Origin of the sequence: Streptomyces melanogenes, from assembly GCF_014649795.1 — a bacterium.
In the GTDB taxonomy this organism is placed as follows: domain Bacteria; phylum Actinomycetota; class Actinomycetes; order Streptomycetales; family Streptomycetaceae; genus Streptomyces; species Streptomyces noboritoensis.
In genome coordinates, this window is record NZ_BMTS01000014.1 from 111,648 (window position 1) to 168,468 (window position 56,821).

Genomic DNA, 56,821 nt, shown 5'->3' on the forward strand with positions numbered 1-56,821 from the left:
CGCGGCCGAGGCCTTCGAGGGTGTCCTGGGCGGCGACCTGCATGGCGAGGTTGGAGCCGGTCGTCGCGTACGCGCCCTTGGCGGTCTGGGCCGCCATCCGCGGCAGGAGGCTCGTCATGGCGTGCAGCCACGGGACGAGCAGCGCGGTCGTGAACTCCTCGACGTCCGCGCCCGCCGACCGCACCAGCGCGGCCGACTGGAGGAACCCGGCGAACATCCCGTACATGCCGGTCAGCATGGCCAGGTCGTGCAGCGGGGCACGGCCCGCGTCGTCGCCGAGGTAGACGGCGCGGCCGAAGACCTGCAGCACCTCGCGGTGCGCCTCGAAGGCGGGCGTGGAGCCGCTGTACAGCACCAGCGCCTCCGGGCGGCCGATCATCGCCGGGACGGCCATGATGCCGCCGTCGAGGTACTCGGCTCCCAACACCCGTACCTTGTCCGCCAGTTCGCGGGCCTCGTCGGGCGACCCGTTGGTGAGGTTGACGACGACGCGCCCGCGCAGGTCGTCCCCGGCGGCGTCCACGAGGGCGTGCACATCGGCGTACCCGAGGACGCAGAGGACCACCACGTCGGCGGCCCGGGCGGCCTCGGCGACGCTCCCGGTCCGCAGCGCGCCGCGCTCGACGAGCGGGTCGGCCTTGGCGGGGGTGCGGTTCCAGACGGTGGTGGTGTGCCCGGCGGCGAGGAGCGCGTCGGCGAGGGCGGTGCCCATGGCGCCCAGGCCGACGACGGAAACGGAACTCATGGGGGAGGTCTCCTTGGAGGGGTGGTGGGGGTGGCGGTGAGGTCGCCGGTTCCGAGTCTCATGTGCGGCACCGGGGCCAACAAGTACCGACTTTTAAGTACGTACTTACCGAAAAGTGCGTACGGGGACGGGGCGGAGGGGGTGGCCGGGCCGCCGGTAACCTCGTGCACATGTCACCCCGCACGCCCCTGCCGCCGCCCCCGCCCCCGGTCGAGATCCGTGCCTGGCCCGACCGGAACGCCCTGCTCGTGGACCGCGCGGGTGTGCTGGACGACCTGGTGGCACGGCAGTTGGGGCCGGGGCGGATCGCGGCGCACTGGGGCTGGGCGGTGCTGCTCGCCACCGGCTGGGCGTTCGTGGGGACGGCGGTGATCGCGTTCACCGAGTCGCTGGACGTGCTGTCGCTGCTGTTCGGGGTGATCTGCCTGGTGATCGGTCTTGGAGCGGTGGTGCCGACGGCGGTGGCGATGGTGGCGGGCCTGCGCAAGGATGCGAGAATCCGCCAACTCCTCACCCAATGGTCGGAGTTGGACCGCCACCCGGCGACGGGCGCCCGGCTGCGGGCCCCCGGCCTGAGCCTGGCCTGGCTGCTGCCGGGCGGGCTGATGTGCGCGCTGGGCCTGTTCGTGTGCGTGACGGTCCCGGCGGCGGCACGGCCGGGACACGACACGTACGGCATGGTGGTCCTGACGATGGGCCTGGGCCTGGTGTGCTGGCTGACGGGCCTGATCGCCGTCACCAGGGCGCTGGCCCACCGCCGCTGGGCCCTACGCCTCGTGCCACCCCCGCACCTATCCTGAACGCACGTGCGTACGCCGCACGGACTCAGGGGGAAAGGCGACAAAAATGGAATGGTACTGGTGGGTCCTCATAGTCTTCTGGATGGGAGGCTTCGGCTGGGCGGCCGACACGGGCCGCACGGCCCTGCGCACCCGCCACGAGCGCAAGCTCGAACGCCTGGAGGCGGCCAAGCGCGAACGCCTCGCCCTTGAGGCGGCCAACCGCCCCCCGGAGCCGGTCTGCGGCTGCACCCACCACCTCGCCAAGCACGACAAGCAGGGCAAGTGCCACGAGCGAGTGGAGATCCCGGTCGCCTGGGACGAGTCCAAGCACCCGGTCCGCTACGAGTCGGGCCAGTGCAACTGCCAGCAGTACGTGGGGCCGCAGCCGCTGTCGCAGGTGTTCGCCGAGGAGCTCACGGACTTGGCGTAGCCAGCAGGTCCGCGACCGCCGTCAGCCACGCCGCCGGGCCGTAGGGGGCCGGTGGGTCGACTTCCATGCCCAGGGCTGCCAGGGCCTCGGCGCAGGCGGTGTCGTCCAGGTGGAGGGCGAGGAGTTCGTGGAGCTCGCCCGCGAGGCGCGCGGTGAGGGCCGGGTCCGTGGTGGCCAGGTAGTCCTGGAGCGCAGCCTCGTGGTCCGCGAACTCGTCCGGCATGTCCTGCGAGAACCAGCCGCCGAGGAGCTGGCCGAGCTCGGGGAAGCGGGCGTGCCACTCCCAATGGGTGCGGGGTGCGGATGCGGGCGGGACCTCGCCCGACTCGACGCTGTGCCGGATGTGGTCGGCGAGGACGAGCAGCCACTCCTGGACCCCGGAGTCGGCGAGGCCCACATCGGGCACCGGGTAGAACTCGCCCAGGCGAAGGCGCAGTCGGCCCGGCGGGTTCTTGGCGTACTCACGCAGTTGGGCCTCGGCGGTGGCCAGGGCCCAGGGGCGGGTGTGCCAGGTGTGGCGCAGATAGGCGTCCAGTGCTTCGCTGCGCGCCTCGGCGGTGTCGTCGGCGCGCAGCCCGAGGTAGGCGCGGACGACCTGGTCCAGCTCGCCGTACTTGCGGTCGTGTTCGAGCGGCTTGAGGGACATCGGGCGCGCCTTCAGAGGTAGACGGGGAAGGTGGCGTGGACGGCGAAGCCGTGCGGGGTCGCGTCGGTGCGCCTGAGGACGACGCGGGCGGCCCGCACGTCGACGGGGTCGCGCCCCGCCAGCAGCATCGCCTGCAGCAGCACGCGCCCGACCGGCTCGGCCCGCGACGGCCACGCGGCCTCGATGGTGAGCCGCTGCCGGGCCGACTGCGCCAGCCAGCGGTGGATGACCTGCTCGTTGCGGGTCACCACGTGCTGGGTCGCCCAGTGGGCCGTTTCGCGGTCGGGGTAGGTGGCGGAACGGTTCCGGGTCGGCCTGCTGTTCTCCGTACGGCTCACGAGTGCTCCCGATGCATGTGGTCGTCCACGGTCGCGAGCAGCTCGCGCAGGGCGTCCGGCGAGATCCAGGGGATGGCGGGCAGCAGGTTCTCCCGCTGCGCCGCCGCGTCCGGGAAGAGGACGAGGGCGCGGTGCGCCTCGGCGGCCCAGGGCGCCAGGGAATCGGAGCAGAAGGGGTGCTCCGCCGCGATGTACGCCCGTACCGCGTCCGCGACCGTGGCGGATTCCAGGTCGTCGGTCAGCTGCGCGGTGAATCCGGTGAGATACGGGAACGCCAGACCGGCTTCCCAGGAGTTCATGGGGAGTTCGCCGTACTCGGGCGGAAGGTCCCGGTCCAGAATGCGTACGATCCCGGCGAGCGTATGCAGGTATTCCGCCGGGTCGGTGCCCTCTGAGGCAGCCGAAAGCTTTTCCGTGAATTCCTGGGGGACGTCGCCGAGCGCCTTCCTCTCCAGGAGGTCCCCGAGGAAATCGAGGAGGGCCGCCCCGGTTCGGACCGGGCAGTTCCGGTTCGCCGTCTGCGAGGCGGCGACCAGCCGGGCGTATCGCCGGATCTCGTCGTCCAGGGACAGCGCCCCCTGCGACGCCTGCACCCTGATGGCCAGGTCGAGGAGGTGCGCCACCGGGCCGCCGGTGAACAGGGCCGCCGTGTACGACTGCACGTGACTGCTGCCTTCGCTGCTAGGGGATCGGCATGGAGGTGACGACGACGAACGGAGGGTCCATCCCCTCCTTGTACTTCAGCGCCACCTGCACCGACCTGGTATTGGCGGCCGTGGCGCCCATGCCGTGTGCATCATAGTCGGCGCGCGTAATCGTGCGTCCGGTGTCCTCGGTGAACGTGAACTTGATGGCCGGCTGGATCGACGAATTGTTGGGGTCCCAATTCGGGTTGTTGCGTTTCCTCCGCTCCACCCCTTGCAGCCATTCGTCGATCCGGATCGCGTTGGCGTGGTCGTTCAGCGCGGCCTGGGTGAACCGCTGGGCCGACGCCAGGTCCTTGAACGAGGACGCGGCGGGTGCGTTGCCCTGGTCGCGCAGCCGCTGGGCGAGCTGGTCGTCCGTCATCCCGACGTGCCGGTCGATCGGATGGCTGCCGTGGATGCCCTCCTGGCTCGCCAGATCGATCGGGTAGTAGATGTTCTTCGGATCCTCACCCGGAACGGTGAAGTGGTGCTCTTCCTTGAACGACTTGAGCGCGCGGGCGCCGAAGGCCTCGGCCCGCGCCTCCTCGGCGTGGAAGGTGGGAGCGCTCAGATGCGCCTCGTCCAGCGCCGCCATCAACGTGTTGAGCTGCGGCGTCAGCGCGTTGACCTTGCTGTTGTAGGTGTCGACGATGGAGTTGAGCTTGGCGGTGTCCATCTCCAGGACGATGCCCTCGCCGAGCTGGGCCGCTCCCTTGGCGACCCCCTTCACGACTCCCTTGAACAGGCCCACGACGTCCTTGACGTCGACCCCGTCCTTGAAGTTGACGTCGATCTTGGGGACCGCGTCCCGCACCGCCTGCATATAGACCTCGTGCACCTCGTGATTGACGTACACGGCGGCCTCCGCGAAGTGGTACAGCAGATCGCTGACCTTCTGCGCGGTGTCGAAGAGCACCGTCATCACGGGGTGCGAGGCGGTCTGCGACGCCGCCGAGTCGTGCTTCCACTCGTATCCGGCCGTGGACTGCCCCCACGCCTTGGTGCCCCACAGAGAGCTGCAGAACTGGCGCATGGCGTCGTGCCACTCGCTGTTGGTCTGCTGGGTGATGGACCCGACCAGACCGGTGAGCGCGCTCTCCGTCATGGACAGGCTCATCGTCATCGACATCCAGGACTTGGACAGCGAGTTCAGATAGTGCTGCTGCGGGAAGGGGTAGACATCGGCGACCTTGCCCATGCGGAACGCGTGCTTGACGACCGGGCGCAGCACATCGCGGATCGGCCCCGGAACCCACTCCAGGAGCGAGCGGATGAAGTCGTCGCCCCCGTCGTCGTCGCCCCACTTCAGATTGGGGACGTGGCCGTAGTCGGGAGCCTTGTCGATGACGTGCGGCAGCGGCTGGGTCACGGCCGGGGGGCCGCCCGGATGGGCTGCGGCGTCCGCCTTCGCGTAGTTGTTGGCGGTCGTGGTGAGGCCGACGGCGACGCCGCCCACGCTCTCCACGGCCTTGGCCCATACCTCCAGGAACCGGTTGCCCACCTTGACGTACGCCGTCGCGAATGCCTGGGGCGCGGTCCCGTAGCCGCCGGCGTCGGGGTACTTCTGCAGCGCGGGCAGCAGGTCTTTGGCGGCCCGGTCGAACATGGTCTGCTGGCTCGCGACACCGCCCGAGACCCGGTGCAGGTCCATGGGCTTGACGTCGATGGTGCCGTTCGCGGAGGGGGCGGACGGGGCGGGGGTCGACATCAGGCGCCGCCCCAGCCCCGCAGCACCGCCCGGTGTGCCGCCGCGTAGTTCGCGTGGCCGGTGGTGACGACCTCGTGGAGCCAGGCCTGGCGGGCTTGGAGGTCCTGCATGTCGCGGTCCCAGCGGTCGAGTTCGTCCACGAACGCCTCGCGGGCCTGCCCGTCCCAGGTGAGCACGACCTTCTCGGTACGGTGGTAGAGCGCGCCCAGCTTCTCGTTGAGCTGCTTGAGGATGTCCTCCAGCTCGCCGGCGAGCTCGCGCAGCGTGCCGAAGCTGACGGCTATGTGGTCGTCATCGGGCATCGTGTCGTCCATTCCCCCGGATTCCCTCGAACCGCCGGTGGACCGGCGTGCTCGGTGCCTTGCTTTCGAAGACCGCTCAGAGATCGCTGATGCTGCTGCGCGGGCCCGGATCCGGCGCCTGGAGCGCGTCGGCCTCGCGGGCCACGTCCACATGGTTCTGGATCTCCCGCATACGGGAGAGGACTTCGAGGTCCTGCTCGCTGAAGCCGTCCCGGCTCAGCCGGACCGCCTCCTCGATGACCTGGATGACCTCACGGATCCGCACGGCGTCCTTGGCCGCGCCCCGGTGCAGATCCCGGTACGCCGAGCCGGCCGGGCCGCGCCAGCCCGCCTCGATCCGGTCGACGATCCCGTCCATGCGGCGGACCTGGCTGTCGAGATGGCGCCGCATCTCGTCGAGGTCGCCCGCCAGCTTCGTCAGCCCGTCGTCCTCGGGCACGCCGAGGTCGGGCCGCTGCCCCTCTGGTCCCATGTCCACCACCCCCGTCTCCTTGCACCTTAACAACGACCTCTGACAGCTCCGCAGTTGCAAAGTGGAGGTGATGTGATGAGGGTTACGCCGATGGCGGTACGCAGGTCACCCCTGCTGAACCGGTCGGCCGATCAGCATCGTCGGCGCCCCCGCCACCCGCGTCAGGAACACCGTCGCCGAGGCGCGGCCCTGGAGTTTCATCTTGCGGCGGAGTTCTTCCGGTTCGACCGCCGAGCCGCGCTTCTTGACCGTGAGGATGCCTACGCCGCGCTCCCGCAGCAGGGCCTTCAGCTTCTTCATGTTGAAGGGGAGTTCGTCGGTGATCTCGTACGCGGTGGTGAACGGGGAGGTGTACGGCTCGTCGCTCGTCACGTACGCGATGGTCTCGTCGACGAGGCGGCCGTCGCAGGCCGCGACGATCTCGGCGACCAGGTGGGCGCGGATGACGGCGCCGTCCGGCTCGTGGAGGTAGCGGCCGACCCGGCCCACCGGCGGTGCCGGGAGGGGGGAGGGGGTCCACAGGGTGGCCTCGGCGGGGAGCAGCGTGGCGCGGACCGAGCCGGGGGTGCGGGTGCCCCCGAACCACAGCACGGCCTCCTTCACGTCGCCGCCGTCCGAGATCCACTCCGCCTCGGCCTCGGGCGGGACCGACTCGTGGGGGATGCCGGGGGCGATCTTCAGGGCCGCGAAGGAGGCCTTCCGGGCCGCGCCGATCGCCCAGGAGAGCGGGGGTGAGTACGCCTCGGGGTCGAAGATCCGGCCTCGGCCGCCCCTCCTCGCCGGGTCCACGAACACCGCGTCCCACCCCGACGTGTCCACGTCCGTCACGTCCGCGCACCGCACCTCGATCAGCTCCGCGAGGCCCAGCGCCGCCGCGTTGGCGCGGGCGACCTCCGCCGTCAGCTCGTCGCGGTCCACCGCGAGGACGGAGATGCCCGCCCGGGCCAGCGCCAGCGCGTCGCCGCCGATGCCGCAGCACAGGTCCGCCACGCTCCGTACGCCCTGGGCGGCGAAGACCCGGGCGCGGTAGGCGGCCACCGAGGCGCGCGTGGACTGCTCGACGCCGTTGGGCGTGAAGAACATCCGGTACGCGTCGTCCGCGCCGAACTTCGCGACCGCGCGCTGGCGCAGCCGCGCCTGGGCCAGGGCCGCCGAGACCAGCTCGGGGGCGTACGTGCGGCGCAGCCGGGTCGCCACCGCCAGCTCCTGGGCCGGGTCGTAGTCGCGCAGCGAGTCCAGCAGGCCCGTGCCCTCGGGGGTGAGCAGGGCGCGGAAGGTGTCGAGGTCGTTCACCCGCCCCATTGTGGGCCAGGCGGGGGACGGTGCGCGGCCGGTGGCGGTGTCGCCTCCGGTATACCGCCTCGCACTGACAGGATGCGGCGGCATGCAGCTTGTCAGACAAAAGGAAGATTTCCGGCGCGGTGGCATGCCGAAGGCGCCGCTCGTTCTGGTGGCCGGGCTCGTCGTCGCCGCGCTCGCCTCCGGGTGCGCCGCCGAGGACGCCCCCACCGGCCGGCACGGCGGCAAGGCGGCCGCCGGGGCGCAGGCCTACGGCAACGACGCCGCCCGCGCCCTCGCCGGCTACTCCGCCCAGCTCAAGGAGGCGCAGGCCGCGCGGGTCACCGCCGCGAAGAAGTGGAAGCTGGCCAAGGTGCCGCTGGCCGCGCCCGCGCCGCCCGCCGCCAAACCGAAGATCACCAACCGGCCCGGGTTCGAGACGGACGGGGGCGACTCGCTGCCGCCCGTCTTCACGACCGTGCCGACCAAGGACCGGATCGTCTTCCTCACCATCGACGACGGGGCCGAGAAGGATCCCGCGCTGCTGCAGATGATGCGGGAACTGCGCATCCCATACAGCGCGTTCCTCAGTGACTACCTCGTCCGCACCGACTACCCGTACTTCAAGCGGATGCAGGGGCTGGGCGTCACGCTCAACAACCACACGCTCAACCACCGCTATATGCCCGGGCTCTCGTACGAGGAGCAGCGGCACGAGATCTGCGACCAGCAGGACAAGATCGAGAAGTGGGCGGGCAAGCGGCCCCGGCTGTTCCGGCCGCCGTACGGCAACTACAACGAGGACACCCTGCGCGCGGCCCAGTCGTGCGGGGTCAAGGCGGTGCCGCTGTGGGCGGCGGAGGCGTTCCCCGACCACATGGAGTGGCGCGAGTGGGACCGCGATCTGCACCCCGGGGACATCGTGCTCACGCACTTCCGGGGGCGGGGGGACTGGAAGGGGACGATGCCGGACATGATCCGGCAGGTGATGAAGGTGATCACGGACAAGGGGTATGCGGTGGCGCGGCTGGAGGATTACGTCTGAACCGTGCTCGCGCGGTCCCGCGCCCCTTGAATGCGCGCAGCGGCATTCAAGGGGCGCGGGGAACTGCGCGACCAGCCACCGATCACCCGCAGACGAAGCGCACCCCCGCAAGGATCACCCCGCACGTCTCCGACCCGCACTGTCGCTCACCCGGATCAGCAGCGCCACCATCACCCAGTTCGCCACCAGCGACGAACCCCCCTTCGCCAGGAACGGGAGCGCCTTGCCCGTGAGGGGGATCAGGCCCGTCACACCGCCGACCACCACGAACACCTGGAGGGCCAGCGCCGCCGCCAGGCCCGTCGCCAGCAGCTTTCCGAACGCGTCGTGGGCCGCCAGGGCCGTCCGCAGACCCCGCTGGACCAGCAGGCCGTACAGCAGGAGCACCGCCATCACCCCGGCCATGCCCAGCTCCTCCCCGACCGTCGTCAGGATGAAGTCGCTGCGGCCCGCGAAGCCGACCAGCTCGGGGTGGCCCTCGCCCAGGCCCGTGCCGGTCATCCCGCCGCTGCCGAAGCTGAACAGGCCCTGCGCCAGCTGGTCGGAGACCAGGCCCGGCGGGCGCCTGTCCGGCGGCAGGAAGATGTCGAAGGGGTGCCGCCAGGCCTCGATCCGGCCCTTGACGTGCGGCTCGGTCGAGCCGACCACGTACGCCCCGACCGCCGCCATCAGCACCCCGCACAAGATCCAGCTGGTGCGCTCGGTCGCCACGTACAGCATGACCACGAAGAGGCCGAAGAAGATCAGCGACGTACCCAGGTCGCGTTCGAAGACCAGCACCAGCAGGCTCAGCACCCAGATCGCCACCAGCGGCGCCATCTGGCGGCCGGGCGGCAGCCGGACGCCCAGGACCTTGCGGCCGGTGAGCGCCAGCGAGTCGCGGTGGACCACCAGATAGCCCGCGAAGAACACCGTGATCATGATCTTCACGAACTCGCCGGGCTGGAGCGAGAACGGACCCAGGAAGATCCAGCGCTTGGCGCCGTACGTGTCCGCGCCGAAGAACGACGGGGCCATCAGCAGGACCAGCGCCACCACCATCGAGACGTAGATGTAGCGCTGGAGGCGGCGGTGGTCGCGCAGCAGCGCCACCGTCAGCAGACAGCCCGCCAACCCGATCACCGTCCACACCAGCTGCCCCGGCGCGGTCGGCGCCGACTTGAACGCCTTCGCGTACGCCGGGTCGAGCCGGTACAGCAGCACCAGGCCGAGCCCGGACAGCAGCACCGCCAGCGGGAGGATCAGCGGGTCCGCGTACGCCGCGAACCTGCGTACGGTCAGATGCCCGGCCAGCGAGATCAGCGTCATGCTCACCGCGAACTCGGCGGTGGCGCGCGGGATCCCGCCGGTCAGCGCCGCCGAGACGCACGCGTGGCCGCCGACCGTGACGACCACGACCAGCGCGAGCAGCAGCGCCTCGGTGCGGCGGCGCGCGGACGCCAGCGCCCGCCCCGGCCCCTCCACGAGGGGCTCGCTGCGGTCGTCCGTCCGGGACCCCGCTCCCGTATCCGTACGCATCGTCCTCATCGGCTCGACCCTAAGGACCCTTTCGCCCGGATGGCGAGGGTTCTCCCGAAGGAGTCGTGTCGCAAAGTCCACAGGGGTCCGGACGAACCGGACAGGTGAATTCTTCGTCGGCGCCGCCCGCGAGGGCCGCCCCGGACCCGTCGGAATTCGGCCGCCACGGCCCGCGGCTTGGCACTCCGCTTGACCGAGTGCTAATCGCCGTCCTAGTCTCGGCTCTGGCACTCCCCACCGGAGAGTGCCAACACAGCGACGGGCAGGTCCGGCACCCGCGACGACGGATCCACCTGGTCGCCACCTCAGACAGTTAACCCCGTGAGATCTCCGAAGGGGGAGGTCGGATCGTGACGACCGCCAGCTCCAAGGTTGCCATCAAGCCGCTCGAGGACCGCATTGTGGTCCAGCCGCTCGACGCCGAGCAGACCACGGCCTCCGGCCTGGTCATTCCGGACACCGCCAAGGAGAAGCCCCAGGAGGGCGTCGTCCTGGCCGTGGGCCCGGGCCGGGTCGAGGACGGCAAGCGCGTCGAGCTCGACGTCGCCGTCGGTGACGTCGTGCTCTACAGCAAGTACGGCGGCACCGAGGTGAAGTACAACGGCGAGGAGTACCTCGTCCTCTCGGCTCGCGACGTGCTCGCGATCATCGAGAAGTAATTCATCTCGAAGCGAATGCTTCTGAACTGCGCCCCTGGCCACCCCGCTGACAGCCGGGCGGCGAGGGGCGCAGTTTTCGTAATCCCGAGTTTTCCGAGAGGGCTGAACCGCTCCCATGGCGAAGATCCTGAAGTTCGACGAGGACGCCCGTCGCGCCCTTGAGCGCGGCGTCAACAAGCTTGCCGACACGGTGAAGGTGACGATCGGCCCCAAGGGCCGCAACGTCGTCATCGACAAGAAGTTCGGCGCCCCCACCATCACCAACGACGGTGTCACGATCGCCCGCGAGGTCGAGCTCGACGACCCGTACGAGAACCTGGGCGCCCAGCTCGTGAAGGAGGTGGCGACCAAGACCAACGACATCGCGGGTGACGGCACCACCACCGCCACCGTGCTGGCCCAGGCGCTGGTCCGCGAGGGCCTGCGCAACGTCGCCGCCGGCGCCTCCCCGGCCGCCCTGAAGAAGGGCATCGACGCGGCCGTCAAGGCCGTGTCCGAGGAGCTCCTCGCGACCGCCCGTCCGATCGAGGACAAGTCCGACATCGCCGCCGTGGCCGCGCTCTCCGCGCAGGACAGCCAGGTCGGCGAGCTCATCGCCGAGGCGATGGACAAGGTCGGCAAGGACGGTGTCATCACCGTCGAGGAGTCCAACACCTTCGGCCTGGAGCTGGAGTTCACCGAGGGCATGGCCTTCGACAAGGGCTACCTCTCCCCGTACATGGTCTCCGACCAGGAGCGTATGGAGGCCGTCCTCGACGACCCGTACATCCTGATCAACCAGGGCAAGATCTCCTCGATCCAGGACCTGCTGCCGCTCCTGGAGAAGGTCATCCAGGCCGGCTCCTCCAAGCCGCTCCTGATCATCGCCGAGGACGTCGAGGGCGAGGCCCTCTCCACCCTGGTCGTCAACAAGATCCGCGGCACGTTCAACGCCGTGGCCGTCAAGGCCCCGGGCTTCGGCGACCGCCGCAAGGCGATGCTCCAGGACATGGCCACCCTCACCGGTGCCACCGTCATCGCCGAGGAGGTCGGCCTCAAGCTCGACCAGGCCGGTCTGGACGTGCTGGGCTCGGCCCGCCGCGTCACGATCACCAAGGACGACACGACCATCGTCGACGGTGGCGGCAACCACGAGGACGTCGTCGGCCGCGTCGCGCAGATCAAGGCCGAGATCGAGTCCACGGACTCCGACTGGGACCGCGAGAAGCTCCAGGAGCGCCTCGCGAAGCTGGCCGGCGGCGTGTGCGTGATCAAGGTCGGCGCCGCCACCGAGGTGGAGCTGAAGGAGAAGAAGCACCGTCTGGAGGACGCCATCTCCGCGACCCGCGCCGCGGTCGAGGAGGGCATCGTCTCCGGTGGTGGCTCCGCGCTCGTCCACGCCGTCAAGGTCCTGGAGGGCAACCTCGGCCTGGCCGGCGACGAGGCCACGGGTGTCGCGGTCGTCCGCCGCGCCGCCGTCGAGCCGCTGCGCTGGATCGCCGAGAACGCCGGCCTCGAGGGCTACGTCATCACCTCGAAGGTGGCGGAGCTGGAGAAGGGCAACGGCTTCAACGCCGCCACCGGTGAGTACGGCGACCTGGTCAAGGCCGGCGTCATCGACCCGGTCAAGGTGACGCGCTCCGCCCTGGAGAACGCCGCCTCCATCGCCTCCCTGCTGCTCACGACCGAGACCCTGGTCGTCGAGAAGCCGGCCGAGGACGAGGGCGACGCCGGTCACGGCCACGGTCACGGCCACAGCCACTGACCTGGTGTGACGCACTGACGTCCCACGACGTGTGAAGGCCCCCGCTTCCGGATCTTTCCGGGGGCGGGGGCCTTCCCCGTTGTGGGCAGGGGCCTCAGGCGTACGTACGTGTCTCAGGCGGCTGTACGTACGTGTCTCAGACGGCGCCGAGCTGCTTCATCAGACCCAGCGCGTCCTCGTGCCACCAGCCCTCCTGGATCTTGCCGTCCTTGCAGCGGAAGACCGTGGTGCCGGTCATCGTGCACACCTTGCCGGTGGGCGCGATGCCCATGAAGTCGCCCTTGTGGGTGCCCGTCCAGGTCCACAGCGTCACCACGTCGTCGCCCTCGCAGATCTGCCGGTCGAGCGAGAAGGTGAACTCGAACGCGTTCCGCCACCCCGTGACGTCGCTGCGGATGCCCTCGGACCCGACGACGGTCTCCTCGTCCTTGATGATGTCGTGGTCGGCGTAGTCGGCCGCGAACACCTCGTCGATGGCGTCGAGGTTGCCCCCGACGGCGATCTCGTGGAAGAACCGGCGGACGGTTGCGGCGTTCAACTGCTCGTCGCGGACCACGTCGAGGTCGGTGAAGGTGGGCATGCCGTCGCAGAGAGCCACCATCTCCTCGAAGATGCGGTTCGTCTCCGGGAGCTTGGAGTTCGCCATGGCCTCGTCGTACGAGGGGAATTCGACGACCTCGACGAAGTGCGACCCGTCGGCGCGGTCCTTGCCGATGAGGCCGCGGGTGGCGGTCCGCTTGCCCTTGGTCTGCTCGACCCAGCGGTCCATGAGCCGGTCCAGGTCGTCGTACCGCTCGGTCTTGAAGTCGATAATCTGTGCGAATTTCATGACGTCTCCCTGCGTGGCGATGGGCGGTGGTCGGGCTGCGGTTGGGCTGCCATCCACATGGGAATACGTCCAGTTTAGTGTGATTTGACCAGGCCAGGCCGGTCGGGCACGGTCGGCCGAGTGGCGCCGCTCAGGCCGAGGTCAGGCCGAGTGGCGCAGGGCCGCCGCGTGGACCGGGTCCGCGAAGGGCGCCCCGGCCGCGAACCGCTCCACCTCGTCCAGCGCCAGGTCCGCCATCCGGTGCAGCTCGTTGCCGAGCGACCCGGCGATGTGCGGGGTGAGCAGCACGTTGGGCAGGCCGTACAACGGGCTTTCGCGGGGCGGGAGTTCGGGCTCGGTGACGTCCAGTACGGCATGGAGGCGGCCGGTCAGGAGCTCGCCGAGCAGGGCGGCCTCGTCCACCAGGGAGCCGCGCGCGGTGTTGATCAGGGTGGCCCCGTCCGGCATCGCGGCGAGCTGACGGGCGCCGATCATGCGCTCGGTGGCCGGGAGCTGCGGCGCGTGGACGGAGACGACGCTGCTGCGGGCGCACAGCTCGTCCAGGGCGACGAGCTCGACGCCCAGCCGGGCCGCCTCGGCCGCGTCCACGTACGGGTCGTGCAGCAGCACCCGGAAGTCGAACGGGCGCAGCAGATCGATCACCCGGCGGCCGATCCGGGAGGCGCCGACCAGGCCGACCGTCCGCCGGTAGTTGCCGGTGCCGTCGCCCTCGCGCAGCCAGTCGTGCGGGGCGCGCAGCTCCGCGTACCGCCGGGCCGAGGCCAGGACGCGCTTGCCCGCGAAGAGGATCGCGGCCAGCGTGTACTCGGCGACCGGCAGCGCGTTGGCCGCCGCCGCCGAGGTCACCGCGATGCCCCGCTCCCAGCATGCCTCGGTGATGTGGTGCTTCACCGAACCGGCGGCGTGCACCACGGCCCGCAGCCGGGGCGCCGAGGCCAGCACCTCGGCGGTGAGCGGCGGCGCGCCCCAGCAGGTCAGCAGTACGTCGGCCTCGGCCAGCGCCGCCGCCACGGCCGGCGCGGGCGCGACGAGCTCGTGGGCGACGAGGTCGGGGTCGGTGCGGGCGAGCGCGGCGAGGCGGGTGCGGTGCCGCTCCGCGAGCAGGCGTTCGGCGATCCCGGGGCCCATGGCGAGGAGGGCGGCGGGGCGGTTGTCAGTGGCGTGGTGCATGGTGGAACTCGGGCTCCTCACGGGGGCGTTGTCCATGGGTAACCGGTCGTCCATGGGTAACCGGCTGTGCGTCCGTCCGGTCACTTGACGCCGCCTGCCGTGAGGCCCGCCTTCCAGTGCCGCTGGAGGGCGACGAAGGCGACGACGAGGGGGAGGACGGCGAGGAGGGAGCCGGTGACGACGAGGGGGTAGAAGGAGGGCTCGGCGTGGGTGTTGGAGTTCCACGCGTACAGACCGAGGCTCAGCGGGAAGAGCTTCTGGTCCGAGAGCATCACCAGGGGGAGGAAGAAGTTGTTCCAGATCGCGGTGAACTGGAAGAGGAACACGGTGACGAACCCGGGCATGACCATGCGCAGCCCGATCGACCAGAAGGCGCGCAGCTCGCCCGCCCCGTCGATCCGCGCGGCCTCCAGCGCCTCGTCGGGGATATGGCTCGCGCTGAACACCCGGGAGAGGTAGACCCCGAAGGGGTTCACCAGGACCGGGACGAGCACCGACCAGTAGGTGTTGACCAGGCCGGTCTTGCTGGCGAGCAGATACATCGGCAGCGCCAGCGCGGTGGACGGCACGAGCACGCCGAGCAGGACCACCCCGAACAGCTTCTCCTTGCCCCGGAAGTCGTACTTGTCGAAGGCGTACCCGGCGGCGGTGCTGATCAGCGCGCAGACGACCGCGCCCCCGCCCGCGTACAGCAGGGAGTTGAGGTACCAGCGCAGATAGACGCCGTCGTTGTAGGACGCCAGCTCGGAGAGGTTGTGGCCGAGGTCGAAGCCCTCGAAGGAGAAGGCGTCGCCGGAGAGCAGCCCGCCGGTGTCCTTGGTGGCGGCGGTGACCAGCCAGACGAGGGGGAAGAGGGTGTAGGCGACGGAGAGCAGCAGCACGCCGTTGACCGCCGTCCTGGAGAGCCAGCGTCCGGGCGCTGGCGCCGCTTTCGTACGGACGGTTGTCGCGGTACGGGGAGCGGGCCCGGCGAGTGCGGGCGTCTCGGCGGAGGTGGTGGCCGGGGCGGTCATGCCCGCGCCCCCTTCCGGGTGGTGAGGCGGGTGACGGCGAAGGAGAGCAGCGCCGCGGCGAGGGCGAGCAGGACGGCCGCGGCGGCGGCCAGGCCGTAGTCGTTGCGGGCGAACGCCGCGGTGTAGGCGTACATGGTGGGCGTCCAGGTGGAGGTGACCGCCGAGCCGGAGCCCTGGTTGAGGATCAGCGGCTCGGTGAACAGCTGGAGCGAGCCGATGACGGTGAACAGCGCGACCATCCCCAACGAGGCCCGGACCAGCGGGATCTTGATGCTGAACGCGGTGCGCCAGGCGCCCGCGCCGTCCACCGTGGCCGCCTCCAGGACGGAGCGGTCGATGGCCTGGAGGGCCGCGTAGAAGATCACCATGTTGTAGCCGAGCCATTCCCACAGCGCGATGTTGACCACGGAGGGGAGGGAGCCGCCGGAGGAGAAGAAGCTGAAGCCGATGCCGCCGGAGTCCATGGCCCGCACGACCGGGCTGAGGCCGGGCGTGTAGAGGTACACCCAGATCAGCGCGGCGATGATGCCCGGCACGGCGTGCGGCAGGAAGAGCGCCAGCTGGAAGAAGCGGCGGGCCCTTGCGAGCCCTGAGTCGAGCAGCAGGGCGAGGGCGAGCGCCCCGCCGACCATCAGGGGGATGTAGACGGCGCAGTAGCCGAGCAGGATCCAGAAGCCGTCGCGGAAGGCCCGGTCGCCCAGGGCGGCGGTGTAGTTGTCGAGCCCGCTGAAGACGGACTCGGCGCCGCCGAAACCCAGCCCCGACTGCTTCTCGGTGAACAGGCTCAGCCAGAGGGCGTATCCGATCGGCACCACCGTCACCGCGGTGAACAGGACGAAGAAGGGGGCGAGCAGGACGCCGGCGGCGGCGCCCGTGCGGCGGCTGGTCCGGGCCTTCGCTGCCACGGTCAGCCCTCGACCTTCAGCCCGCGCTTCTTCAGCTCGGCGACGGTCGCGTCATGGGCCGCCTCCACCGCGCCCTTGACGGTGACCGAGCCGCCGGGGACCTTGCCGAACTGGTCCTTGAGTGTGGTGTTGGTGGTGCCGGTGGTCGGGCCCCAGCTCCAGCGGGGGTTGATCGAGGCGCCCGCCGCGTCGAACAGGCCGTAGATGTCCTGGCCGCCGTAGAACCCGGCGTCGAAGGCCTTCTTGGCGGCCGGGCGCAGCGAGACGTCGGCCGGGAAGGCGCTGGACGTGCCCGGGGCGATCCGCGCCCTGACACCGTCCTCGGTGGTCGACATCCAGGTGGCGAACTCGACGGCCGCCGCGGCCTTGTCGCTGCCCTTGGTCACCGCCCAGGTGGAGCCGCCGAGCATGCCGCTGGCGGGCTTGCCGTCCCAGGTGGGCACCGGTGCGATGCCCCACTTGCCGCTCTGGTCGGGCAGGGTCGACTTGAGGACGCCCGCGCCCCAGGAGGCGCCGAGGTAGCCGACGGTCGAGCCGTCCTTGAGCGCGGCCGTCCACTCCGGGCTGAAGGAGACGGCCGTCTGGACGAGCTTGTCGTCGATCAGCCCCTGCCAGTAGTCGGCGACCTTGTCGGTGGCGGCGTCCGAGGTGTTGAGCTTCCAGGTGTCGCCCTCGGCCTTGAACCACTGGGCGCCGGCCTGCCAGGCCATCGCCTCGAACGTGGTGGGGTCGTCCGGCATGAAGGTCGCGATCCGCGCCTTCGGGTCGGCCTCCTTCGCCTTCTGGGCGGCGGTACGGAACTCCGCCCAGGTCTTCGGCACCTCGATCCGGTTCTTCTCGAAGAAGTCCTTGCGGTAGAAGTACGTCTGGGGCGCGGCGTCGAACGGTACGGCCCAGCTCTTGCCGCCCAGCGTGGTGAGGTCGACCGCCTGCGGCAGGAACTTCCTCCGCACGTCGTCGGTCAGGTACGGGCCGATGTCCTGGAGCGCGCCCTGGCTGACGAACTCGGGGAGCATCGGGTACTCGACGGCGACCAGGTCCGGGGCGTTGCCCGCCTTCACGGCGTTGGAGATCTTGGCGTAGCCGCCGGCGTTGCCGGACGGTATCTCCTCGAACTTGACCCGGATGTTCTTGTGCGAGGCGTTGAAGGCGTCCACGACGTCCTTCGACCCCTTCTGCCACGCCCAGAAGGTCAGGCTGACGGGCTTGTCGGCGGTGCCCTTGCCCGCGTCGGAGGAGTCGCCGTCACCGCCCCCGCAGGCCGTGAGCAGGGCGAGGGCGGTGACGGCGGAGAGTGCGGAGGCGGCGGCGTTCGATCTGGTCCAACTGCGGCTCACGGAAGGGCTCCTGAACGTGAGGGGACGAGGCGATGGCCGCGATCCTTGAGCCGGTCCTGACCGAAGTCAAGAGCGAAATTTCGATTGATCGAAAAATGATCGAACCGAGGGTTGAAGGAGCTGGAGGTCTAGACCACTTGCCGTTCGGGGCTCGCCGTGCCGACGGCCGCGCCCGCCCCCGGCCCCCCGCACGAGGACCGCACGCGCAGCCGGGGCAGCAGGTCCACATGGCGGCGCGGCTGCCCGTCCGGCCCCGCCGGGGCCCCGCGCAGCCGCTCGATCAGCAGCTGCGCCGCAAACCGCCCCACCTCGTGCTTGGGCGGCGCCACCGCCGTCAGCGGGATGTCCGCGAGCGCCGCCACCTCGTCGTCGTACGCCACGAGCGCCAGGTCCTGCGGCACCCGGACGCCCAGTTCGCCCAGCCGCTGGGCGATCCGGATCGCGTCCACGTCGTTGTGGACCAGGGCCGCCGTCGCCTCCCCGGCCCGCACGGCCGCGAGCAGTGCCCCCACCGCCGCCTCGAACCCCGCCGGATCCGCCTCCGCCGGGACCGAGTCGATCACCGGGCACGGCGCCGCGAGCCCCAGCGCGTCCAGCGCGTGCCGGTATCCGGCGCGCACCGCCATCGCCGTCGGGCTGTCGGCCCGGGCCACCAGGAGCGGCGCCCGGTGCCCGAGCCCGGTCAGATGCCGTACGGCCAGGAGCACCCCGTGTCCGTGGTCCGAGCAGACCCGGTCCAGGTCGTCCAGGGGTCCGCCGGGCACCCCGCGCCGCTCCAGGAGCACGGTGGGGACGGGCAGTTCGGTGATCCACCGCCCGTGCTCGGCCGGGTCGTGCGGCTCCTTCCAGCCCGGCGCGACCAGCAGCCCCTCCGCCCCGGCGGCCAGCAGCCCGGCGGCCCGGGCCGCGTCCTCCTGCGGCCGGTAGTCCGAGATCCGCAGGATCAGCCGCGCCCCTGCGGCGGCTGCCGCCTCGTGCGCACCCCGGATGACCTCGGCGAAGTAGTACGTGGCGTTGGGTGCGATCATGCCGAGCACCAGCTCGCGGCCGCCGTGACCGCCCGGCGCGGGTGTCCCGGGCGCGCCCTCCTGGTGCGGCCAGGAGACCTTGCCGTGCACCCGGTCGAGCAGGCCCCGCACGGCCAGCGCCTCCACGTCCCGGCGCACGGTCACGGGGGAGACGCCCAACTGGCCCGCCAGGTCGGAGACCCGGGCCGAGCCGCGTCGGCGCACCAGCTCCAGCAGTCGGTCGTGACGTTCAGCAGCACTCTCTCGCACGGCGGCAGTCCCCCTCGCAGTGTGGTCGCGGTCCGGCTCGCGGTGTGGCGACCGGTCTCCCGGGGCCACGACCCTAATGCACCGTGATCGAACGGCGAGGGTTTCGATCAATCGGTCCGACTCCATTGACGTTCGATCAGCCAGAGCCCTACATTCCGGACTCCGGAACCCCGGCCGGCAGTCACATGACACGCGAGGGGGGGAGCACGCCATGCCGACACCGCCTGTGAACCGTGGGCCCGGCGACCGTGGGCTGCGAAACCATGAGCTCAGCGACCGTGGGCTCGGTGACCAGGAGCCCCACAACCATGAGCTCAGCCCGTACACCGGCTGGACCCGCGCCCACTGGGAGCGCACGGCCGACCAACTCCTGCTCGCCGTACGCCCCTTCGCCTCACCGCGCCACGGCCTGATCAACCTGCCGGGCGAGCGCCCGAGCTGGTCCGGGCCCCGCTCCGACGGCCTCGAAGGGTACGCCCGCACCTGGCTGCTGGCCGCGCTGCGGATCGCGGGCGCGCACGGCGACGATCCGCACGGCCACCTCGACCGCTATGCCGACGGCCTGGCATCCGGCACCGAACACCCGCTGTCCACAAGGGAGTTGGGCAGCGGCGCCCCCGACGCGTGGCCCCGGATGGCCGAGGTGCGCCAGGCCGTCGTCGAGTCCGCCTCCGTCGCCCTCGGGCTGCGCCTCACCCGCCCCTGGCTGTGGGACGGGCTCGACGACCGCGTGCGCCAGCGGATCGTCGACTGGCTGCTGCCCGCCCTCGGCCCTTCGCCCGTCGACAACAACTGGTGGTTCTTCGGCCTCACCGTCGCCGGATTCCTCCAGGACGCCGAGATCGAGACCGACCGCGCCGCGGCCACCGTCCAACGCGCGCTGGAACACGTCGATCAGTGGTACCTCGGCGACGGCTGGTACAGCGACGGCCCCAACCGCTCCTTCGACCACTACAACGGGTGGGCGCTCCATTTCTATCCCGTCCTGCACGCTCATTTGGGTGACGACCGGGAACTCCTCGACCGCTACGGCCCCCGGCTGCACGCCCATCTCGACGGGTACACCCGGATGTTCGGAGCCGACGGCGCGCCGATGTCGTACGGGCGCTCCCTCACCTACCGCTTCGCCGCCGCCGCGGCCCCCTGGCTGGGCGCGCTCACCGGCCACACCCCGCTCACCCCCGGCGCCACCCGCCGCCTGGCCTCCGGCGCGCTGCGGTACTTCACGGACCGCGGGCCCGGCCGGGGCGCGGTCGACGAGCGGGGCCTGCTCACCCTGGGCTGGCACGGCCCGTACCCGCCGATCGTGCAGAGCTATTCGGGCCCGGCGTCCCCGTACTGGGCGGCGAAAGGATTCCTCGGTCTGCTCATGCCGCCGGAGCACCCGGTGTGGACGGCCGTGGAGGAGCCGCTGCCGGTGGAGCAAGGGGACGCGGCGGTGGTCCTGCGCCCGCCCAACACCCTGATCCAGTCCACCGCTTCGGACGGCCTCGTACGCCTCCACAATCACGGCGCCAACAGCCACAGCGATGCCGAGGACGACCCCTGCTACGCCCGGTTCGCGTACTCGACGCGCACCGGCCCGGTCTCGGCCGGTGTGCGCGACAACCACTTCGGGCTCGTCCTGGACGACGGCACGGTCACGGCCCGGGGGCCCGCCGAGCCCGTCGGCCACGGTCCCGGCTGGGCCGCCTCCGCCACCCGGCCGCTGCCCGGCGTACGGATCGTCTCGGGCACCCTCGTCCACGGCCGCGCCGAGGTCCGCGCCCACCTGGTCGACGGGGCCCCGCCCGGCACCCGGGTGCGCCAGACGGGGTGGGCCGTCACCCACACGGACGAGACCGGCCAACTGCACGCCGTCGAGGGGTACGAGCCCCACGCGCGCGTGGCGGCAGCCGAATCCACGCTGTTCGGCCCGTGCTCACAGGTGGCCGTGCTCGACGGGGCCACCGGGGACGGCCCGTCCGTCTTCGTCGCGCTCGCCTCGCTCACGGGAGAGGAGCACCCGGCCCCGCTGTCCGACCTGGTCGCGGACGTCCGGGTCGAGGGTCACACGGTCCGGGTGACCTGGAGCGACGGCACGACGTCCGAGCTCCCGCTCGGCGCGGACGACCCGACCAAAGGGGCCAACCGCCTTACTTGGGCCCGTACTTGCGGCCCGTCCGGGACGTGACGCCGCCCAGCAGACCGCGCGGGGCCAGCTTCACCACGCCCATCAGCGCCTTGTAGCGCGGGTCCGGGATCGAGAGCGTCTTCCCGCGCGCGAGGTCGGCGAGCGCCGCCGTCACCAGCTTGTCGGCGTCCAGCCACAGCCAGCCGGGGATGTTGTCGGTGCCCATCCCGGCCCGCTGGTGGAACTCCGTCCGTACGAATCCCGGGCACAGCGCCATCAGCCGCACCCCGGAACCGGCCAGGTCGCGCGCCGCGCCCTGGGTGAACTGCGCGATCCACGCCTTGGACGCGCCGTAGGTCCCGCGCGGCACGAAGGCGGCGACCGAGGCGACGTTGACGACCCCGCCGCGCCCGCGCTCGCGCATGCCCTCGGTCGCGGCCGACGTCAGCCGCAGCACCGCCTCGATGTGCACCTTCAGCATCTTGAGCTCGTCGGCCATGGACACGTCGAGATAGCGGCCCTTGTTGGCGAACCCCGCGTTGTTGACCAGCAGGTCGACCGGCTTGCGGGGCTCCGCGAGCCGGCTCTCGACCGCCGCGATGCCGTCCTCCGTGGACAGGTCGGCGACCAGCACGTCGACCTCCACGCCGTGCCGGTCGTGCAGCTCGGTGGCCTGCTCGCGCAGCCGCTTGCCGTCACGGGCCACCAGCACCAGGTCGTGCCCGTCCCTGGCCAGCCGTCGCGCGAACGCGGCCCCGATTCCCGCCGTAGCTCCCGTAATCAGTGCAGTCGTCATACGCGCACGTTAATGCCCACAGGTGACAGCGGTGTGACGCCCTGTCCGCTCAGGAGGCCGTCCCGGCGGCCTGCCGCTCCAGGTACTTGCGCACGGTGTCGTGGTCCGACGGACGCATCGCCTCGCCCGCCGCCAGGGTGCGCGGCAGCAGCTCCCGTTCGGTGGTGAAGGCGCGGAACCAGAACGCCACCGACACCTCGTGCGCGGGCCGGTGGACGACCTCGATCGCGTCGCCCGCGCGGATCTCGCCCTCCTCGATCACCCGGAGGTAGGCACCGGGCGCCTTGGCCTGGGTGAACCGCTTGACCCAGCCCTGCTCGCCCACGGCGCCCGCGAACGTACGGCAGGGAATGCGCGCGCAGGACACCTCCAGGAGCACGTCGGCCCCTATCCGCCAGCGCTCGCCGATCCGGGCGTCGCTGACGTCGATGCCGTACGTGGTCAGGTTCTCGCCGAAGGTCCCGCCGGGCAGCTCGCGGCCCAGCTCCTTCTCCCAGGTGTCGAGGTCCTCGCGCGCGTAGGCGTAGACCGCCTGGTGGTCGCCGCCGTGGTGGCGTTTGTCGCACACGTCGTCGCCCGCGACCCCGCTGGCGCCCACGCCCTTGGGGCCGGGCCGGAAGACCCGTACGGAGCCCTCCACCGGGCGCTTGCCGATGCCGGTGAGGCCGCCCTCGGCGTCGGTGTAGTCGACGACCGTGGCCCGCCCCGCGTTCACTGACAGAAGCTTCATGAGGCGCACGCTAACCCGAACTGTCTCAAAGCAGCTACTCGATATCCCGCGCGATCTCCAAGTACCCCTTATGCTCGCAAGGTGATCGAGGCCCGTCATCTCCGCGTCCTGCGCGCCGTCGCCGCCACCGGCTCCTTCTCGGCGGCCGCGCGCGAGCTCGGCTGCACCCAGCCCGCCGTCAGCCAGCAGATGAAGGCCCTCGAAACGTCCGCGGGCACCCCGCTGCTCATCCGCACCGGCCGCGAGACCCGGCTCACCCAGGCCGGCGAGGTCCTGGTGCGGCACGCCTCCGGCATCCTCGCGGGCCTCACCGCCGCCGAGGAGGAGGTCGCGGCCATCGCGGGCCTGCGCGCGGGCCGGGTCCGGCTCGTCTCCTTTCCCAGCGGCTCCTCCACCCTGGTGCCCAGCGCGCTGGCCGCGCTGCGCGCCGCCCACCCCGGCACCCGCGTCTCCCTGGTCGAGGCCGAGCCGCCGCGCTCGGTGGAGATGCTGCGCGAGGGCGACTGCGACATCGCGCTCGCCTTCCGGTACGGGGCGGCCACCGCGGAGGAGTGGGACGACCTGGTTGTCCGGCCGCTGCTGATCGACCGGCTGGTCGGGCTCGTCCCCGAAGGGCACCGGCTGGCCGAGAGCGGCACGGTCGACATCCGCGACCTCGCCGACGAGCCGTGGATCGCGGGCTGCCCGCGCTGCCGGCGCCAACTGGTCGACGTCTGCGAGGAGTCCGGCTTCACCCCGCGCATCGACTTCGCCACCGACGACTATCCGGCGGTGATCGGCCTGGTCGGGGCGGGGCTCGGGGTCGCGGTGCTGCCGGAGCTGGCGATCGCCTCGGTGCGCCCTAAGGGTGCCCGTACGGTCACGGTGGAGCCCGCCGTGGAGCGCGAGATCGTCGCGCTCACCCTGCCCGACCTGGCCCGGGTCCCGGCCGTCGCGGCCACCCTGGACCAGCTCGCCGGAGCGGCCGCCCGCAACTGAACGACGGGCGGCCGGGCGCGCGCCACCCGCTCCGAGGCTGCGCCATCCGGCGCAGGAACGTTTCTGCGAATCCGGGGTGCCTACGGCGCTAGCCGTGGCCCCGCTCGCCCGCCGCTCCCGCGCCCGCCGCCGTCACCAGCCGGTTGCGCGCCCGGCCCATCAGCTCTTCGCGCTCGTCCTCGGTGAGCCCGCCCCACACCCCGTAGGGCTCGCGCACCGCAAGGGCGTGCGCGGCGCACTGGGCGCGTACCGGGCAGCGCATGCACACCTCTTTCGCCGAGTTCTCGCGCGCACTCCTGGCCGCGCCGCGTTCGCCCTCCGGGTGGAAGAAGAGGGAGCTGTCGACCCCGCGGCATGCGGCGAGGAGCTGCCAGTCCCACAGATCGGCGTTCGGTCCGGGAAGGCGGGAGAAATCTGCCATTGCTCATGTCCCCTTGAAGCCGTGCCTGAGGTGGATGGGCCGGGTACCCCGGATCATCGGGGTGTACCGACGAACGTACATCTACGGTGTAAGTAGATGTAAATATGACTCATTGCGAATCTAGCCACAGACACCAGAAAAAGGGAAGAAAAGCCGCTAAATGGGGCATAGCTCCAAGCGAACGACGGGTGAGCCGCGATGCGCGCCCGGCGCACACGCTTCCTCACGTAGAGTGCCGAAGGTGCCCGTCCGACCCGTAACTCTTTCGAGTGACCGTCGTTGAGAGTGCGGAGCGGTTGAAAGAACAAGCGCTCGGGCAGGTGTCCGAGAGCGTCAATCGCACAGGTGACGATACGTAACCAGCCTGGAGGCTCAAGGTGACGCGCATCAGCTGCGGAGGGCGGCCATGACATCCGTCCTCGTCTGCGACGACTCCCCGCTTGCCCGAGAGGCGCTCCGACGTGCGGTGGCGACCGTGCCGGGCGTCGAGCGTGTGACGACGGCGGCCAACGGCGAGGAAGTCCTCCGCCGCTGGGGTGCCGACCGCTCGGACCTGATTCTGATGGACGTACGCATGCCCGGTCTGGGCGGCGTGGAGACCGTCCGGCGGCTGCTGTCCGCCGACCCGGGCGCCCGCATCATCATGCTGACGGTCGCCGAGGACCTCGACGGGGTGGCGCTCGCCGTCGCCGCCGGCGCTCGCGGCTATCTGCACAAGGACGCCTCGCGCGCGGAGCTGCGCGCGACCGTCACGCAGGCGCTCGCCGACCCGACCTGGCGGCTCGCGCCGCGCAGACTGCGTTCGGCCGAGATGGGCGCGGCGCCCACGCTCACCGCGCGCGAGATCCAGGTGCTCGAAGGCATGAGCCACGGCCGGTCCAACGCCGAGATCGGGCGCGAGCTCTTCCTCTCGGAGGACACGGTGAAGACGCACGCCAGGCGGCTGTTCAAGAAACTCGGCGCCTCGGACCGGGCACACGCGGTGGCACTCGGCTTCCGCTGGGGCCTGGTGCGCTGACCGGCCCGCGGAGCGGTCCGCCGGATCCCCGTCCGTCGTCGGCGGACGGGTCCGAACCCCCGCTCCGTGGAGCGGCGTGTGACGCTTCGCGCGCGATGCCGCATCCTTGAAGGTGTGGAGTTCCTCGGGGACGAGTCGGTCGAGCGGGAGGGGAGGGCGCAGGAGATGACTTCCGGCGCACCTACTCATAACGCTTCGGTGCACAACTATGGACGCGGTGCCACGGATTCTGCGACGCCGGGGCACCATGGATCGATGCGCGACGACGAGCCAACGGTGATCGGTGCACTCGTTCACCGTGCCGTCGACGGCGACGAACAGGCCACGCACGACCTCCTGGCCCATGTTCACCCGCTCGCGCTGCGCTACTGCCGCACCCGGCTGAACCGTCTGCCGGGTGATGCTCGCCACTTCGTGGAGGACCTCGCGCAGGAGGTCTGCGTCGCCGTGCTCATGGCGCTGCCGCGCTACCGGGACACCGGCAGGCCCTTCGAGGCGTTCGTGTTCGCCATCGCCTCGCACAAGGTCGCCGACCTCCAGCGGGCCGCGATGCGCCACCCGGGCTCCACGGCGGTGCCCTCGGACGAGATGCCCGAACGGCCCGACGACTCGCTGGGCCCCGAGGAGCGCGCACTGCTCAGCAGCGACGCCGAGTGGGCCAAGAAGCTGCTCGCCAACCTGCCGGAGAACCAGCGCGAACTGCTGGTGCTGCGGGTCGCCGTCGGCCTCACCGCCGAGGAGACCGGCCAGATGCTCGGGATGTCGCCGGGCGCGGTCCGGGTGGCCCAGCACCGGGCGCTCAGCCGACTGCGGGCGCTCGCCGAGCAGTAGGCCGACCCCGCCTCACGTACGTCCGCCCCACCTCACGTACGCCTGCCCATGTCACGTACGTGTGAACGTACAAAGAATTCGGTTGATCTTGTTCATGGAATGAGACACCGCGCCAGCCCGTTAGCATGGACATCCGCACCGATCAAGGCCATGGGGAAGGTGTCATGACTGCAAACGTCGACGGAGTGCCCGACAAGTTCGCGATGCTCGGGCTGACATACGACGACGTGCTGCTGCTGCCGGGCGCGTCCGACATGGCGCCCGACCAGATCGACACTTCCTCGTACCTCTCGAAGAACGTGAAGGTGAACGTCCCGCTGCTGTCCGCGGCGATGGACAAGGTCACCGAGGCGCGCATGGCCATCGCGATGGCCCGCCAGGGCGGCGCGGGCGTGCTGCACCGCAACCTGTCGATCGAGGACCAGGCCAACCAGGTCGACCTGGTCAAGCGCTCCGAGTCCGGCATGGTGACCGACCCGATCACGGTCCACCCGGACGCGACGCTGCGCGAGGCCGACGAGCTGTGCGCCAAGTTCCGCATCAGCGGCGTCCCGGTCACCGACCCGGCGGGCAAGCTGCTCGGCATCGTCACCAACCGCGACATGGCCTTCGAGTCCGACCGCTCGCGCCAGGTGCGCGAGGTCATGACCCCGATGCCGCTGGTCACCGGCAAGGTCGGCATCTCCGGTGTGGACGCGATGGAGCTGCTGCGCCGCCACAAGATCGAGAAGCTGCCGCTCGTCGACGAGGCCGGCATCCTCAAGGGCCTCATCACGGTCAAGGACTTCGTCAAGGCCGAGAAGTACCCGAACGCGGCCAAGGACAAGGACGGCCGCCTGGTCGTCGGCGCCGCCGTCGGTGTCGCGGGCGACGCCTACGAGCGCGCCCAGGCGCTGATCGAGGTGGGCGTCGACTTCATCGTCGTCGACACCGCCCACGGCCACTCCCGGCTGGTCGGCGACATGGTCGCCAAGATCAAGTCGAACTCGGCGGGCGTCGACGTCATCGGCGGCAACATCGCCACCCGCGACGGCGCCCAGGCGCTGATCGACGCGGGCGTCGACGGCATCAAGGTCGGCGTCGGCCCCGGCTCCATCTGTACGACCCGTGTCGTCGCCGGCATCGGCGTCCCGCAGGTCACCGCCATCTACGAGGCCTCGCTCGCCGCCAAGGCCGCGGGCGTCCCGGTCATCGGCGACGGCGGCCTGCAGTACTCGGGCGACATCGCCAAGGCCCTGGTCGCGGGCGCCGACACGGTGATGCTCGGCTCGCTCCTGGCGGGCTGCGAGGAGTCCCCTGGCGAGCTGCTGTTCATCAACGGCAAGCAGTTCAAGTCCTACCGGGGCATGGGCTCGCTCGGCGCGATGCAGTCCCGCGGCGACCGCAAGTCCTTCTCCAAGGACCGCTACTTCCAGGAGGGCGTCGCCTCCGACGAGAAGCTGGTCCCCGAGGGCATCGAGGGCCAGGTGCCCTACCGCGGCCCGCTCTCCGCGGTCGTCCACCAGCTGGTCGGCGGCCTGCGCCAGTCGATGTTCTACGTCGGCGGCCGCACGGTCCCGGAGCTTCAGACGAACGGCCGGTTCGTCCGGATCACCTCGGCGGGCCTCAAGGAGAGCCACCCGCACGACATCCAGATGACGGTCGAGGCGCCGAACTACACCAAGCGCTGACCACGCCCAGGCGCGCGTGGACCGAGCGAGGGGCGGCCCCCGGTTTTCCGGGGGCCGCCCCTCGCCCGTATGTCGGGGACACACATGTCGGGGATACTGGGACCGCAGACGTAGAGGGAAAGGCCCACACAACGTGACTGAGATCGAGATCGGGCGCGGCAAGCGCGGCCGTAGGGCGTACGCGTTCGACGACATCGCCATCGTCCCGAGCCGGCGCACCCGGGACCCGAAGGAGGTCTCGATCGCCTGGCAGATCGACGCCTACCGGTTCGAGCTGCCGTTCCTGGCCGCCCCGATGGACTCGGTCGTGTCGCCGCAGACCGCGATCCGCATCGGTGAGCTCGGCGGTCTGGGCGTGCTGAACCTCGAAGGACTGTGGACGCGGTACGAGGACCCGCAGCCGCTGCTCGACGAGATCGACCAGCTGGACGAGGCCGCCGCGACCCGCCGCCTCCAGGAGATCTACGCGGCCCCGATCAAGGAAGAGCTGATCGGGCAGCGCATCAAGGAGGTGCGCGACTCCGGTGTGGTCACCGCCGCCGCGCTCTCGCCGCAGCGCACGGCCCAGTTCTCCAAGGCCGTGGTGGACGCGGGTGTCGACATCTTCGTCATCCGCGGCACGACCGTCTCGGCGGAGCACGTCTCCGGCGCGGCCGAGCCGCTCAACCTGAAGCAGTTCATCTACGAGCTGGACGTCCCGGTGATCGTCGGCGGCTGCGCCACGTACACCGCGGCGCTGCACCTGATGCGCACCGGCGCGGCCGGCGTCCTGGTGGGCTTCGGCGGCGGCGCCGCGCACACCACGCGCAACGTGCTCGGCATCCAGGTCCCGATGGCCACCGCCGTCGCCGACGTGGCCGCGGCCCGCCGCGACTACATGGACGAGTCCGGCGGCCGGTACGTGCACGTGATCGCGGACGGCGGCGTCGGCTGGTCCGGCGACCTGCCCAAGGCGATCGCCTGCGGCGCCGACGCCGTGATGATGGGCTCCCCGCTGGCCCGTGCCACGGACGCGCCCGGCAAGGGCCACCACTGGGGCATGGAGGCCGTCCACGAGGACGTGCCGCGCGGCAAGCTGGTGGACCTGGGCATCGTGGGCACCACCGAGGAGATCCTCACCGGCCCGTCGCACATCCCGGACGGCTCGATGAACTTCTTCGGCGCCCTGCGCCGCTCGATGGCCACCACCGGCTACAGCGAGCTCAAGGAGTTCCAGCGCGTCGAGGTGACGGTGGCGGACGCGCAGCACAAGCGCTGACGTCCACTACGTACTACGTACGTGAAGGGGCCCGGACCGTTTCGACGGTCCGGGCCCCTTCACGTGTGGGCCGCGGCGGTTACGCGGCGGCCTTCTTGGAGCCGGAGAACGCGGCGATCGCGGCGATGGCGAAGAACAGGAACGTCATCGGGTCGGCGTCGGACTTCCAGGCCTCGTTCACCACGTCGAGGTGCTGGAACAGCAGCTCCGAGAGGCTGACCGGGAAGTGCTTGGAGATGAGGATGGCCTCGCCGACCAGCTGGCCCGCGTAGACGGAGCCGAGGGCGAGGACCGCGCCGAGCACCGGCAGGGCGGGGTTGCGCCCGCCGACCTTGCCCGAGGCCCAGCCGATCAGGAAGCCGACACCGACGGCCGCGTAGCCGATCTCGTGCTTGGTGGCGCCGACGATCGCGCCGTAGACGCCCGCGCAGACGACGGCGGCGGCGATGGCGGTCAGCAGCCCGCCGGCGAAGTTGTCGCGCACCGGGGCCGGCGGCGGGACCGGGGCGTAGCCCGGGAACTGGGGCTGCTGCTGCGGTGGCGGAAAGGACTGGCTCATCTTCGGATCCCCCCGAGGTAAGTGGACGCACGAGCCCGTGAATGCGCACGGCTGTGCGATCGGGCGACCCGAAGAGTAGCAACCGGTGGGCGTGCCGGTGACCGGATTTCACAGCCGGTGGGCGGCGCCCCCGGGCGTCACCCCCCGGGTGTCGAGCAGCAGCTGGGCCTTGACCGAGAGCCCCTGGAGGTCGTACGTGCGGTGGTGCTGGAGCAACACCGTGAGGTCGGCGTGGGCGGCCGCCTCGTAGAGCGAGTCCGCGCGCGGTACGGGCTGGTCGCGCACGCGCCAGTCCGGGACGTGCGGGTCGTGGTAGCTCACCGCCGCGCCGAGGTCGATGAGCCGCCCCGCGATCTCGGCGGCCGGGGAGCCCTCCAGATCGGCGAGGTCGGGCTTGTAGGTGACGCCGAGCAGCAGCACGCGCGCGCCCCGGGCGGACTTGCCGTGCTCGTTCAGGAGCGTGGTGGAGCGCTGGATGACGTACTGCGGCATGTGCGCGTTGATCTCCCGGGCCAGCCCCACCATCCGCAGGCCGGTGTACGGCAGCGGGGTCGGGTCGAGCGGGACGCCGTGGCCGCCGACGCCCGGGCCCGGGCGGAACGGCTGGAAGCCGAACGGCTTGGTCTCGGCGCAGCGGATCACGTCCCACAGGTCCACGCCCATGTCGTGGCAGAGCACGGCCATCTCGTTGACCAGCGCGATGTTGACCTGGCGGTAGTTGGTCTCCAGGAGCTTGGCCATCTCGGCCTCACGGGTGCCGCGGGCACGGACCACCTTGTCGGTGATCCGGCCGTAGAACGCGGCGGCGGACTCGGTGCAGGCGGGGGTGAGGCCGCCGATGACCTTGGGGGTGGTGGCGAAGCCGTGCGCGCGGTTGCCGGGGTCGATGCGGCTGGCGGAGTAGGCGAGGTGGAAGTCGCGCCCGGCCCGCAGCCCCGAGCCCGCTTCGAGCAGCGGGCGCAGGAAGTCCTCGGTGGTGCCGGGGTGGGCGGCGGACTCCAGGATCACGGTGGTGTGCGGGCGCAGCCGGGCCGCGAGCGTACGGGCCGCGTCGGCGACGGCGGTCAGGTCCAGGGCGCGGTCCGCGCCGAGCGGGGTGGGGGCGCAGATCACGGCGGTGCGCACCCGGCCGAGCTCGGCCGGGTCGGTGGCGGTCCGGAAGCCGCCCGAGAGCATCCGGCGCAGCTCGGCGGCGGTCAGGGAGTCGACCGGGGGGCGGCCGGCGCGGAGTTCGGCGAGGACACGGGGGTCGGTGTCATGGCCGACGGTCTCGATGCCCGCGGCGGCGGCGGCCTGGGCGAGGGGCAGGCCGAAGTGGCCGAGTCCGATGACGGCGAGGTCTGCGGGCATGCGGGTGACCGTCCTTCCCATAACCGGAGGGGACATGGAGCGCAAGCCCTGTGGACAGAATGGGCGGACGCAATGTCAGACTAAGAGTAAATATGACCGTTATGCCGTATTGCGGGCCCGGGGTTGTCCGAGTGTTGTCCACAGGCGGTGGCCGATGTCGGAGGTCGCGTCCAGAATCGAGTGTGTGAGCCAGACCACCCCGATCAACGGGAGGCACCCGTGAGGACAGCGACACTGGGACCGGTGCAGCGCGCCGAGGCGCTCGCCGCGATGGCCGAGCGCGAGCTCGACGTGCTGGTCGTCGGCGGCGGGGTGGTCGGCGCGGGCACCGCGCTGGACGCCGCGACCCGAGGGCTCTCGACCGGCATCGTCGAGGCGCGGGACTGGGCCTCGGGCACGTCCAGCCGGTCGAGCAAGCTGATCCACGGCGGGCTGCGCTATCTGGAGATGCTGGACTTCGCGCTGGTCCGCGAGGCGCTGAAGGAGCGCGGGCTGCTCCTGGGGCGCCTCGCCCCGCACCTGGTGAAACCGGTCCCGTTCCTCTACCCGCTCCAGCACAAGGGCTGGGAGCGGTGGTACGCGGGCTCGGGCGTGGCGTTGTACGACGCGATGTCGGTCTCCTCCGGCCACGGCCGGGGCCTGCCGGTCCACCGCCACCTCTCGCGCCGCAGCGCCCTGCGGGTCGCGCCCTGCCTCAAGAGGGAAGCGCTGGTCGGGGCGTTGCAGTACTACGACGCGCAGATGGACGACGCCCGCTTCGTGGCCACGCTGGTGCGGACGGCCGCGAGTTACGGGGCACAGGCCGCCAACCGGGCCCGGGTGACCGGGTTCCTGCGCGAGGGCGAGCGGGTGGTCGGGGCGCAGGTGCGCGACGTGGAGGGCGGCGGGGAGTACGAGATCCGCGCCAAACAGATCGTGAACGCGACCGGGGTGTGGACGGACGACACCCAGGCGATGGTCGGCGAGCGCGGTCAGTTCCACGTCCGGGCCTCCAAGGGCATCCATCTGGTGGTGCCCAAGGACCGGATCCACTCCACGACCGGGCTCATCCTGCGGACCGAGAAGTCGGTGCTCTTCGTGATCCCCTGGGGGCGCCACTGGATCGTGGGCACCACCGACACGGACTGGGACCTGGACAAGGCCCACCCCGCCGCCTCCAGCGCGGACATCGACTACCTCCTCGAACACGTCAACTCGGTGCTCGCGGTGCCCCTGACCCGGGACGACGTCCAGGGGGTGTACGCGGGCCTGCGCCCGCTGCTCGCCGGAGAGTCGGACGCCACCAGCAAGCTCTCCCGCGAGCACACGGTGGCCCACCCGGTGCCCGGTCTCGTGGTCATCGCCGGCGGCAAGTACACGACGTACCGCGTGATGGCGAAGGACGCGGTGGACGAGGCGGTGCACGGCCTGGACCAGCGGGTCGCGGCCTGTGTCACCGAGGACGTGCCGCTGCTCGGCGCGGAGGGCTACCGGGCACTGTGGAACGCGCGCGCGAGGATCGCCGCCCGCACCGGGATCCATGTGGTCCGCGTGGAGCACCTGTTGAACCGGTACGGATCGATGACCGAGGACCTCATCGAGCTGATCGTGGCCGACCCGTCGCTGGGGGAGCCGCTCGGCGCGGCGGAGGACTATCTGCGGGCCGAGATCGTCTACGCCGCCTCGCACGAGGGCGCCCGCCACCTGGACGACGTCCTGACCCGGCGCACCCGGATCTCCATCGAGACCTTCGACCGGGGCACCCTGTCGGCCCGGGAGTGCGCGGAGCTGATGGCGCCGGTCCTCGGCTGGGACGCGAAGCAGATCGAGAAGGAGGTGGAGCACTACGAGAAGCGGGTGGAGGCGGAGCGCGAGTCGCAGCGCCAGCCGGACGACCTGACGGCGGACGCGGCGCGGCTGGGGGCGCCGGACATCGTGCCGATCTAGGGAGAAACCGGCACTAGGAGGCTGCGGGGCAGAACTCGGCTTCGAGTAGGGAGAGTTCGAGGGAGGGGCGCATGGAGATGTCCGTGTTGATACGGAAAACGGCGGTGTGGCGGCCGTCGGCGGAGGCCGCCGCGCGGACCAGGCTGCCGGATATATGCCCGTTGTGGCCCCAGACGGTGCGGCCGCAGGAGAGCCGCTGCGGGTAGACGCCGAGGCCGTAGACGCCGTGGGTGGCGGCGGTGTCGAGCAGTTCGCGCTGCTGGGGCGCGGGCAGCAGGGCGCCGCCGAGCAGGGCCGCGTAGAAGCGGCTCAGATCGGAGAGCGTCGATATGAGCTCACCGGCGGCGCCCGCCGCGCGCGGGTCGAGGTCGGTGACGTCGTGGCCGTCGGGGGAGTACGCGCGGCTGTGCGGGGTGGGGAGCGTGGTGCGGGCGCCCGGGAAGGAGGTGCCGGTGAGACGGAGGGGGGTGATGATGCGGCGTTCGGCCTCGGCGGCGTACGAACGGCCGGTGACCTGCTGAACGACCATGCCGAGGACGACGTAGTTGGTGTTGGAGTAGGCGTAGGTGCCGAGCGGCCCGGGGGAGTGGGCGAGTGCGGTGCGGACGGCTTGTGAGGGGGTGAGTGGAACCGGGACGGTGCTGTCGGCCGTGTAGGGGAACAGACCGCTGGTGTGGGAGAGCAAGGAGCGCAGGGTGAGGTGGCGGCCGTCGTTTCCATGGCCGCGTATCAGGCCCGGCAGATGCTGTTCCACCGTGTCGTCGAGGTCCAGCCCGCCCTCGGCGGCGAGCTGGAGCACCACCGTGGCGACGAAGGACTTGGTGACGCTGCCCGTCCGGAAGCGGTCGTCGCGGCCGAGCCCGGATCCGGCCGTGCCGAAGCGGGCGCGGTGGCCGTCGTCGGTGAGCAGGGCGGCGGCCGGGGCACCTGTGTCGGTGACCAGCCGTGCCAGCGCTGTGGCCTGCGGGTCTTTCAGGCCGGTGCGGTCCGGGCGGGCCGGCTCGCCCGGCAGGACCGGTGTGCCCAGGCCGCAGAGCACCACGGCCAGGGGCATGGCGAGCAGCGCCCGGAGTGTCGGCATGGTGGTGGTCCCCCTTCCGGAGCCATCTTGGCGGACGGCGGACCCGGGACAATCATTGGTCCCGACGTGAGAGACAATGGACGCTCTGCCAGGGCGGGTGCCGCTCCCCCGGGGGCCAACCCCCGGACCCCCGGCAGGAGAAGCAGGTCGGAGCGGTGAACCGGGCCGCCTCACGAGGCAAGTTGCGGGAGCCGTCGGCCGGAACGCGGTCGGTGGGGGCGCGGATCAGGGATCGCAGAGGGGACGCATGTCGGAGGCGGAGCAGTCGCGGGAGCCCCAGCGGGACGAGCGGAAGGGGTCCGGCGGGAAAGCCGAGGGACGACTCCTGGCCGATCGGTACCGGCTCGGGGATGTGCTCGGCCGTGGCGGCATGGGCACGGTCTGGCGTGCCGTCGACGAGACGCTGGGCCGTACCGTCGCCGTCAAGGAGCTGCGCTTTCCCAGCAGCATCGACGACGAGGAGAAGCGCCGGCTGATCACGCGCACCCTGCGTGAGGCCAAGGCGATCGCCCGGATCCGCAACACCAGCGCGGTCACGGTCTACGACGTCGTGGACGAGGACGACCGGCCGTGGATCGTCATGGAGCTCGTCGAGGGCAAGTCGCTCGCCGAAGCGGTGCGCGAGGACGGGGTGCTGACGCCGCGCCGGGCCGCCGAGGTCGGGCTCGCCATCCTCGACGTGCTGCGCTCCGCGCACCGCGAGGGCATCCTGCACCGCGACGTGAAGCCGTCCAACGTGCTGATCGCCGAGGACGGCCGGGTCGTGCTCACCGACTTCGGCATCGCCCAGGTCGAGGGCGACCCCTCCATCACCTCGACGGGCATGCTCGTCGGCGCGCCCTCGTACATCTCGCCGGAGCGCGCCCGCGGCCACAAGCCCGGCCCGGCCGCCGACCTGTGGTCGCTAGGCGGCCTGCTCTACGCGTGCGTGGAGGGCGTCCCGCCGTACGACAAGGGCTCCGCGATCGCGACGCTCACCGCGGTGATGACCGAGCCGGTGGACCCGCCGACGAACGCGGGACCGTTCCTGGAGAAGGTCATCTACGGCCTGCTCGCCAAGGACCCCGAGCAGCGGCTCGACAACGAGGCGGCGCGCGCGCTGCTCACCGAGGTGCTGCACGCCCCGGAGCAGCCCGTGCGGGCGCCGGAGCCGGTGTCGTCCGAGGTGACCCGGGTCGTCGCGCTGCCCCCCGCGCCCGGCGAGCCCAAGGGCGACGCGGGCGCCAAGGCGAAGGAGGTGGCCGACGCGGCCGCCGACCGGATGCGCGGCGCGTTCAAGTCCGTGCGGAACGCGGCGGCGGCCGCGCAGACCACGGCCAAGGAGAAGGCGAAGGTCAAGGCGGCGGGCCGGACGGCCGCCAGGCCGGTCGCCGGGGCCGGGTCGGCGCCCGTCGCGCCGTCGGCGCCGTCCGGGCCGCCCGCACCGGTGCGGGCCCCGCTCACCGACGTCGTCCCGCGCCGGACGCTGGTGATCATCGCGGTCGTCGCGGCGCTGGCCGTGCTCGGGACGGTGCTCGCGGTCGCGCTCAGCGGTGGCGACGACGACAAGGGCAAGGGCGGCAAGAGCGACAACAAGGCGTCCAGCGGCGCCACCGCGGGCGGCGACGGCAGCGGCAAGGGCAAGACCGGCGGCACCCAGGGCACGGGCACCGGCCAGGGCAACGGCCAGCAGCAGGGCCAGGGGCAGACCCAGACCCAGGGCCAGAGCGGCGGCAAGACCTCTTCCTCCCCCCAGACCCCCGGGTCCGGGGCCGCGTCCGGGGGCAACGGGGCGGGCGCCAACCTGCCCAGCGGGTACTCGATGGTCAGCGACGGCGACTTCCACTTCTCCATGGCCATGCCCGCCGGGTTCCACCGCACCGGCATAGCCGGGGACAACTCCGGCGGCATATACAGCGCCAACGGCGGCTTCCCGCGCGTCCAGGTCGACTTCAACTCCAAGCCGACCGACGACGCCCGGAAGGCCTGGCTGGAGCTGGCCGGCGTGGTCGCCGGGAGCAGCAGCAACTACCACCTGCTCGGCATCCAGAAGGTCGACTACAAGGGGTACCCGACGGTCGCCGACTGGCAGTTCGAGCGCGACCAGAGCGGCGAGCGGGTACGGATACTCAACCGCGGCTTCAAGGTCGACGGCTCGCACGGATACGCCATCATGGTCACCTGCAAGACGGCCGAGTGGGACTCGGACGCGTGCGTGACGCTGCGCAAGACGGCGTTCGACACGTTCAGCCCCAAGGACTGAGCAGGCCACGTATCGTGAGAGCTCGCGGACCGTACGCAGCCATAATGGGCCGGTAATCGACCGGAATTGACGTGTTCGGGGGAACAGCGCGCTGTGGGGAGGCGTCGTGGACGACTACGCGGGTCGGGTGCTCGCCGACCGCTATCGGCTGCCGCTGCCTTCCTCGGATGAGTACGAGCCCGTCGAGACCCGGGCCTTCGACACGTACAGCGGCCAGGAAGTCCTGGTGCGGCAGGTGCCGTTGCCGGAGGTCGTGGACGCGGAGGTGCAGGGCGCGGACGGGCGGTACGGGGACGGGTACGGCTCCGGGGCCGCGCGGCGACCGGCCGACCCCGCCCTGCGGAGGGCGATCGAGGCGGCCCAGGCGGCCGCGCAGATCCCCGACCACCCCCGGCTCGACCAGGTCTTCGACGTCTTCGCGGAGGACGGCTCGCTGTGGATCGTCAGCGAGCTCGTCATGGCCCGGCCGCTGGCCGCGCTCCTCGCCGAGCAGCCGATGGCGCCGTACCGGGCGGCGGAGGTCGCCTCCGACGTACTGACCGCGCTGCGCGTGCTGCACGCGCACGGCTGGACGCACCGCAACATCACCGAGCGCACGGTGTTGATATGCGACGACGGCCGCGTGATGCTGACCGGCCTGGCGGCCGGCGCGGCGGAGGAGGCGCTGTGCGGCTATGTGGTGGTACCGCCACCGCCGGGCGAGGAGAGCGACGACTTCGGCGTGCCGGGGGCGGGGGACACGGCTGACCCCGCCGAGGCCGCGTGGCCGGATGCCCAGGGCTCGCCGGACTCCCCGGGCTCGCCGGGTTCGCCGTATGCCCCGGACTCCAAGTATGCCCCGGACTCCCTGGGGCCCTCGGACTCGCCGGACTCCTCGGGCTCCCCGGACTTCGGCGGCCCGGACGCGCCGGGCGCCCCCTACAGCGGCTCCGCCCCCCTGCCCTCGACCAGAGCGCCTGCCCTGCCCGCCGGGTGGTCCCCGGCGGGGCCGAGCGGTGATGAGCAGGGCGGTGGCACCTCGGGGGTCACGCGGGCCGGGGCCATCGCGGCGTACCGGGCCGGGGCGCGGGCCGCCGCGCGCGTGGGCGACGACGGGGCCGCGCTGCCGGGGCCGCGTTCGGAGCTCGCCCAGGCCGAGTTGGAGGGGGTCTGGCGCGAGGCCGCGGACCAGGGCATGTACGACCCGGTGAGCGGGACGCGGGTGCCGCGTTCGCCCGCCGGGGGAGCGGGGACGTCGGCGGCCAGCCCGTACGCCGTGGAGGAGGGCCCGGACTCGGGGCGCACGAGGCGTGCGTACGACCCGGTGACCGGACGCTGGGTCCCGCGCCCCGCGCAGCCCCGCGCGACGGAGACGCACACCGAGGCCTCCGGCCGCCAGACGCCGCAACTCGGCCCGGCCCGCCCGACGGACCCGCACCCCGCCGCCCCCCACACCCAACTCCCCCGCCTCGAAGTCCCGCACGCGCAGCCCACGCACGCCACACACCCCGCCACCACCGGCCCCCCGCCCTCCGCCGAGCCGCGGCCCGCGCTTCCGCAGGCCGTGGGGGCCGGGGCCGAGGCGTTGCGGGCCGACGCGCAGCGGCAGACGCACGTCAGCGTGCCCGCGCCCGTCCGGGAGGACGGCTGGGAGGCGGCCGTGCCGCAGCGGCACGGCAACGGGTACCGGGGCCCCGCCACGCGGCTCGCCGCCGAGCGGGCGCGGCAGACGCGGATCGCCGTCGTCGGGGCCGTCACCGAGCGGTGGGCGCCCGAGCAGGCCGGGCCGGTGCACGAGAACTGGCGCCTGGCGCCGCCGATCGGGCCCGCCACCGATCTGTGGGCGCTGGGCGCGCTGCTCTTCCGGGCCGTGCAGGGGCACGCGCCGTACCCGGAGGAGAGCGCCGTCGAGCTGGTGCAGATGGTGTGCGGCGAGCCGCCCGCGTTCGCCGAGGAGTGCGGCCCGCTGCGGCCGGTCGTCGAGTCATTGCTGCGCCAGGACCCCACCGAGCGCCCGGACTTCGAGGAGCTGCGCGGCTGGCTGCGCTCGATCGTGCGGTCCGCGCCGGAGCCGGACGCGGGCTCCGAGGTCGTCCCGCTGCCCGCGCCCGACGCGACCCGGCTGCCGATCGTGCGGCGCCGGGGCGAGCTCGTGCGGCGCCGCCGCGCGGCCCGCTCGGCCTCCGGCGAGCACGGCCGCCACCGCCAGCAGCGCCGTGCGCAGCCCCGCAGGCCCGACCGGCGGTCCGCGCCGGACCTGGCCGACTACGGCCCGCCCGCGTCCGCACCCAGGTCCGCGCCCAAGTCCCGCCAGTCCGCCGCGCGTCCACGGACGCGCACGCCCCGCTCCCTCGGCCGCACCCTCGTCCTGCTTGTCCTGTTACTCCTCGCCGCGGCGCTCGCGTACGCCGTGTTCTTCATGCCCAAGGCCGGGACGAAGGACGAGGGCAAGGCCGACAACGGGGGCGCCCCGTCCGCCCGTACGAGCCCGAGCGCGCCGGCGGGCACGCCGGAGCCCAGCACCTCCGGCCGCTCCGGCACGCCCTCGACGCCGCGGACGCAGACCACCGAGCCCGGCGGACAGCCGCCCGCCAAGGGCTATGTGCTGCGCGACGACCCCGAGGGGTTCCGCACCGCGGTCGATCCCTCGTTCCAGCGGCGGCCCATCAACGACGCCGGACAAGTCCGTTATGTCGGCGGTGACTTCACTCTGGTCGTGGTGCCCGGCCGGGACGCCGTCAAGGACGTCGGCGACGACCCGCTCGCGTACCAGCGGGACAAGGAGCGCGAACTCCAGCCGTTCCGGGACTCGGCGTGGGCCACCGCGACGGGGCTGCGGCGGGTCGACATCGGCCGGAAGGTCACCGCCGAGGGGCAGTTCACCTGGCGCGACAGCACCGGCCGTACGGTTTACGTCCGCAACCAAGTCATGATCATAAATGGCCGGTACCACGCGGTCGTCGTCATCGGCCCGGAGCCGCAGCGGGACAAGGTGACCGAGATCTACACGCAGGCCACGGCCGCCTACAGCGCGACTCGTTGACGCTTCACCGGTTGCCTCAGACACATACCCCTTGGTAGGTGCGGCGCAAGGTGCCCCCGAGGTTCCCTGGCCGGAATCAGCTCCGTAACCTTGCCCCTTAAGAACCGGCCGGGCGGGGGACGTGGAACAGAACCAGAGCAAGAGCGGCAAGGGCGCGGAAGCGGTGGCGACAGGGCTGCTGCTGGCCGGGCGCTACCGGCTCGGCGACACCATCGGCCGCGGCGGCATGGGCAAGGTCTGGCGGGCCCACGACGAGGTCCTGCACCGCACGGTGGCCGTCAAGGAGCTGACCGCCGCGCTGTACGTGGCGGAGGCGGACCGCGTGGTGTTGCACGCGCGTACGCAGAAAGAGGCGCGGGCCGCCGCGCGCATCACCCACCCCGGCGTGGTCACCGTCCACGACGTGCTCGACCACGACAACCGCCCCTGGATCGTGATGCAGTACGTCGACGGGCCCTCGCTCGCCGACGCCGTGAAGGCCTCCGAGACCGGGCGGATCGAGGCCCGCGAGGCCGCCCGCATCGGGCTGCACGTCCTGGGCGCGCTGCGTGCCGCGCACGCCGCGGGCGTGCTGCACCGCGATGTCAAGCCCGGCAACGTGCTGCTCGCCCGGGACGCGCGCGTGCTGCTCACGGACTTCGGGATCGCCGCCATCGAGGGCGACGCCACGATCACCCGGACCGGTGAACTCGTGGGCTCCATCGACTATCTGGCGCCCGAGCGGGTACGAGGAGGACAGCCCGGTCCCGCCTCCGACCTGTGGTCCCTCGGCGCCACGCTCTACACGGCCGTCCAGGGCCAGTCGCCCTTCCGCCGCTCCTCGCCCATCTCCACCATGCAGGCGGTGGTGAACGAGGAGCCGCCGCCCGCCACGCACGCGGGCGCGCTGGCGCCGGTGATCACCGCCCTGCTGCGCAAGGAGCCCGAGGACCGCCCCTCGGCCGAAGAGGCCGAGCGGATGTTCCTGGAGGCGATGGAGGGCCGTGAGCCCAAGGCGGCGCACGAGTACGTGCCGACCCGTCAGGTCTCCGAGGCCGAACTGCGGTCCGCCACCACCCCGGCGGGCACCTCCGGGACGGTCCGCGCCCCCGCCCCCGAAGCGGTCGCGCCCGCGCCCGTGCGCCCCGCCCGAAGGAAGCACGGGCGGACCATCGCCCTGGTGGTCGCGCTGGCGGCCGTCCTCGGCGGCGCGGGCGGTCTGGCCGCCCTGAAATACCGCGACAGCGGCGGCGACTCGGGGACCACCACCACCGCGACCCAGTCGCCGGGCGTCAAGCCGGGCAAGACGCCCAAGGGCGACGCGTCCGTGCCCGACGGCTGGAAGCGGGTGAAGGACCCGGCCGGGTTCAGCCTCTTCGTGCCCGAGGGCTTCAAGCGCCAGATGTTCGGCAAGGAGACCGACTACACGCCGGACAACGGCCGCCACTACATACGCGTCAGCATCGGCAAGCCCGACTTCGAGAACCCGTACACGCACCAGCTGGACCTGGAGAAGACGCTCAAGAAGCGGGTGCCCACGTACCAGCGGGTGATGCTGAAGCCCAACACCTTCCGGGACCAGGTGAACTCCTCGCTCTGGGAGTTCACCTTCGTGGAGAAGACGCGCTACCCGGGCAAGCGGCACGCGATCGACCAGATGTACTTCGGCGAGAACGGCACCGTCGAGTACGCGATCTACATGTCCGGGCCGGAGTCCGACTGGGACACCACCCGCGAGCAGTTCGACACGGTGCTGCGCGGCTGGCGGCCGCCGCCGAACTGACCGGCGTGCGGGCCGCGACGCGCGCCGGCCCTGTTCCCGCGCCCGCCCCCGCCCTCCGTACCCGCCCGGTCGATTCCGTCTCGTGACCTCGCGCCCCGCTGAGGCGCGGCCCCGTGCGGCATGATGGCCATAGGACCGAGGAGCGAGGGGAAGCGGTGCCCGCACCAGCCAGTGATCCGCGTGGTGGCGCGGCCGAGGACCGTCTCATCGCCGGGCGTTACCGGCCGACGGCCCGGCTCGGCCGTGGTGGCATGGGCACCGTCTGGCGCGCCACCGACCAGCTCCTGGGCCGCCAGGTCGCCGTCAAGGAACTGCACCCCGACGGCGGCGCCCCCGCCACCGCCGCGCTGCGCGAGGCCCGTGCCGTGGCGCAGTTCAAGCACCCGCACGTCATCGTCGTCCACGACGTCGTCGAGCAGGACGGGCGTTCGTACATCGTGATGGAGCTGGTCGAGGGCGGCTCGCTCGCCGACCGGCTGCGCGGCAGCGGCCCGGTCGACGCCCGCGAGGCGGCCCGGATCGGCATCGCGCTGCTGGGCGCGCTGGGCACCGCGCACCGCCAGGGCGTGCTGCACCGCGACCTCAAGCCCGCCAACGTCCTCCTGGAGGAGGGCACCGGCCGGGTCGTGCTCACCGACTTCGGCATCGCACAGCTGCCGGGGTCCACCACGATCAGCGAGGACGGGGCGTTCGTCGGCTCGCCCGAGTACACCTCGCCGGAGCGGATGCAGGGCGCCGCCGCCGGGCCCGAGTCCGACCTGTGGTCGCTCGGCGCGCTGCTGTGCGCCGCCCTGAGCGGCGAATCGCCCTTCCACCGCGACTCGTTGGGCGGGGTGCTGCACGCGGTGGTCACCGACGAGATCCGCCCGCCCGAGGCCGCCGCCCCGCTGCTGCCGGTCGTGCGCGGCCTCCTCGACCGCGACCCCGGCCGCAGGCTCGCCGCCGACGAGGCGCAGGAGCTGCTGCGCGCGTACGTGGCGACCGGGTCCACTCCCGTGGCGCCCCGGCACTACACCCCGACCGAGCGGGTCGCCCTGGCGAAGCCGGCGGGCGGCTCCCGGACCAGGACCGCGCTGATCGCGGCCGCCCTGGTCGTCCTCCTGGGCGGCGCGGGCGCGACCGCCGCGGTGCTGCTCAGCGGCGACGAGGACGGACCGGCGCGGGCCGCGGTGGGCGGCGGCGGGACGACGGCGACGGTCACCGCGTCGGTGTCCGCCTCCACCTCGGTGAAGCCGGGGCAGCCCGGCCCCACGGTGACGGTCACGCGTGCCGACGAGCCCACGCCGGTGGGCACAGCACCGGCCGGGTACCGGCACGTGCGCGACCCCGACGGCTTCAGCCTCACGGTCCCGGCAGGCTTCGTCCGTACCACCGACGACAGACGCGTCTTCTATGTGTCGCCGGACGGGGCCTTCCGCCTCGGCATCCGGCTGCAGAACTCCGTCTCCGGCGGCCCGCTGGGCGTGATGCGCGACTCCCACGCCAACGGGCCCCGCACCAACCCCGGTTACCGGGGCGGCAAGGTCGTCGCCACCACCCACCAGGGCCATGACGCGGCGCTGTGGGAGTTCAGCTGGAACGGCTTCACCACGGCCGAGGGCCCCCGGCACACCTACGACGAGTGCTGGGACGAGAACGGGAAGATGTATGACGTGTGGGTCTCGGCCCCGGTCGCCCGGCTCGACGACGCCAAGCGGCACTTCGACACCGCACTCGACTCCTTCACCCCGTCGGCCTGATCCCTCCGCGTCCGCCCGTGGTCGGCCGTGTCACGGGTCCGCATCCCCTCGCCCGCCCCCGTTGGTGTCGGCACGGGCTGTTCGACAGGATGTGTGCATGACGAACGATGGGGGACGGGCGAACGAGCCCACCAGTTACGGCCTCCGGCCGCCGCAGCCCGGACCGCAGCAGCCGCCGGTGCCGGAGCAGCCGGCCGTACCGCAGCAGTACGAGCCGACGCAGGAGGTCGGCGGCGGGAACGCGCAGCCGGAGTCCGGCGCGGGCCGGCTGCTCGGCGGCCGCTACCGGCTCGTCGACCGCCTCGGCCACGGCGGGATGGGCACGGTCTGGCGGGCCCACGACGAGGTGGTGGACCGCGACGTGGCGGTCAAGGAGCCGCGCGTCCCCGACCACTTGGGCGAGCGCGAGCGGAACACGGTCCATCTGCGGATGCAGCGCGAGGCGCGCGCCGCCGCCCGGATCGACCACCCCTCCGTGGTCACCATGCACGACGTCGTCGTCGAGGACGACAAGCCGTGGATCGTCATGGAGCTGGTGCGCGGCCACTCGATGGCCGACCGGCTCCAGGAGGGCACCCTCGACGTCCGCGAGGCCGCCCGGATCGGGCTCGCGGTGCTCGGCGCGCTCTCCGCGGCGCACGAGGCGGGCGTCCTGCACCGCGATGTGAAGCCCGCCAACGTCCTGCTGGGGCGCGGCGACCGGGTCGTGCTCACCGACTTCGGCATCGCCCAGGTCGAGGGCGAGCAGGGCCTCACCGAGACCGGCGGGTTCGTCGGCTCGCCCGAGTACATAGCCCCGGAGCGGGTGCTCGGCCAACGCCCGGGCCCGGAGTCCGACCTGTGGTCGCTGGGCGTGGTGCTGTACGCGGCGGTCGAGGGCGTCTCCCCGTACCGGCGCAGCAACACCCCCGCCACCCTCCAGGCGGTGCTTTCCGCCGAGCCGCAGATGCCGGCGAGGGGTTCGGGCGCCTTCGGCACGCTGGTGATGCAGCTGCTGCGCAAGGACCCGGCGGCGCGGCCCGGACCGGCCGAGATCCGCCAGACCCTGGAGTCCGTCGCCCACCCGGCGCCCGCCTCGCTCGCCGCGACCCGGCTGCTGGCCGACGCGGGCGCGGGCGCGGCCGAGGGGCTGCGCGCCTGGGTCCCGCCGGTGCTCGCCCGCAGCAGGCGCGCCCGGTACGGCCTGGGCGGCGGGGCGCTGGCGGTCGCGGCGGCGGTGGTGCTGGCCGTCGTCCAGCCGTTCAGCAGCGAGGGGCTGCCGTCCGGTTGGCAGGTGCGGCCGGAGAACGAGGTGCTCAACGCGGACGTGGCGGTGCCGGGCGACTACCGACGGGTGCAGGACGACAAGATCGACGCGCTCTGGTACTACGACCCCAGCGGGGTCTTCGAGATCGACTTCTGGCGTACCGACACCGCCACCGAGAAGGACGCGGTCGGGGCCTCGGCCGGCGCCTGGGAGGCGCACTACAACGGGGGCGGTGACCAGAAGACGGAGATGCGGAACGCCCGGGTGACCACGAAGAAGACCACGTTCCAGGGCAAGGACGCCGCCGAGCTGGTCACCGACTTCGTCCCGTACAGCACGTCGTCGAGCGTCGTCGACCCGTACCGCACCAAGTACTACGAGCTGCTCGTCCCCGGGCAGGGCTCGACGTACTGGCGGATGCGGGTGCGGATGCCTGCCGAGGGGCAGGCCGCGAAGGACGGCGCGAAGCTGTTCGCACAGGTGCGTGACGGGCTCAAGATCCGTGGCCTATAAGGCCACAACGCGCTGATCAGCGCTTATGTCGCCAGTAGCCGCTGGCGCGGTGGTGAGGGTTCCGAAAAGTGTTACCGGCGGGTACCCAAACCGCCGTGCCCGGCATACGCTCGCCCCATGACGGACTCGCAGGCCACGCCCACCAGCACCCGTACGAACCCGGTCGCCGCCGCCCCGGCGGGCGCCCGCACCGCCGCCGATGTGGTCACCCCGGAGGTGGTCGCCAAGCTCACCCGTGGAGTGGCCGGCTCCGGACGTACGGCCAACCACACGCCGTTCACCGGCGAGAAGCTGGCGGACCTGCCCGAGTCCACGCCCGACGACGTCGCCGGGGCCTTCGCGCGCGCCCGTGCCGCCCAGCCCGCCTGGGCCGCGGTCCCGGCCAGCCGGCGCGCCGCCGTCCTGCTGCGCTTCCACGACCTGGTCCTGGCCCGCCAGGCCGAAGTCCTCGACCTCATCCAGCTGGAGACCGGCAAGGCCCGCCTCCACGCGCACGAGGAGGTCCAGGCCGTCGCCGTGGCCGCGCGCCACTACGGCCGCAAGGCGCCCGCGTATCTGCGGCCCAAGCGGCACACCGGAGTGGTGCCGACCCTCACCAAGGTCACCGAACTGCGCCAGCCGCGCGGGGTGGTGGGGCAGATCGCGCCCTGGAACTACCCGTTCGAGCTGTCCGTCGGCGACGCGCTGCCCGCCTTCGTCTCCGGCAACGCCGTGGTGATGAAGCCCGACACCGAGACCGCGCTCACCGCGCTGTGGGCCCGTGACCTGCTCATCGAGGCGGGTCTGCCCGCCGAGGTGTTCCAGGTGGTGCTCGGCGAGGGTCCAGTCGTCGGCCCCGAGGTGGTCAAGCACGCCGACTACGTCTCCTTCACCGGCTCCACCCGCACCGGTCGCGAGGTCGCCCAGGGCGCGGCGGCCCGACTGGTCGGCGTCTCCCTGGAGTTGGGCGGCAAGAACGCGATGCTGGTGCTGCACGACGCCGACGTCGAGAAGGCGGCGGCGGGCGCGGTCCGCGCCTGCTTCTCCTCGGCGGGCCAGCTCTGCATCTCCATCGAGCGGCTGTACGTGCACGAGTCGGTCGCGGACGCCTTCGTCGAGCGGTTCGCCGCCCGCACCAAGGCGATGCGGCTCGGCAACTCCCTCGCGTACGGTGCCGACATGGGCTCGCTGGTCGGCGAGCGCCAGCTGGAGACGGTGACCCGGCACGTCGAGGAGGCCGTCGCCAAGGGCGCCCGCCTGGTCGCGGGCGGCGTGGCCCGCCCCGACATCGGCCCGCTGTTCTACGAGCCGACGATCCTGGACGGCGTGGAGGCCCCGATGGCCGTCTGCACCGAGGAGACCTTCGGCCCGGTCGTCTCGATCTACCGGTTCACCGACGAGGACGAGGTGATCGAGGCCGCCAACGCGACCCCGTACGGCCTCAACTCCTCGGTCTGGACGACGGATTCGAAGCGCGGCCACCAGGTCGCCGCCCGGCTGCGCACCGGCACGGTCAACATCAACGAGGGGTACGCCCCGGCCTACGGCAGCGTCCAGTCCCCGATGGGCGGCATGAAGGACTCCGGCCTCGGCCGCCGCCACGGCTCCGAGGGCATCCTCAAGTACACCGAGGCCCAGACCGTCGCCCAGCAGCGGATCCTGCCGCTGGCGCCGTCCTTCGGGATGGACGACGAGAAGTACGCCGCGTTCATGAGCCGCAGCCTCAAGGCGATGAAGGCCCTGCGCCTGCGCTGACCCCCCGCCCGTTCCCCGTTCCGCCCCGCCCTTTCTGTTTCGTACGAGGAGAGCCGATGCCCCAGGAGACGCGCGCCCGGAACCAGGGACTCCAGGAAGACGACGAGGCCTACGACTACGACGTCCTGGTCGTCGGCTCCGGATTCGGCGGCTCGGTGACGGCCCTGCGCCTGACCGAGAAGGGCTACCGGGTGGGCGTCCTGGAGGCGGGCCGCCGCTTCACGCCCGCCACGCTGCCCAGGAACTCCTGGGACATCAAGAACTACCTCTGGGCGCCCAGGCTGGGGATGTACGGGATCCAGCGGATCCATCTGCTCGGCAACGTGATGGTGCTCGCGGGCGCGGGTGTCGGCGGCGGGTCGCTGAACTACGCCAACACCCTCTACGTACCGCCGAAGCAGTTCTTCGACGACCCGCAGTGGAAGGACATCACCGACTGGCAGGAGGAGCTGACCCCGTACTACGAGCAGGCCAAGCGCATGCTCGGGGTCCGGCTCAACCCGACCATGACCCCCTCCGACGTCCACCTCAAGGCGGCCGCGCAGCGGATGGGCGTGGGCGACACCTTCCACATGGCGCCGGTCGGGGTGTTCTTCGGCGACGGGGAGGACGCGGACGGCACGGTCAAGGCGAAGCCGGGGGAGTCGGTCGCCGACCCGTACTTCGGCGGGGCGGGCCCGGCCCGCAAGGCGTGCACCGAGTGCGGCGAGTGCATGACGGGCTGCCGCCACGGCGCGAAGAACACCCTCAACGAGAACTACCTGTACCTCGCCGAGAAGGCGGGCGCGGTGGTGCACCCGATGACGACGGTCGTCTCGGTCACCGACGACTCGCAGGGCGGGTACGCGGTCGCCACGCTGCCCACCGACGACCGCAGGAAGGGCGCGGGCCGCCTCTTCAAGGCGCGGCGCGTGGTCATCGCGGCCGGGACCTACGGCACCCAGACCCTGCTGCACCGCATGCGCTCCGGCGGCCATCTGCCGTACCTCTCCAAGCGGCTCGGCGAGCTGACCCGCACCAACTCCGAGGCGCTGGTGGGGGCGCAGACCGACAACCGCCGCTACCGCAAGGCGCACGGCACCGCCAAGGCCGACTTCACCCGTGGCGTCGCCATCACGTCCTCGGTCCACCCCGACGAGAACACCCACATCGAGCCGGTCCGCTACGGCCGGGGCTCGAACGCGATGGGCGGCATGTCGATCCTCCAGGTGCCGTACGCGGAGGGCTCCTCCATGGCGCTCGGCTGGCTGGCGAACGCGGTCAAGCACCCGACGCTGCTGGCCCGTTCGCTCAGCAACCGCCGCTGGTCGGAGCGGACCATCATCGGCCTCGTCATGCAGTCGCTGGACAACTCGCTGACCACGTATCTGAAGCCGGACGGCGTCGGCAAGGGCCTGCTCACCGCCCGCCAGGGCCACGGCGCGCCCAACCCGAAGCAGATCCGGGCGGCCTCCGAGGCGGCGACCGCGATCGCCGCCGAGATCAACGGCTTCGCCGGTTCGAACGTCGGCGAGCTGATGGGCACCCCGCTGACCGCGCACTTCCTGGGCGGCTGCCCGATCGGCGCGTCGGCGGAGGAGGGCGTGATCGACCCGTACCACCGGCTCTACGGGCACCCGGGCATCTCGGTGGTCGACGGCGCGGCCGTCTCTGCGAACCTCGGCGTCAACCCGTCGCTGACGATCACCGCGCAGGCCGAGCGGGCGATGTCGCTGTGGCCGAACAAGGGCGAGGCCGACCCGCGCCCGGCCCAGGGCGAGCCGTACGTACGGGTCGAGGCCGTGGCGCCGAAGGCTCCGGCGGTCCCGGCGGACGCGTTCGGCGCGCTGCGGCTGCCGTTCCTGGGGATACCGGCGGTGCCGCCGAAGAACGCCGAGTAGTCCGGCTTCTGAGTAGGCCACCTGTCGAGTAGGCCAACTTCGGCCAAACGGAGAAGCGAGGAGCGCTGCACCCCCCTCCGAGTGCAGCGCTCCCCGCTCGTCCGTGGGCCGCGCGCCAAACAGGCGGGGCCGATGGTTCCGCATGATTGACCTGCCAATCCTGTCAATGGTTGTCCCCGGACTCACAGGATTTTTATGTGCGCCCTGTCACACCGGTGGCGCGGGGCCGTTCGAATCACGCCAAAAGCGGAGGACGGGGCAACCGGTGGGCAGCGGCCGCGTCCGGAATGCGCGAAGGGCCCCGCATCGGGCCATCCGTCCTGGGGATGGCCCGCGGGGCCCTTGGCCGTCAGCACCGACGTCAGGGCAGCGTCGGTGCTGCGGGGAGCGGCGCCGGGGGGTAGCGCCGCTGGTGGCTGAGCGCCGGGTGGCCGACCCGGCGCGCGGGGGGCGCGCGGGTGGTATCGACCACTGGCAGTCGCTCTGCGCAGTGCTGGGGGGACTTGTCTTTGCATCGTGAGGGATGGGCTGCGGACCGCGCAACCGTTTGGACCGGATGCGGCCGGCCCCGGGCGTCCCCGGAGCCGACCGCTTTTAAGGGTGACCGGGCTGCTGTCCCCTGCCGACCGGTCACGCGCGCTGGGGCGAGGTCCCACGACGTGCCGTCAGCACGTCACACGCTCCAGCGGAGCCACGCGTGGTTTTTTCGGGCCCGCCCCTGGCTGGCACGGACACCCTGACCAACGAAGTGGGGCACCGGCCGGTCACGGCGCCGGACGGGTGAGGCTGCGGCGAATCGGATGCGGCCGGACTCAGATGCGGCCCCGGCACAGCTCCAGCATCGTCATGGCGAGCGCGGTGCCGGGCTTGCCGAGCGCGTCGCGGTAGTGGGCGAGGACCTCCATCTCGCGGTTCAGGTTCACCCGGCGCCCGCCGGAGGCGATCCGGGACTCCTGGATGACGGCCGAGACGGCCATCCGTTCCTGGATCAGACCGATGATGCGGTCGTCGAGCGCGTCGATGCGCTCCCGGGCGCCGGTGATCAGGGTGGCGGCCTCGTCGGTGCGGGCGCCGCCCGCAGCGGCAGCTGCTGATGTCTCAGTCTCGGTCTGGGTCATGGACATCTGGGGCTCCTTGTGGGTTCGGTGCCCCGGAGCGGCAAGGCCCGGAAATGACAGAACGCCCCGGGCCTTGTCGGCCCGGGGCGCCTGGGAAGTCGCTTGTCAGTTGCTCAAGCAGCACGACCATGGCAGCCGGACGGGCCGGTGCCATAGGTAAAGACGAAGGTCTGGTGCTTGAGCATGCGGACAGTATGGACCGGCGCCGCCCGGCGGGGCCAATCCCGGTTCGGATGGTGAGACGAAAGGTCCCGCCGCGCGCCCCGGTAGAATCGACAAATACCGACCCCCTCCCTTCGCCGGAAGGCCGCCAGTGTCATCAGCGTCCCCAGCTGCCGCGCCCGCATCCAACCCGGACGTAGTCCTCGTTGTCGACTTCGGCGCCCAGTACGCCCAGCTCATCGCCCGCCGCGTCCGTGAGGCCCGGGTCTACAGCGAGATCGTGCCGAGCACGATGCCCGTCGCCGAGATGCTGGCCAAGAACCCGAAGGCGATCATCCTGTCGGGCGGCCCGTCGTCCGTGTACGCGGAGGGCGCCCCGCGCTTGGACCGCGCGCTCTTCGAGGCCGGCGTCCCCGTCTTCGGCATGTGCTACGGCTTCCAGCTGATGGCCCAGACGCTCGGCGGCACGGTCGACGACAACGGCGCGCGCGAGTACGGACGCACCCCGCTGCACGTCAGCAAGGTCGGCTCGACGCTCTTCGAGGGCACCCCCGCCGAGCAGTCGGTGTGGATGTCGCACGGCGACGCCTGCTCGGCCGCGCCCGAGGGCTTCACGGTCACCGCGTCCACGGACGTCGTACCGGTCGCCGCCTTCGAGAACGACGAGAAGAAGCTGTACGGCGTGCAGTACCACCCCGAGGTGCTGCACTCCACGCACGGCCAGCAGATCCTGGAGCACTTCCTCTACCGCGGCGCGGGCATCGAGCCGAACTGGACGACGCACAACGTCGTCGAGGAGCAGATCGCCCTCATCCGCGAGCAGGTCGGCACCAAGCGCGCGATCTGTGGCCTGTCCGGCGGCGTGGACTCCGCGGTCGCCGCGGCCCTCGTCCAGAAGGCCATCGGCTCCCAGCTGACCTGCGTGTACGTCGATCACGGTCTGATGCGCAAGGGCGAGACCGAGCAGGTCGAGAAGGACTTCGTGGCCGCCACCGGCGTCCAGCTGAAGGTCGTCGACGCGCAGGAGCGATTCCTCACCGCGCTGGCCGGGGTCTCCGACCCGGAGACCAAGCGGAAGATCATCGGCCGCGAGTTCATCCGCGTCTTCGAGCAGGCGCAGCTGGAGATCCTCCAGGAGGACGGCCCCGCGGTCGCCTTCCTCGTCCAGGGCACGCTGTACCCGGACGTCGTGGAGTCCGGCGGCGGCACCGGCACCGCGAACATCAAGTCGCACCACAACGTGGGCGGCCTGCCCGACGACATCGAGTTCGAGCTCGTCGAGCCGCTGCGCAAGCTGTTCAAGGACGAGGTCCGCATGGTCGGCCAGGAGCTCGGCCTGCCGGAGGAGATCGTCCAGCGCCAGCCGTTCCCCGGCCCGGGCCTGGGTATCCGGATCGTCGGCGAGGTCACCAAGGACCGCCTCGACCTGCTCCGCGAGGCCGACGCGATCGCCCGCGAGGAGCTGACGGCGGCCGGTCTGGACCGCGAGATCTGGCAGTGCCCGGTCGTGCTGCTCGCGGACGTCCGCAGCGTCGGCGTCCAGGGCGACGGCCGCACCTACGGCCACCCGATCGTGCTGCGCCCGGTCTCCTCCGAGGACGCCATGACGGCGGACTGGACGCGCATGCCGTACGACGTCCTGGCCAAGATCTCGACGCGCATCACCAACGAGGTCCCCGACGTCAACCGCGTCGTCCTCGACGTGACGAGCAAGCCGCCGGGCACGATCGAGTGGGAGTAATCCCGGATTAGTCGATCGGCGCCGCCGCACCGGGTTCCCGGTGCGGCGGCGCCGTCGTATCCGCTGCCGCACGGCTCTGTTCACCTGCGAGAACGCGCGGTAACTTCCGGGCCATGACCGAGAACCCGCAGCCGCCCGGGCAACGGCCCGCCCCCGCCCCCATACCCGTCGACCGGCTCCACTTCGCCCTGCCGCCCGTCCACGCGACCCCGGCCGAGGAGCGGCAGCACCGCAAGGAGCGGCTGGCGGGGGCGTTGCGGCTGTTCGCGCGGTACGGCTGCGAGGAGGGGGTCTCCGGGCACATCAGCGCGCGCGACCCGGAGTTCGAGGACTGCTACTGGGTGAACCCCTTCGGCGTGCCGTTCGCGCGGGTCACCGCGGGCGAGCTGGTCATGGTCAACGGGGAGGGCCAGGTCGTCGAGGGCCGCTACCACGTCAACCAGGCGGCGTTCGCGGTCCACGCCCAGGTGCACCGGGCCCGCCCCGAGGTGGTCGCGGTGGCGCACACCCACTCGGTGCACGGGAGGGCGCTGGCGGCGCTCGGCGATCTGATCGAGCCGTACACCCAGGAGGCGTGCGCCTTCTTCGAGGACCACGCCCCATGTGCTGAAAGTAGCACAGGTTTCCGCAGGTCAGAAGCCTGCGGCCTCGGAAGGAGTCGACGATGGACGACGTCTTGGAACAGTGGATCGCTGACCAGGTGGCACGAGCGCCGCGCATCCCAGACGAGCAGCTACGAGAGCTCGCCCGCACCCTCGGCATCGAGACCAACGACTGACAGCAACCGTGAAGGCCCCGCTACGGCGGGGCCTTCGGCATGTTCCCTCAGCGGACCCTCAGATCCTCGCGCGCTGCCTCCACGAACGCCCTGCGCCGCTGCATGAACTCTTCCCAAGCGTCAGCCGTCTCGTTGCTGGCCTCATGCATGGCCCGGATCCACTCAACAAGCGCTGAGGCCGCTGGTGCCGCCCCCACCGCATCAAGATCAATCATGTTGAAGGAGGCCTGCGTTTTCGTGAACGCTGCATCGACAGCCGCAAGCGCCTGCTGCTCGTCTTCGTACTCACCGCGCCCCCGACGCCATGCGACACGCGCTTCGGCATCGACAGCAGTCAAGAACGCAGCGTACGTCTCCCGATGCGCGAGGTAGACCGCTGTCCAGTCCTGCGCCACGTCAGTGACCTCCCACTCGCCCAATGCATGATCTGACAGTCAGTCACGCCACGATGGCATGACCGGGCTGCGACGAGAAGGCCCGTGCGTAAGGCGGCATAGAAAGATCAGTAAAGTCGGGGCGCCAGGAGGCGGACGGCAACGTCCCGTTCTGGCATCGGCGCCAGGAATGAATGGTGGATCCCATTCCCGGTTCGCCTCAGAGGCGAGTTGCTAGGTCGGGTTGCCTTCGTAGTAGTGCGGGTAGAAGGTGGGCTTCAGGGCGATCTGCTCGTCAGTGAGTTCAGGTACTCGCATGCACCCTGTCACGAGGACATCTTGGTTGCACCAGCCCGAAAGGCTCTCCACCAGCCTGCGATGACCCGTCATCCACCATTCGGCTGCGTCGAGCTGGACGACCAAGTCGGCGTGCATGATGAACGATCTCGTTGCCTGCGTGACGATCCACTGTGCTCTGACGTGGTCGCTAGCGCCGATCCTGTTGCACTTCGACGCCATGACCCAGAGAGCCTCCCAGGACACGCCAGGAGTGAGCGGCCCTACGTACGCAAGCTGCTTCCCGTCCTCGTGCAGAGAGGCAAAGCCGAAGACCGGCCCGAACATACTGAAGACCGTGACACGGCCCATCCCCTTGTGCAGGGCGGGAGCTGACATTGGAGTCCCTTCAGACAAAAGCCGGGGCCCGAACCACCTGTACGGTTCGGACCCCGGCTATCAGCGACCTAGCAGCACGGTCCGTCGCCGCAACAGGTGGGGGCGTTGCAGTCAGCCGGGTTGAGCCACAGCCGATCGATGACTTCGAACCCCTGAGCCTTGATACGGCTGGCGACGTCGGTCATCAGACCGTGGGTACGGACCTTGGAGTTCGGGGCGTGGTTCAGGAAGTAGCCGAAGCTCTCCATGCACCACTGCGAGTAGAACTCGGTGTGCAGGATGAGCGTGTGCCACCCCGGATCGACCTTCGCGGACGGCGCCATCACATCGCCGGCCTTGGTGATGCCCATCGTGTAGACCAGCGCGAGAGCCTGGTCCATAACCTGCTCGGCCACACACCCTTCAAGCCCATACTCGTCGGCGCAGAACGCTGACAGGCGATTGAAGTCCTCGGGGGTGACCAGTTCCCGCCCGTGCCGAAGCCGAACGGGTCGTTCCAGAGCGACTGTCACTGTGATCTCCTCACGGTTTCACCGAGACTCAGATCTGGCTGGGGTCGTCCTTCCAGACCAGGGCCACGCCAGGACCAAGCGCGGCGGCTGGGGTCTGCATCAGTTCATGAAGGACGGACCGGGCCCCACTTCCCAGTGCCGCGGTCAAGCGATCGGCAAGTAGCTCGGCCTCGTAGGGAAGCAAGACCATTTCCGTATCTGCGACATGCCGTCCATCCCTCGATAGCCAGACGGGAACGCGTATCGATCCGTCATCGTCTCTGTGTGGCGGTCGACTTGGGATGGGTTCCATCCGCCAGCCCTGCGGAGACGACGGTTGCCTGGGGTGAGAGTCGGTCGGCATAGCTTGATGATTCCGAATGCGTGAGGTGCTCGCTACCTTATTTCCGTTGTCTCATAAATCGCTCAGACCATTCGGTGAGCTGGTCCCTTGCGCGGCCCCCAAATAGGGCATAGCCCTCGTACAGGGTGAATTCTTTGAGGTATGCGGAAACATCTCGGTAGTCTCGGAAGATCATGGCGCCCGTCGATGTTTCGACGGTTGCGATGCGACTGTCGTAAACGGTGAAGGTATTGAGAGGAGCATTAGGCATGTAGCCCTCAAGAGGGACTACTCCAAGGCGTACATTCGGTAGGCGACTGACGGAAACCAGGCGGTCGACTTGCATGGCCATAGCGGAAGCTGTGAGGTAGGGCCACCTCACAGCCTGCTCTGTGAGAATAAAAGTGAACCTCTTTGAAGGATCCATGAGGACAGCTTGCCGCTCCAGCTTCCTTCCGATCGCCTTGGAATGGTCACCAGGGACGCTAGCCAGGCTTGCCCTCACATATTCAGGTGTGGCCAAGAGTCCTGTTACCAGGGAGAGCATGAAGTACCGGAACTCGGAAGAGGATCGCTCGAATCCTGCAAGCTCGTTCTGCTTGCGTTCCAGACCGGTGCGACGCTGGGCCCAAACGTCTTGCCACTCCGTGTTTGCGGTACGAGCAAGGGCCTCGACCTGCTCCACCCACTCGGGTGGAGCGTCGAGGGCACGAAGTATGAGTTCAACGTCGACCAAGCCCGGCGTGAGTTTCCCGCTCTCAATGTTACTCACCTTGGACTGAGACATGTTGCAGCGCCTGGCGAGCCAGGCCTGTGTCTTGCCAGCCTGCCCGCGCAATGTCTTCAGTGTCGCGGCTAGGTCAACCCTGGACTTGCCTAGCTCATCAGCCTCGAAGGTCAATGCCCTTCACGTACTCCTTGAAGGGCACGGACTCCGCGAGTGCGATGCGTTGGTACTCGACGAACGGAGCCACGTCCCCTTCGAATACCTCGCGACCTATCTGCAACCCATCTTCTTCTGCGTAGTGCATGAGGACTACCTCCGACTTGTCGAACATCCAGAAGTCCTGGACGCCGGCTAGTGGATTCGTCCGGTCGGTTACGTCCATGATGCGAATGTCCTCGCCTGCTCGGACATGCGGCTCGTAGTACATGAACTCGTATTCCAAGTACTCCGAGAGCGGGCGGGTCAGCACGTGAACGCGGCCCTTCATCTTTCCTTCTCGGCGTACACGCCTCAAGTCATCCATGTACGCGTCGTTGAAGGTCAGCGGGTCGATTCGCTTGCCAGCGCGGAAGTCTCGAAGCTCGTCACGCTCCCGCGACACCCGGTACTGCGGCAGGGTCTCAAGGCGCCAGGCTTCGACTCTGAACTGCTGGAACTTGTCGTCCCACGCATCACCATCCAAGAGCACGTACAGCCTCCTTCAGCACTGCCTGGGGGATCTCCACCAGGGCCTCACCCTGGGGCGGAGTGAAGGCGTTGGACACGTCGCCCTGTACGACGATGGAGCCGCTTGCGGTCCGGTACAGGTTGGGGCAGTCGTTCTGGTTGCACTCGCCGTTGCCGTTGCCGTTGCCGTTGCCGGTCAAGCGGGTCAGTTTCTCACGAGCCATGCTGAACCCCCTGCTGAGTGCGCCCTGTTGGCCGTCGTGGAAGACCGTATGCGGCGCGTGGATGGTCGTCTATGCGAACACGGAGATATTTCCGTACCCGAATAAAGCCGGGCAGGAGCCCGCCCCGGCGCGGGCGATGATCTTTGGTCCTGGCCCCAGGCTCCGCCGTGCCGATTCGACGAGCCTGCTGCCGGGGCGGACGCTGTTACCCGTCACCGCCAAGTGCGGAGGCCTTGGTCACTGACGGAACCTGGTGATGGAGACAGGAGCTGTGTGGTTGTCAGGTGGCGAGCGAGCCACCGTCGAGGTGCGCAACACCTTGTTCGCCACGGCGCTCAGCGCCCTCATCTTCAACTGGTGGACTCAAGCGCTTGGCCGCGGCCTCGAGCTTCCGGGCGGCTTCCATGAGATCTGCCGGCAGGTAGCTACCTAGGGATACGCGAGCTTCCCGGGTTGGACAGAACCGACCGCAAGGGGCTTCGAGATCCAGGTTGTCCAGCTCTTCAACGCCTAGCTGTTGCAGGGCTTCAACGAAGCGACTTGCGGCTAGGGACGCGGCGGTCCGTTCATCATCATCGAAGTAATGCGGGTCTGACATGCCTTGCACTCCCTTCGGCGTTGGAACACCGGACCCCGGCCGTGCCGTGGGGATGGGCTACGGCCGGGGCCCGGTGCTGGCCCGACAGCGCCGGAAGGATGGGCGCCATAGGGTCGGGCCATACCGCGCCGCAGTGCGGAGAGCATGGCGCGGGGGTGGTGCTCCGCCCTTCCCCACGGCTGCCCCCGTGCACGTGGATCAGGGCTCCTGCGGGAGAGGGCGGAAGTTTCTAGAGCTGGCCGAAGCGCGCCAGCAACACAGTTGCTGTGACAGCGTTCGTGACCACGACGAACAGGATCAGTCCGCCATCAAGGAAGGCGTCTTCGGCGTGGTACCTCAGCCGGGTGAGTAACCCCCTCACGGCGCCACCTTCAGCCCGATCCGCTCGCCCAGACGTTCCACCACGTCGGCGGGCAGGTGGCCGACGTACACCAGTGACTCACCCGTGTGGCTGGCGGCGCCCCGAACGCTGTTGATCGTCCGGTCCGGAGCACCAACCATGTGCAGGAGGCTGCGGAACACGTTGGCGGCGTCGTTGGCGGTGGCGTTGCTGTCCCGCCACTTCTGCATGTCCATAGGCATGGGTCAGTTCCCCTTGGTGTGGTGAGTGTGGGGGCGGAGGGTGTTCCGGTGCGCCCACCGCTCCGTGCCCCCTTTGAGCGGTTGGAGCACGACGCGCGGCGGCCAGTCGACATCCATCACGCGCCCCGTGCGGCCTGTAGCCGTGTCGTAGACGGTGGCGCCGACCGTGATCAGGGTCAGGTGCTGCCGAACCGGCTGACGGGCGCTCACAGCTTCCGCCGGAGTCCGGCCTCAACGGCTCGAAGGTCAACCTCGTCCCGGTGGGCGAATCCGCCGCGCGGGCGCCAGCCGACAAGCACCCACGGGCCGACCGTCCGTATGAGCGTGATCAGCTCGGCCACGTCGTCCCACGAGGGGGAGGTTCTGGCGGTGCTGATGGGGTCGCTGGTCATGGTCGGGTGCCGCGCCTTCCGCTAGAAGTGCTTTGCGTGACCAACGCAACACCCACGGCTCTACACTCGGACTGCTTGAACCAGCTTGTTCAAGTTCCTTTCATTCAGGGGCACTTGATCCAACACGGAAGCGGGAGGTCAGCGACATGAGTAACGCCGCACCTTCAGGCAACTTGAATCCGGCCGCGAGCCTGGGG

At 71.0% G+C, this 56,821-nt stretch carries 53 protein-coding genes and 1 pseudogene (2 of these 54 only partly in view); 22 read left to right on the top strand and 32 right to left on the bottom strand.

Annotated elements, in window-relative coordinates:
• Positions 1-310, bottom strand: partial view of an imine reductase family protein gene (locus IE252_RS44330; protein ID WP_373298631.1) — the 5' portion only. 119 nt of this gene lie to the left of the window's left edge; 310 of the gene's 429 nt are visible here — the first part of the coding sequence; its start codon is at positions 308-310; its stop codon lies beyond the left edge, outside the window.
• Positions 293-766, bottom strand: a pseudogene (locus IE252_RS44335) (NAD(P)-dependent oxidoreductase); the annotation flags it as partial. The pseudogene IE252_RS44335 and the gene IE252_RS44330, both read right to left, overlap by 18 nt.
• Positions 767-915: 149 nt before the next feature.
• Here IE252_RS44335 and IE252_RS28160 point away from each other — a divergent pair.
• Together IE252_RS28160 and IE252_RS28165 are read left to right on the top strand one after the other, a co-directional pair.
• Positions 916-1,545 (top strand): hypothetical protein, encoded by a 630-nt coding sequence (locus tag IE252_RS28160; protein WP_190092235.1) that lies wholly within the window; start codon positions 916-918, stop codon positions 1,543-1,545.
• A 46-nt stretch (positions 1,546-1,591) separates the two neighbouring features.
• Positions 1,592-1,957 (top strand): hypothetical protein, encoded by a 366-nt coding sequence (locus IE252_RS28165; protein ID WP_190092236.1) that lies wholly within the window; start codon positions 1,592-1,594, stop codon positions 1,955-1,957.
• Here IE252_RS28165 and IE252_RS28170 read toward each other — a convergent pair.
• From IE252_RS28170 to IE252_RS28200, 7 genes are all read right to left on the bottom strand, one after another.
• Positions 1,941-2,603, bottom strand: a complete 663-nt coding sequence (locus IE252_RS28170) for a contact-dependent growth inhibition system immunity protein (RefSeq protein ID WP_190092237.1) — start codon at positions 2,601-2,603, stop codon at positions 1,941-1,943. The two genes, IE252_RS28165 and IE252_RS28170, sit on opposite strands and share 17 nt — an antisense overlap.
• An 11-nt stretch (positions 2,604-2,614) precedes the next feature.
• Positions 2,615-2,941, bottom strand: coding sequence for an RNase A-like domain-containing protein (locus IE252_RS28175; protein ID WP_190092238.1), 327 nt, complete (start codon positions 2,939-2,941; stop codon positions 2,615-2,617).
• Positions 2,938-3,603, bottom strand: a complete 666-nt coding sequence (locus tag IE252_RS28180) for a hypothetical protein (protein WP_190092239.1) — start codon at positions 3,601-3,603, stop codon at positions 2,938-2,940. Before IE252_RS28180 ends, IE252_RS28175 begins: the two co-directional genes overlap by 4 nt.
• Positions 3,604-3,622: 19 nt before the next feature.
• Positions 3,623-5,335, bottom strand: coding sequence for an RNase A-like domain-containing protein (locus IE252_RS43435; protein ID WP_229848829.1), 1,713 nt, complete (start codon positions 5,333-5,335; stop codon positions 3,623-3,625).
• Positions 5,335-5,637 carry a WXG100 family type VII secretion target gene (locus IE252_RS28190; protein WP_190092378.1) on the bottom strand — a complete coding sequence of 101 codons (303 nt, stop codon included), beginning with the start codon at positions 5,635-5,637 and terminating at the stop codon, positions 5,335-5,337. The genes IE252_RS43435 and IE252_RS28190 overlap by 1 nt, the downstream gene beginning before the upstream one ends.
• 76 nt (positions 5,638-5,713) lie before the next feature.
• Positions 5,714-6,109 carry a WXG100 family type VII secretion target gene (locus tag IE252_RS28195; RefSeq protein WP_190092379.1) on the bottom strand — a complete coding sequence of 132 codons (396 nt, stop codon included), beginning with the start codon at positions 6,107-6,109 and terminating at the stop codon, positions 5,714-5,716.
• Positions 6,110-6,214: 105 nt separating this feature from the next.
• Positions 6,215-7,411 carry a class I SAM-dependent methyltransferase gene (locus IE252_RS28200; RefSeq protein WP_190092240.1) on the bottom strand — a complete coding sequence of 399 codons (1,197 nt, stop codon included), beginning with the start codon at positions 7,409-7,411 and terminating at the stop codon, positions 6,215-6,217.
• 82 nt (positions 7,412-7,493) lie between these two features.
• Between IE252_RS28200 and IE252_RS28205 the strand changes: the two genes are divergently transcribed.
• Entirely contained in the window at positions 7,494-8,432 is a 939-nt protein-coding gene (locus tag IE252_RS28205) for a polysaccharide deacetylase family protein (protein WP_190092241.1), read from the top strand.
• Positions 8,433-8,546: 114 nt separating this feature from the next.
• On the opposite strand, the gene IE252_RS28210 is transcribed toward IE252_RS28205, so the two are convergent.
• Positions 8,547-9,959 carry an FtsW/RodA/SpoVE family cell cycle protein gene (locus IE252_RS28210; protein ID WP_229848831.1) on the bottom strand — a complete coding sequence of 471 codons (1,413 nt, stop codon included), beginning with the start codon at positions 9,957-9,959 and terminating at the stop codon, positions 8,547-8,549.
• Between the two features lie 341 nt (positions 9,960-10,300).
• On the opposite strand from IE252_RS28210, the gene groES reads away from it, so the two are divergent.
• Both groES and groL read left to right on the top strand, forming a co-directional pair.
• Complete coding sequence (gene groES / locus IE252_RS28215; RefSeq protein ID WP_101389639.1) at positions 10,301-10,609, top strand: co-chaperone GroES; 309 nt, start codon at positions 10,301-10,303, stop codon at positions 10,607-10,609.
• 115 nt (positions 10,610-10,724) lie between these two features.
• Positions 10,725-12,353 carry a chaperonin GroEL gene (groL, locus tag IE252_RS28220; protein WP_190092242.1) on the top strand — a complete coding sequence of 543 codons (1,629 nt, stop codon included), beginning with the start codon at positions 10,725-10,727 and terminating at the stop codon, positions 12,351-12,353.
• Between the two features lie 136 nt (positions 12,354-12,489).
• Here groL and IE252_RS28225 read toward each other — a convergent pair whose 3' ends face one another.
• The 6 genes from IE252_RS28225 to IE252_RS28250 all read right to left on the bottom strand — a co-directional run bounded on the left by IE252_RS28225 (position 12,490) and on the right by IE252_RS28250 (position 18,884).
• Complete coding sequence (locus IE252_RS28225) at positions 12,490-13,182, bottom strand: ester cyclase (protein ID WP_190092243.1); 693 nt, start codon at positions 13,180-13,182, stop codon at positions 12,490-12,492.
• 141 nt (positions 13,183-13,323) lie between these two features.
• A complete protein-coding gene (locus IE252_RS28230) occupies positions 13,324-14,352 on the bottom strand; it encodes a hydroxyacid dehydrogenase (protein WP_190092244.1) in 1,029 nt (342 codons plus the stop codon).
• Between the two features lie 80 nt (positions 14,353-14,432).
• Positions 14,433-15,365, bottom strand: a complete 933-nt coding sequence (locus IE252_RS28235) for a carbohydrate ABC transporter permease (RefSeq protein WP_190092245.1) — start codon at positions 15,363-15,365, stop codon at positions 14,433-14,435.
• Positions 15,362-16,270, bottom strand: coding sequence for a carbohydrate ABC transporter permease (locus IE252_RS28240; protein WP_190092246.1), 909 nt, complete (start codon positions 16,268-16,270; stop codon positions 15,362-15,364). The genes IE252_RS28235 and IE252_RS28240 overlap by 4 nt, the downstream gene beginning before the upstream one ends.
• 2 nt (positions 16,271-16,272) lie before the next feature.
• Positions 16,273-17,607: an ABC transporter substrate-binding protein gene (locus IE252_RS28245; RefSeq protein WP_190092247.1), complete on the bottom strand. Its 1,335-nt coding sequence runs from the start codon at positions 17,605-17,607 to the stop codon at positions 16,273-16,275.
• A 128-nt stretch (positions 17,608-17,735) separates the two neighbouring features.
• Positions 17,736-18,884 (bottom strand): substrate-binding domain-containing protein, encoded by a 1,149-nt coding sequence (locus IE252_RS28250; protein ID WP_190092248.1) that lies wholly within the window; start codon positions 18,882-18,884, stop codon positions 17,736-17,738.
• 211 nt (positions 18,885-19,095) lie between these two features.
• Here IE252_RS28250 and IE252_RS28255 point away from each other — a divergent pair, with 211 nt between their 5' ends.
• Complete coding sequence (locus IE252_RS28255; protein ID WP_190092249.1) at positions 19,096-21,057, top strand: DUF2264 domain-containing protein; 1,962 nt, start codon at positions 19,096-19,098, stop codon at positions 21,055-21,057.
• On the opposite strand, the gene IE252_RS28260 is transcribed toward IE252_RS28255, so the two are convergent.
• On the bottom strand, positions 21,020-21,793 hold the full coding sequence (locus tag IE252_RS28260; protein WP_190092250.1) for an SDR family NAD(P)-dependent oxidoreductase: 774 nt from the start codon (positions 21,791-21,793) through the stop codon (positions 21,020-21,022). The genes IE252_RS28255 and IE252_RS28260 overlap by 38 nt on opposite strands.
• Positions 21,794-21,842: 49 nt before the next feature.
• Positions 21,843-22,523, bottom strand: coding sequence for an MOSC domain-containing protein (locus tag IE252_RS28265; protein WP_190092251.1), 681 nt, complete (start codon positions 22,521-22,523; stop codon positions 21,843-21,845).
• Between the two features lie 81 nt (positions 22,524-22,604).
• On the opposite strand from IE252_RS28265, the gene IE252_RS28270 reads away from it, so the two are divergent.
• Positions 22,605-23,501 carry a LysR family transcriptional regulator gene (locus tag IE252_RS28270; protein WP_190092252.1) on the top strand — a complete coding sequence of 299 codons (897 nt, stop codon included), beginning with the start codon at positions 22,605-22,607 and terminating at the stop codon, positions 23,499-23,501.
• 88 nt (positions 23,502-23,589) lie between these two features.
• Here IE252_RS28270 and IE252_RS28275 read toward each other — a convergent pair whose 3' ends face one another.
• On the bottom strand, positions 23,590-23,922 hold the full coding sequence (locus IE252_RS28275) for a WhiB family transcriptional regulator (protein WP_190092253.1): 333 nt from the start codon (positions 23,920-23,922) through the stop codon (positions 23,590-23,592).
• 406 nt (positions 23,923-24,328) lie between these two features.
• Between IE252_RS28275 and IE252_RS28280 the strand changes: the two genes are divergently transcribed.
• From IE252_RS28280 to IE252_RS28295, 4 genes are all read left to right on the top strand, one after another.
• Complete coding sequence (locus tag IE252_RS28280) at positions 24,329-24,940, top strand: response regulator transcription factor (RefSeq protein ID WP_003948568.1); 612 nt, start codon at positions 24,329-24,331, stop codon at positions 24,938-24,940.
• 255 nt (positions 24,941-25,195) lie between these two features.
• On the top strand, positions 25,196-25,771 hold the full coding sequence (locus tag IE252_RS28285) for a sigma-70 family RNA polymerase sigma factor (protein ID WP_067163238.1): 576 nt from the start codon (positions 25,196-25,198) through the stop codon (positions 25,769-25,771).
• A gap of 164 nt (positions 25,772-25,935) precedes the next feature.
• Positions 25,936-27,441 (top strand): IMP dehydrogenase, encoded by a 1,506-nt coding sequence (gene guaB / locus IE252_RS28290; RefSeq protein ID WP_101389651.1) that lies wholly within the window; start codon positions 25,936-25,938, stop codon positions 27,439-27,441.
• Between the two features lie 133 nt (positions 27,442-27,574).
• Positions 27,575-28,699 carry a GuaB3 family IMP dehydrogenase-related protein gene (locus IE252_RS28295; protein ID WP_067163242.1) on the top strand — a complete coding sequence of 375 codons (1,125 nt, stop codon included), beginning with the start codon at positions 27,575-27,577 and terminating at the stop codon, positions 28,697-28,699.
• Between the two features lie 79 nt (positions 28,700-28,778).
• Here IE252_RS28295 and IE252_RS28300 read toward each other — a convergent pair whose 3' ends face one another.
• Both IE252_RS28300 and IE252_RS28305 read right to left on the bottom strand, forming a co-directional pair.
• Complete coding sequence (locus IE252_RS28300) at positions 28,779-29,258, bottom strand: hypothetical protein (protein WP_229848832.1); 480 nt, start codon at positions 29,256-29,258, stop codon at positions 28,779-28,781.
• Positions 29,259-29,366: 108 nt separating this feature from the next.
• Positions 29,367-30,608, bottom strand: coding sequence for a nucleotide sugar dehydrogenase (locus IE252_RS28305; RefSeq protein ID WP_190092254.1), 1,242 nt, complete (start codon positions 30,606-30,608; stop codon positions 29,367-29,369).
• 219 nt (positions 30,609-30,827) lie between these two features.
• Between IE252_RS28305 and IE252_RS28310 the strand changes: the two genes are divergently transcribed.
• Positions 30,828-32,534 carry a glycerol-3-phosphate dehydrogenase/oxidase gene (locus IE252_RS28310; protein WP_190092255.1) on the top strand — a complete coding sequence of 569 codons (1,707 nt, stop codon included), beginning with the start codon at positions 30,828-30,830 and terminating at the stop codon, positions 32,532-32,534.
• Between the two features lie 13 nt (positions 32,535-32,547).
• Here the strand turns inward: IE252_RS28310 and IE252_RS28315 are convergent, their stop codons facing one another.
• On the bottom strand, positions 32,548-33,615 hold the full coding sequence (locus tag IE252_RS28315; protein WP_190092256.1) for a serine hydrolase domain-containing protein: 1,068 nt from the start codon (positions 33,613-33,615) through the stop codon (positions 32,548-32,550).
• A gap of 247 nt (positions 33,616-33,862) precedes the next feature.
• Between IE252_RS28315 and IE252_RS28320 the strand changes: the two genes are divergently transcribed.
• From IE252_RS28320 to IE252_RS28350, 7 genes are all read left to right on the top strand, one after another.
• Positions 33,863-35,857, top strand: a complete 1,995-nt coding sequence (locus IE252_RS28320) for a serine/threonine-protein kinase (protein WP_190092257.1) — start codon at positions 33,863-33,865, stop codon at positions 35,855-35,857.
• A 106-nt stretch (positions 35,858-35,963) separates the two neighbouring features.
• Entirely contained in the window at positions 35,964-38,879 is a 2,916-nt protein-coding gene (locus IE252_RS28325; protein ID WP_190092258.1) for a serine/threonine kinase C-terminal domain-containing protein, read from the top strand.
• A 178-nt stretch (positions 38,880-39,057) separates the two neighbouring features.
• Positions 39,058-40,641 carry a serine/threonine-protein kinase gene (locus tag IE252_RS28330; protein WP_190092382.1) on the top strand — a complete coding sequence of 528 codons (1,584 nt, stop codon included), beginning with the start codon at positions 39,058-39,060 and terminating at the stop codon, positions 40,639-40,641.
• A 155-nt stretch (positions 40,642-40,796) separates the two neighbouring features.
• Positions 40,797-42,380, top strand: a complete 1,584-nt coding sequence (locus IE252_RS28335) for a protein kinase domain-containing protein (RefSeq protein WP_506417294.1) — start codon at positions 40,797-40,799, stop codon at positions 42,378-42,380.
• A 97-nt stretch (positions 42,381-42,477) separates the two neighbouring features.
• Positions 42,478-44,139: a serine/threonine-protein kinase gene (locus tag IE252_RS28340; protein ID WP_190092259.1), complete on the top strand. Its 1,662-nt coding sequence runs from the start codon at positions 42,478-42,480 to the stop codon at positions 44,137-44,139.
• Between the two features lie 117 nt (positions 44,140-44,256).
• Entirely contained in the window at positions 44,257-45,873 is a 1,617-nt protein-coding gene (locus IE252_RS28345) for a succinic semialdehyde dehydrogenase (RefSeq protein WP_190092260.1), read from the top strand.
• A gap of 56 nt (positions 45,874-45,929) precedes the next feature.
• Positions 45,930-47,753 carry a GMC family oxidoreductase N-terminal domain-containing protein gene (locus IE252_RS28350; protein ID WP_190092261.1) on the top strand — a complete coding sequence of 608 codons (1,824 nt, stop codon included), beginning with the start codon at positions 45,930-45,932 and terminating at the stop codon, positions 47,751-47,753.
• Between the two features lie 812 nt (positions 47,754-48,565).
• On the opposite strand, the gene IE252_RS28355 is transcribed toward IE252_RS28350, so the two are convergent.
• A complete protein-coding gene (locus tag IE252_RS28355) occupies positions 48,566-48,877 on the bottom strand; it encodes a chorismate mutase (RefSeq protein ID WP_373298628.1) in 312 nt (103 codons plus the stop codon).
• 307 nt (positions 48,878-49,184) lie between these two features.
• Here IE252_RS28355 and guaA point away from each other — a divergent pair, with 307 nt between their 5' ends.
• Together guaA and IE252_RS28365 are read left to right on the top strand one after the other, a co-directional pair.
• Positions 49,185-50,774, top strand: a complete 1,590-nt coding sequence (gene guaA, locus IE252_RS28360) for a glutamine-hydrolyzing GMP synthase (RefSeq protein ID WP_190092262.1) — start codon at positions 49,185-49,187, stop codon at positions 50,772-50,774.
• A gap of 113 nt (positions 50,775-50,887) precedes the next feature.
• Positions 50,888-51,658, top strand: coding sequence for a class II aldolase/adducin family protein (locus tag IE252_RS28365; RefSeq protein ID WP_190092263.1), 771 nt, complete (start codon positions 50,888-50,890; stop codon positions 51,656-51,658).
• On the opposite strand, the gene IE252_RS28370 is transcribed toward IE252_RS28365, so the two are convergent.
• From IE252_RS28370 to IE252_RS28410, 9 genes are all read right to left on the bottom strand, one after another.
• On the bottom strand, positions 51,600-51,947 hold the full coding sequence (locus IE252_RS28370; protein ID WP_190092264.1) for a hypothetical protein: 348 nt from the start codon (positions 51,945-51,947) through the stop codon (positions 51,600-51,602). The two genes, IE252_RS28365 and IE252_RS28370, sit on opposite strands and share 59 nt — an antisense overlap.
• 213 nt (positions 51,948-52,160) lie before the next feature.
• Positions 52,161-52,601 (bottom strand): hypothetical protein, encoded by a 441-nt coding sequence (locus IE252_RS28375; RefSeq protein WP_190092265.1) that lies wholly within the window; start codon positions 52,599-52,601, stop codon positions 52,161-52,163.
• A 68-nt stretch (positions 52,602-52,669) separates the two neighbouring features.
• On the bottom strand, positions 52,670-53,113 hold the full coding sequence (locus tag IE252_RS28380) for a UCP032817 domain-containing protein (RefSeq protein ID WP_190092266.1): 444 nt from the start codon (positions 53,111-53,113) through the stop codon (positions 52,670-52,672).
• A gap of 380 nt (positions 53,114-53,493) precedes the next feature.
• Complete coding sequence (locus IE252_RS28385; RefSeq protein WP_190092267.1) at positions 53,494-54,336, bottom strand: helix-turn-helix domain-containing protein; 843 nt, start codon at positions 54,334-54,336, stop codon at positions 53,494-53,496.
• A complete protein-coding gene (locus IE252_RS28390) occupies positions 54,320-54,850 on the bottom strand; it encodes a DUF6879 family protein (RefSeq protein WP_190092268.1) in 531 nt (176 codons plus the stop codon). The genes IE252_RS28385 and IE252_RS28390 overlap by 17 nt, the downstream gene beginning before the upstream one ends.
• On the bottom strand, positions 54,834-55,052 hold the full coding sequence (locus tag IE252_RS28395) for a hypothetical protein (RefSeq protein ID WP_190092269.1): 219 nt from the start codon (positions 55,050-55,052) through the stop codon (positions 54,834-54,836). The genes IE252_RS28390 and IE252_RS28395 overlap by 17 nt, the downstream gene beginning before the upstream one ends.
• A 280-nt stretch (positions 55,053-55,332) precedes the next feature.
• Complete coding sequence (locus IE252_RS28400; RefSeq protein WP_190092270.1) at positions 55,333-55,650, bottom strand: hypothetical protein; 318 nt, start codon at positions 55,648-55,650, stop codon at positions 55,333-55,335.
• 357 nt (positions 55,651-56,007) lie between these two features.
• Positions 56,008-56,232, bottom strand: a complete 225-nt coding sequence (locus tag IE252_RS28405; RefSeq protein ID WP_190092271.1) for a hypothetical protein — start codon at positions 56,230-56,232, stop codon at positions 56,008-56,010.
• Between the two features lie 206 nt (positions 56,233-56,438).
• Positions 56,439-56,624 carry a hypothetical protein gene (locus tag IE252_RS28410; RefSeq protein WP_190092272.1) on the bottom strand — a complete coding sequence of 62 codons (186 nt, stop codon included), beginning with the start codon at positions 56,622-56,624 and terminating at the stop codon, positions 56,439-56,441.
• 146 nt (positions 56,625-56,770) lie between these two features.
• Between IE252_RS28410 and IE252_RS28415 the strand changes: the two genes are divergently transcribed.
• Positions 56,771-56,821, top strand: partial view of a helix-turn-helix domain-containing protein gene (locus IE252_RS28415; RefSeq protein ID WP_190092273.1) — the start only. The gene runs 774 nt beyond the window's last position; 51 of the gene's 825 nt are visible here — the first part of the coding sequence; its start codon is at positions 56,771-56,773; the stop codon falls past the right edge of the window.

Excerpts from the sequence above, each read along its gene's own strand:
- IE252_RS28160 (WP_190092235.1), top strand. The coding sequence starts at position 916 with ATGTCACCCCGCACGCCCCTGCCGCCGCCCCCGCCCCCGGTCGAGATC.
- IE252_RS28165 (WP_190092236.1), top strand. The coding sequence starts at position 1,592 with ATGGAATGGTACTGGTGGGTCCTCATAGTCTTCTGGATGGGAGGCTTC.
- IE252_RS28170 (WP_190092237.1), bottom strand. The coding sequence starts at position 2,603 with ATGTCCCTCAAGCCGCTCGAACACGACCGCAAGTACGGCGAGCTGGAC.
- IE252_RS43435 (WP_229848829.1), bottom strand. The coding sequence starts at position 5,335 with ATGTCGACCCCCGCCCCGTCCGCCCCCTCCGCGAACGGCACCATCGAC.
- IE252_RS28190 (WP_190092378.1), bottom strand. The coding sequence starts at position 5,637 with ATGCCCGATGACGACCACATAGCCGTCAGCTTCGGCACGCTGCGCGAG.
- IE252_RS28195 (WP_190092379.1), bottom strand. The coding sequence starts at position 6,109 with ATGGGACCAGAGGGGCAGCGGCCCGACCTCGGCGTGCCCGAGGACGAC.
- IE252_RS28200 (WP_190092240.1), bottom strand. The coding sequence starts at position 7,411 with ATGGGGCGGGTGAACGACCTCGACACCTTCCGCGCCCTGCTCACCCCC.
- IE252_RS28205 (WP_190092241.1), top strand. The coding sequence starts at position 7,494 with ATGCAGCTTGTCAGACAAAAGGAAGATTTCCGGCGCGGTGGCATGCCG.
- IE252_RS28210 (WP_229848831.1), bottom strand. The coding sequence starts at position 9,959 with ATGAGGACGATGCGTACGGATACGGGAGCGGGGTCCCGGACGGACGAC.
- groL (WP_190092242.1), top strand. The coding sequence starts at position 10,725 with ATGGCGAAGATCCTGAAGTTCGACGAGGACGCCCGTCGCGCCCTTGAG.
- IE252_RS28225 (WP_190092243.1), bottom strand. The coding sequence starts at position 13,182 with ATGAAATTCGCACAGATTATCGACTTCAAGACCGAGCGGTACGACGAC.
- IE252_RS28230 (WP_190092244.1), bottom strand. The coding sequence starts at position 14,352 with ATGCACCACGCCACTGACAACCGCCCCGCCGCCCTCCTCGCCATGGGC.
- IE252_RS28235 (WP_190092245.1), bottom strand. The coding sequence starts at position 15,365 with ATGACCGCCCCGGCCACCACCTCCGCCGAGACGCCCGCACTCGCCGGG.
- IE252_RS28255 (WP_190092249.1), top strand. The coding sequence starts at position 19,096 with ATGCCGACACCGCCTGTGAACCGTGGGCCCGGCGACCGTGGGCTGCGA.
- IE252_RS28260 (WP_190092250.1), bottom strand. The coding sequence starts at position 21,793 with ATGACGACTGCACTGATTACGGGAGCTACGGCGGGAATCGGGGCCGCG.
- IE252_RS28265 (WP_190092251.1), bottom strand. The coding sequence starts at position 22,523 with ATGAAGCTTCTGTCAGTGAACGCGGGGCGGGCCACGGTCGTCGACTAC.
- IE252_RS28275 (WP_190092253.1), bottom strand. The coding sequence starts at position 23,922 with ATGGCAGATTTCTCCCGCCTTCCCGGACCGAACGCCGATCTGTGGGAC.
- IE252_RS28280 (WP_003948568.1), top strand. The coding sequence starts at position 24,329 with ATGACATCCGTCCTCGTCTGCGACGACTCCCCGCTTGCCCGAGAGGCG.
- IE252_RS28285 (WP_067163238.1), top strand. The coding sequence starts at position 25,196 with ATGCGCGACGACGAGCCAACGGTGATCGGTGCACTCGTTCACCGTGCC.
- guaB (WP_101389651.1), top strand. The coding sequence starts at position 25,936 with ATGACTGCAAACGTCGACGGAGTGCCCGACAAGTTCGCGATGCTCGGG.
- IE252_RS28300 (WP_229848832.1), bottom strand. The coding sequence starts at position 29,258 with ATGAGCCAGTCCTTTCCGCCACCGCAGCAGCAGCCCCAGTTCCCGGGC.
- IE252_RS28305 (WP_190092254.1), bottom strand. The coding sequence starts at position 30,608 with ATGCCCGCAGACCTCGCCGTCATCGGACTCGGCCACTTCGGCCTGCCC.
- IE252_RS28315 (WP_190092256.1), bottom strand. The coding sequence starts at position 33,615 with ATGCCGACACTCCGGGCGCTGCTCGCCATGCCCCTGGCCGTGGTGCTC.
- IE252_RS28320 (WP_190092257.1), top strand. The coding sequence starts at position 33,863 with ATGTCGGAGGCGGAGCAGTCGCGGGAGCCCCAGCGGGACGAGCGGAAG.
- IE252_RS28340 (WP_190092259.1), top strand. The coding sequence starts at position 42,478 with ATGACGAACGATGGGGGACGGGCGAACGAGCCCACCAGTTACGGCCTC.
- IE252_RS28345 (WP_190092260.1), top strand. The coding sequence starts at position 44,257 with ATGACGGACTCGCAGGCCACGCCCACCAGCACCCGTACGAACCCGGTC.
- IE252_RS28350 (WP_190092261.1), top strand. The coding sequence starts at position 45,930 with ATGCCCCAGGAGACGCGCGCCCGGAACCAGGGACTCCAGGAAGACGAC.
- IE252_RS28355 (WP_373298628.1), bottom strand. The coding sequence starts at position 48,877 with ATGTCCATGACCCAGACCGAGACTGAGACATCAGCAGCTGCCGCTGCG.
- IE252_RS28365 (WP_190092263.1), top strand. The coding sequence starts at position 50,888 with ATGACCGAGAACCCGCAGCCGCCCGGGCAACGGCCCGCCCCCGCCCCC.
- IE252_RS28375 (WP_190092265.1), bottom strand. The coding sequence starts at position 52,601 with ATGTCAGCTCCCGCCCTGCACAAGGGGATGGGCCGTGTCACGGTCTTC.
- IE252_RS28395 (WP_190092269.1), bottom strand. The coding sequence starts at position 55,052 with ATGGCTCGTGAGAAACTGACCCGCTTGACCGGCAACGGCAACGGCAAC.
- IE252_RS28400 (WP_190092270.1), bottom strand. The coding sequence starts at position 55,650 with ATGTCAGACCCGCATTACTTCGATGATGATGAACGGACCGCCGCGTCC.
- IE252_RS28405 (WP_190092271.1), bottom strand. The coding sequence starts at position 56,232 with ATGCCTATGGACATGCAGAAGTGGCGGGACAGCAACGCCACCGCCAAC.
- IE252_RS28410 (WP_190092272.1), bottom strand. The coding sequence starts at position 56,624 with ATGACCAGCGACCCCATCAGCACCGCCAGAACCTCCCCCTCGTGGGAC.